49 protein-coding genes and 1 pseudogene are annotated in these 56917 nt (G+C 64.1%); 18 read left to right on the forward strand and 32 right to left on the reverse strand.

The genetic code is table 11. The features are described 5' to 3' along the window. The 3 genes and pseudogenes from M2267_RS19610 to M2267_RS19620 all read right to left on the reverse strand — a co-directional run. Positions 1 to 122, reverse strand: a pseudogene (locus M2267_RS19610) (molybdate ABC transporter permease subunit); the annotation flags it as partial. 116 nt (positions 123 to 238) lie between these two features. Further along, positions 239 to 1276, reverse strand: coding sequence for a sulfate ABC transporter substrate-binding protein (locus M2267_RS19615; protein WP_429116327.1), 1038 nt, complete (start codon positions 1274 to 1276; stop codon positions 239 to 241). A 328-nt stretch (positions 1277 to 1604) separates the two neighbouring features. Then, positions 1605 to 2663, reverse strand: coding sequence for a D-TA family PLP-dependent enzyme (locus tag M2267_RS19620; protein ID WP_429116330.1), 1059 nt, complete (start codon positions 2661 to 2663; stop codon positions 1605 to 1607). A 162-nt stretch (positions 2664 to 2825) separates the two neighbouring features. Between M2267_RS19620 and M2267_RS19625 the strand changes: the two genes are divergently transcribed. From M2267_RS19625 to M2267_RS19640, 4 genes are all read left to right on the forward strand, one after another. Continuing rightward, a complete protein-coding gene (locus tag M2267_RS19625; protein ID WP_052201656.1) occupies positions 2826 to 3665 on the forward strand; it encodes a transporter substrate-binding domain-containing protein in 840 nt (279 codons plus the stop codon). A gap of 65 nt (positions 3666 to 3730) precedes the next feature. Then, a complete protein-coding gene (locus M2267_RS19630) occupies positions 3731 to 4393 on the forward strand; it encodes an amino acid ABC transporter permease (protein ID WP_429116334.1) in 663 nt (220 codons plus the stop codon). Between the two features lie 5 nt (positions 4394 to 4398). Then, the gene (locus M2267_RS19635) at positions 4399 to 5061 is read left to right on the forward strand and encodes an amino acid ABC transporter permease (protein WP_043613630.1); all 663 of its coding nucleotides are present in this window, start codon (positions 4399 to 4401) and stop codon (positions 5059 to 5061) included. A 13-nt stretch (positions 5062 to 5074) separates the two neighbouring features. Continuing rightward, positions 5075 to 5845: an amino acid ABC transporter ATP-binding protein gene (locus M2267_RS19640; RefSeq protein ID WP_429116337.1), complete on the forward strand. Its 771-nt coding sequence runs from the start codon at positions 5075 to 5077 to the stop codon at positions 5843 to 5845. Between the two features lie 66 nt (positions 5846 to 5911). Here M2267_RS19640 and M2267_RS19645 read toward each other — a convergent pair whose 3' ends face one another. The 6 genes from M2267_RS19645 to M2267_RS19670 all read right to left on the reverse strand — a co-directional run bounded on the left by M2267_RS19645 (position 5912) and on the right by M2267_RS19670 (position 12092). Further along, complete coding sequence (locus M2267_RS19645; protein WP_429116339.1) at positions 5912 to 6997, reverse strand: ABC transporter ATP-binding protein; 1086 nt, start codon at positions 6995 to 6997, stop codon at positions 5912 to 5914. Continuing rightward, positions 6994 to 7929, reverse strand: a complete 936-nt coding sequence (locus M2267_RS19650; protein ID WP_429116341.1) for a PfkB family carbohydrate kinase — start codon at positions 7927 to 7929, stop codon at positions 6994 to 6996. Before M2267_RS19650 ends, M2267_RS19645 begins: the two co-directional genes overlap by 4 nt. A 2-nt stretch (positions 7930 to 7931) precedes the next feature. Next, complete coding sequence (locus M2267_RS19655; RefSeq protein WP_429116344.1) at positions 7932 to 8957, reverse strand: SIS domain-containing protein; 1026 nt, start codon at positions 8955 to 8957, stop codon at positions 7932 to 7934. Then, positions 8954 to 9799: a carbohydrate ABC transporter permease gene (locus M2267_RS19660; RefSeq protein ID WP_429116346.1), complete on the reverse strand. Its 846-nt coding sequence runs from the start codon at positions 9797 to 9799 to the stop codon at positions 8954 to 8956. The genes M2267_RS19655 and M2267_RS19660 overlap by 4 nt, the downstream gene beginning before the upstream one ends. Then, the gene (locus M2267_RS19665; RefSeq protein WP_429116349.1) at positions 9799 to 10680 is read right to left on the reverse strand and encodes a carbohydrate ABC transporter permease; all 882 of its coding nucleotides are present in this window, start codon (positions 10678 to 10680) and stop codon (positions 9799 to 9801) included. Before M2267_RS19665 ends, M2267_RS19660 begins: the two co-directional genes overlap by 1 nt. 173 nt (positions 10681 to 10853) lie before the next feature. After that, positions 10854 to 12092, reverse strand: a complete 1239-nt coding sequence (locus M2267_RS19670) for an extracellular solute-binding protein (protein WP_429116351.1) — start codon at positions 12090 to 12092, stop codon at positions 10854 to 10856. Between the two features lie 232 nt (positions 12093 to 12324). Here M2267_RS19670 and M2267_RS19675 point away from each other — a divergent pair, with 232 nt between their 5' ends. Continuing rightward, positions 12325 to 13554 (forward strand): ROK family protein, encoded by a 1230-nt coding sequence (locus M2267_RS19675; RefSeq protein WP_429116354.1) that lies wholly within the window; start codon positions 12325 to 12327, stop codon positions 13552 to 13554. Between the two features lie 17 nt (positions 13555 to 13571). Here M2267_RS19675 and M2267_RS19680 read toward each other — a convergent pair whose 3' ends face one another. After that, entirely contained in the window at positions 13572 to 14492 is a 921-nt protein-coding gene (locus tag M2267_RS19680; RefSeq protein ID WP_402321686.1) for a LysR family transcriptional regulator, read from the reverse strand. A 121-nt stretch (positions 14493 to 14613) separates the two neighbouring features. On the opposite strand from M2267_RS19680, the gene M2267_RS19685 reads away from it, so the two are divergent. Together M2267_RS19685 and M2267_RS19690 are read left to right on the forward strand one after the other, a co-directional pair. Then, entirely contained in the window at positions 14614 to 15483 is an 870-nt protein-coding gene (locus M2267_RS19685; RefSeq protein ID WP_429116357.1) for a pirin family protein, read from the forward strand. Positions 15484 to 15634: 151 nt separating this feature from the next. Then, positions 15635 to 16312: an isochorismatase family protein gene (locus M2267_RS19690; protein ID WP_402321692.1), complete on the forward strand. Its 678-nt coding sequence runs from the start codon at positions 15635 to 15637 to the stop codon at positions 16310 to 16312. A gap of 66 nt (positions 16313 to 16378) precedes the next feature. On the opposite strand, the gene M2267_RS19695 is transcribed toward M2267_RS19690, so the two are convergent. The 10 genes from M2267_RS19695 to M2267_RS19740 all read right to left on the reverse strand — a co-directional run bounded on the left by M2267_RS19695 (position 16379) and on the right by M2267_RS19740 (position 29221). After that, positions 16379 to 17632: a Zn-dependent hydrolase gene (locus M2267_RS19695; RefSeq protein WP_429116361.1), complete on the reverse strand. Its 1254-nt coding sequence runs from the start codon at positions 17630 to 17632 to the stop codon at positions 16379 to 16381. Continuing rightward, positions 17629 to 18159, reverse strand: a complete 531-nt coding sequence (locus tag M2267_RS19700) for an L-2-amino-thiazoline-4-carboxylic acid hydrolase (RefSeq protein ID WP_429116363.1) — start codon at positions 18157 to 18159, stop codon at positions 17629 to 17631. The genes M2267_RS19695 and M2267_RS19700 overlap by 4 nt, the downstream gene beginning before the upstream one ends. A gap of 207 nt (positions 18160 to 18366) precedes the next feature. Then, positions 18367 to 20922, reverse strand: coding sequence for a fused MFS/spermidine synthase (locus tag M2267_RS19705; protein ID WP_429116365.1), 2556 nt, complete (start codon positions 20920 to 20922; stop codon positions 18367 to 18369). Between the two features lie 65 nt (positions 20923 to 20987). Then, entirely contained in the window at positions 20988 to 22631 is a 1644-nt protein-coding gene (locus M2267_RS19710) for an arylsulfatase (protein ID WP_429116368.1), read from the reverse strand. A gap of 135 nt (positions 22632 to 22766) precedes the next feature. After that, on the reverse strand, positions 22767 to 24155 hold the full coding sequence (locus M2267_RS19715) for a BatD family protein (RefSeq protein ID WP_429116370.1): 1389 nt from the start codon (positions 24153 to 24155) through the stop codon (positions 22767 to 22769). After that, positions 24152 to 25723, reverse strand: a complete 1572-nt coding sequence (locus M2267_RS19720; RefSeq protein ID WP_429116372.1) for a VWA domain-containing protein — start codon at positions 25721 to 25723, stop codon at positions 24152 to 24154. The genes M2267_RS19715 and M2267_RS19720 overlap by 4 nt, the downstream gene beginning before the upstream one ends. Continuing rightward, entirely contained in the window at positions 25720 to 26724 is a 1005-nt protein-coding gene (locus M2267_RS19725; protein WP_429116375.1) for a vWA domain-containing protein, read from the reverse strand. The genes M2267_RS19720 and M2267_RS19725 overlap by 4 nt, the downstream gene beginning before the upstream one ends. Next, entirely contained in the window at positions 26711 to 27238 is a 528-nt protein-coding gene (locus M2267_RS19730) for a DUF4381 domain-containing protein (protein WP_429116378.1), read from the reverse strand. Before M2267_RS19730 ends, M2267_RS19725 begins: the two co-directional genes overlap by 14 nt. Continuing rightward, positions 27238 to 28233: a DUF58 domain-containing protein gene (locus tag M2267_RS19735; RefSeq protein WP_082005935.1), complete on the reverse strand. Its 996-nt coding sequence runs from the start codon at positions 28231 to 28233 to the stop codon at positions 27238 to 27240. Before M2267_RS19735 ends, M2267_RS19730 begins: the two co-directional genes overlap by 1 nt. Positions 28234 to 28249: 16 nt before the next feature. Next, a complete protein-coding gene (locus M2267_RS19740) occupies positions 28250 to 29221 on the reverse strand; it encodes an AAA family ATPase (RefSeq protein WP_043613664.1) in 972 nt (323 codons plus the stop codon). Between the two features lie 278 nt (positions 29222 to 29499). Here M2267_RS19740 and M2267_RS19745 point away from each other — a divergent pair, with 278 nt between their 5' ends. The 4 genes from M2267_RS19745 to M2267_RS19760 all read left to right on the forward strand — a co-directional run bounded on the left by M2267_RS19745 (position 29500) and on the right by M2267_RS19760 (position 34285). Next, positions 29500 to 30465 (forward strand): formylglycine-generating enzyme family protein, encoded by a 966-nt coding sequence (locus tag M2267_RS19745; RefSeq protein ID WP_429116381.1) that lies wholly within the window; start codon positions 29500 to 29502, stop codon positions 30463 to 30465. A gap of 60 nt (positions 30466 to 30525) precedes the next feature. Then, positions 30526 to 31575 carry an HAD family hydrolase gene (locus M2267_RS19750; RefSeq protein ID WP_429116846.1) on the forward strand — a complete coding sequence of 350 codons (1050 nt, stop codon included), beginning with the start codon at positions 30526 to 30528 and terminating at the stop codon, positions 31573 to 31575. 440 nt (positions 31576 to 32015) lie between these two features. After that, positions 32016 to 32276 (forward strand): hypothetical protein, encoded by a 261-nt coding sequence (locus M2267_RS19755; RefSeq protein WP_043613666.1) that lies wholly within the window; start codon positions 32016 to 32018, stop codon positions 32274 to 32276. 233 nt (positions 32277 to 32509) lie between these two features. Then, the gene (locus M2267_RS19760) at positions 32510 to 34285 is read left to right on the forward strand and encodes a tetratricopeptide repeat protein (RefSeq protein WP_429116384.1); all 1776 of its coding nucleotides are present in this window, start codon (positions 32510 to 32512) and stop codon (positions 34283 to 34285) included. Between the two features lie 18 nt (positions 34286 to 34303). Here the strand turns inward: M2267_RS19760 and M2267_RS19765 are convergent, their stop codons facing one another. The 9 genes from M2267_RS19765 to M2267_RS19805 all read right to left on the reverse strand — a co-directional run bounded on the left by M2267_RS19765 (position 34304) and on the right by M2267_RS19805 (position 43380). Further along, positions 34304 to 35329, reverse strand: coding sequence for an NADP-dependent oxidoreductase (locus tag M2267_RS19765; protein WP_429116387.1), 1026 nt, complete (start codon positions 35327 to 35329; stop codon positions 34304 to 34306). 191 nt (positions 35330 to 35520) lie between these two features. Further along, on the reverse strand, positions 35521 to 36882 hold the full coding sequence (locus M2267_RS19770) for an O-acetylhomoserine aminocarboxypropyltransferase/cysteine synthase family protein (RefSeq protein ID WP_429116390.1): 1362 nt from the start codon (positions 36880 to 36882) through the stop codon (positions 35521 to 35523). A 45-nt stretch (positions 36883 to 36927) separates the two neighbouring features. Then, complete coding sequence (locus tag M2267_RS19775) at positions 36928 to 37965, reverse strand: isopenicillin N synthase family dioxygenase (RefSeq protein ID WP_429116392.1); 1038 nt, start codon at positions 37963 to 37965, stop codon at positions 36928 to 36930. A 464-nt stretch (positions 37966 to 38429) separates the two neighbouring features. Continuing rightward, on the reverse strand, positions 38430 to 38666 hold the full coding sequence (locus M2267_RS19780; protein WP_034799160.1) for a hypothetical protein: 237 nt from the start codon (positions 38664 to 38666) through the stop codon (positions 38430 to 38432). A gap of 119 nt (positions 38667 to 38785) precedes the next feature. Beyond that, positions 38786 to 39511 carry a TfuA-like protein gene (locus tag M2267_RS19785; RefSeq protein ID WP_429116396.1) on the reverse strand — a complete coding sequence of 242 codons (726 nt, stop codon included), beginning with the start codon at positions 39509 to 39511 and terminating at the stop codon, positions 38786 to 38788. Continuing rightward, positions 39508 to 40755: a YcaO-like family protein gene (locus tag M2267_RS19790; protein WP_429116398.1), complete on the reverse strand. Its 1248-nt coding sequence runs from the start codon at positions 40753 to 40755 to the stop codon at positions 39508 to 39510. The genes M2267_RS19785 and M2267_RS19790 overlap by 4 nt, the downstream gene beginning before the upstream one ends. Before the next feature lie 7 nt (positions 40756 to 40762). After that, on the reverse strand, positions 40763 to 40984 hold the full coding sequence (locus tag M2267_RS19795) for a hypothetical protein (protein WP_043613678.1): 222 nt from the start codon (positions 40982 to 40984) through the stop codon (positions 40763 to 40765). 32 nt (positions 40985 to 41016) lie between these two features. Then, positions 41017 to 42888, reverse strand: a complete 1872-nt coding sequence (locus M2267_RS19800; RefSeq protein WP_429116399.1) for an SARP family transcriptional regulator — start codon at positions 42886 to 42888, stop codon at positions 41017 to 41019. A 42-nt stretch (positions 42889 to 42930) separates the two neighbouring features. Continuing rightward, complete coding sequence (locus M2267_RS19805; RefSeq protein ID WP_043613681.1) at positions 42931 to 43380, reverse strand: helix-turn-helix domain-containing protein; 450 nt, start codon at positions 43378 to 43380, stop codon at positions 42931 to 42933. Positions 43381 to 43807: 427 nt separating this feature from the next. Between M2267_RS19805 and M2267_RS19810 the strand changes: the two genes are divergently transcribed. The 6 genes from M2267_RS19810 (at position 43808) to M2267_RS19835 (ending at position 52546) form a co-directional block, all read left to right on the forward strand. Then, positions 43808 to 46417 carry an SH3 domain-containing protein gene (locus M2267_RS19810; protein WP_429116401.1) on the forward strand — a complete coding sequence of 870 codons (2610 nt, stop codon included), beginning with the start codon at positions 43808 to 43810 and terminating at the stop codon, positions 46415 to 46417. Positions 46418 to 46558: 141 nt separating this feature from the next. After that, a complete protein-coding gene (locus M2267_RS19815) occupies positions 46559 to 48661 on the forward strand; it encodes a mechanosensitive ion channel family protein (protein ID WP_429116403.1) in 2103 nt (700 codons plus the stop codon). 36 nt (positions 48662 to 48697) lie between these two features. Continuing rightward, on the forward strand, positions 48698 to 50152 hold the full coding sequence (locus M2267_RS19820; protein WP_429116406.1) for a transglycosylase SLT domain-containing protein: 1455 nt from the start codon (positions 48698 to 48700) through the stop codon (positions 50150 to 50152). Between the two features lie 106 nt (positions 50153 to 50258). Continuing rightward, a complete protein-coding gene (locus tag M2267_RS19825) occupies positions 50259 to 50540 on the forward strand; it encodes a hypothetical protein (RefSeq protein WP_429116409.1) in 282 nt (93 codons plus the stop codon). Positions 50541 to 50687: 147 nt separating this feature from the next. Beyond that, positions 50688 to 51785: a glycosyltransferase family 4 protein gene (locus M2267_RS19830; protein ID WP_429116411.1), complete on the forward strand. Its 1098-nt coding sequence runs from the start codon at positions 50688 to 50690 to the stop codon at positions 51783 to 51785. Beyond that, the gene (locus tag M2267_RS19835; RefSeq protein WP_429116413.1) at positions 51782 to 52546 is read left to right on the forward strand and encodes a polysaccharide deacetylase family protein; all 765 of its coding nucleotides are present in this window, start codon (positions 51782 to 51784) and stop codon (positions 52544 to 52546) included. Before M2267_RS19830 ends, M2267_RS19835 begins: the two co-directional genes overlap by 4 nt. Positions 52547 to 52667: 121 nt before the next feature. On the opposite strand, the gene M2267_RS19840 is transcribed toward M2267_RS19835, so the two are convergent. After that, positions 52668 to 52850 carry a hypothetical protein gene (locus M2267_RS19840; RefSeq protein ID WP_043613687.1) on the reverse strand — a complete coding sequence of 61 codons (183 nt, stop codon included), beginning with the start codon at positions 52848 to 52850 and terminating at the stop codon, positions 52668 to 52670. A gap of 108 nt (positions 52851 to 52958) precedes the next feature. Beyond that, a complete protein-coding gene (locus tag M2267_RS19845; RefSeq protein ID WP_429116415.1) occupies positions 52959 to 53792 on the reverse strand; it encodes an MBL fold metallo-hydrolase in 834 nt (277 codons plus the stop codon). A gap of 279 nt (positions 53793 to 54071) precedes the next feature. Here M2267_RS19845 and M2267_RS19850 point away from each other — a divergent pair, with 279 nt between their 5' ends. Next, positions 54072 to 55265 (forward strand): DUF3095 domain-containing protein, encoded by a 1194-nt coding sequence (locus M2267_RS19850; RefSeq protein WP_429116418.1) that lies wholly within the window; start codon positions 54072 to 54074, stop codon positions 55263 to 55265. A gap of 35 nt (positions 55266 to 55300) precedes the next feature. Here M2267_RS19850 and M2267_RS19855 read toward each other — a convergent pair whose 3' ends face one another. Further along, positions 55301 to 56638, reverse strand: a complete 1338-nt coding sequence (locus M2267_RS19855; protein ID WP_429116421.1) for a nucleotide sugar dehydrogenase — start codon at positions 56636 to 56638, stop codon at positions 55301 to 55303. Positions 56639 to 56917: the final 279 nt, after the last annotated feature.

The following is a 56917-nucleotide window of genomic DNA, read 5'->3' on the forward strand; positions in this document are numbered from 1 at the left end:
GACAACGGGATCAACACGATCAGAACCAGCCAGCTCAGCGTGATCCCGAGCGACAAACCAAATCCAGGCAAAACACTCGGCTGGCGAAATCGCCAGGGTGCAGTCTTCGTCGCATCCGTCAATGGCACTACCTTTGCAGTCTTTACGCGGTACGATGAAACGCGCTTCGCTCGAGGGCTCGGCCCGGCGCGAAGCAAGACGCGCAACCGGGCTTGCCGGCTGCGCGCGCTGTTCAGGATTATTGGCCCGGCTTGTAGAGCTGGTCGAAGACGCCACCGTCGCCGAAGAATTTCGGCTGGGCTTCCTTCCAGCCGCCAAAGTCCTCAATGGTGACGAGCTTCAGCTCGCCGAACCGCTTGATATCAGCCGGATCGGCGGCTGCCGGCTTGAACGGCCGGTAGTAGTGCTTGGCGGCGATCTTCTGGCCGGTATCGCTGTAGAGGTAGCCGAGATAGGCTTCCGCCACCTTGCGGGTGCCCTTGGCATCGACGTTGCCGTCGACGAGGGCCACCGGCGGTTCGGCCTTGATCGAGATCGACGGCGTGACGATCTCGAACTTGTCGGGGCCGAGCTCCTCGAGCGACAGATAGGCTTCGTTTTCCCAGGCGAGCAGCACGTCGCCGAGGCCGCGCTGGACGAAGGTCGTCGTCGAGCCGCGCGCGCCGGTATCGAGCACCGGCACGTGCTTGAACAGCTCTGTCACATATTCCTGCGCCTTGGCGTCGTCACCGCCATTGGCGGAGCGGCCATAGGCCCAGGCAGCGAGGAAGTTCCAGCGCGCGCCGCCCGAGGTCTTCGGGTTTGGCGTGATCACCTGGATATCGGGCTTGACCAGATCGCCCCAGTCCTTGATGCCTTTGGGGTTGCCCTTGCGCACCAGGAAGACGATCGTCGAGGTGTAGGGCGCACTGTTGTTCTCGAATTTCGACTTCCAGTCCGCCGGGATCTTGCCGGTTTCCTTGGCGATCGCGTCGATGTCGGCTTCGAGCGCCAGCGTCACGACGTCGGCCTGCAGGCCGTCGATCACCGAGCGGGCCTGCTTGCCCGAACCGCCATGCGACGTCTGGATCGTCACGGTCTCGCCGGTATCGGCCTTCCACTTCTCGGCAAACGCCGCGTTGAAGTCCTTGTAGAGTTCACGTGTCGGATCGTATGACACGTTCAAGATCGTCGTGTCGGCAAACGCAACACTTGCAGCTCCCAGCTGCAGGCCTCCGAGCACGATTGCCAGTCCCACCATTCCGGTAATTCGTCCAAAGACCATTTCGACCTCCATTGGTTACCAGATAAAACTATCAATTTTGTCGACTGCTACAACGTAAACCGATGACGCCAGAAGCTGCTATGGGGAAATGTCCTATCGTTTTGTCGGGCTTTTCGGGAACGGTTTGCCTGCAACCATTTCGGCGGCGGTGCCAAACCATCGCCAGTAACATGGAGGGCGCGACGCGGCTGTCCAGTGTCATGGCGTCGATTCTACCGTCCGGCATCTCGCGTGCGGAAGGGCACAGGAGATGCATTCGGCGGCAAGACCGATGGCGATGAAAGACGAATTTGTCGGGCAAAACGCTTCAATTCAGCGCTATTCGTTCCCTAGGGGGTGCTTAGAGCACGTGGCCGCGCGCCACCACCGGCCACACATCCTTCAGTTTATCGCCTTCGACGATATGGACGGCGTCGAACATGTTGGTGACGACGCAGGCGTGGTTCGGCACGATCCTCAGCTGATCGCCGACCTTCAAGCCGATCGGTCCGTCGGTGACGAGACGGCCGTGTTCCTCCGACAGCTGGTCGATGCGGATGTCGTCCCGGCCAAGCACGTGGCCGTAGCCGGTGAGGCCGAGCAGATCCGAGGTCAGCACCTTGCTGCCGGCATCGATGATGGCCCGGTTTTCGGAAGGGACCGAGACGACGGTCGCAAGCACCGTCAGGGCGCAGTCGTCCCAGCCGGCGACGCCGCGCGAGACCAGCGAGCGGTCGTTGTAGATATAGGTTCCGGGGCGGTATTCGCTGGCAACAGGCGCGCCGTCGGCATGCATCATGCTCGGCGTGCCGCCTGACGTGATGGCCGGCACGGATATGCCATCGGCTTCGATCAGCTGCTTCGCCTCGCTCATGAAGGCCTGGACCTTCGCCTGGCCGTTGACGGGCGGATAGGTCATCAGTCCGCCGAAGACGAGCCCCTTTGCCTCTTCGATCCGGCGGGCGAGTTTGGCGGCTTCCGCCGGGGAGCCGACACCGCAGCGATCGGCGCCGGTGTTGCATTCGACGAACACGCGCAGCGGTTTGTCCTTGCCGGCAAAATAGCCGGCGAGCCCGTCGATGACCGTTTCGTTGTCGGCGACGACCGCGAGCGAAACGCGGTCGTTGAGCCGCTCCAGCCGCGCCATCTTGGCGTCGCCGAGAATGTTGTAGGTGATCAGAACGTCCCTGATCCGGTCGCTGCCCGCAACCATCGCTTCCGCCTCGGTGACCTTCTGGCAGGTGATGCCGATGGCGCCGGCTTGAAGCTGAAGCTCGGCCAACTGCGGCAGCTTGTGCGTCTTGATGTGCGGGCGGACGCGAATGCCGTGCTCATCCGCATAGGCCTGAAAGCGCTCGATGTTGCGCTTGGCAATATCAAGATCGACGAGAACGGCCGGGGTTTCGATCGGCAGGGGCATCGCGACTCAACTCCTCTTGGGCGGCGCAGGATCGGGGCGAAACTACCTCAACTGCCCTTGACAAGATATGACCGCGGGCCTTTGATACGTCAATCCATTATTCAAGATTATGATTCATAGTTATAGAATAATGGTGGGGAGGCTAAAAAAGGGAGGAATGAAATGAGCAAGACCGTTTTTGCAGCGGCTGCCATCGCAGTCATGGCTATGGCCGGTACGGCCGCGGCCCAGGAACCGGCGAGCAAGCTGGACGAAGTGATCGCCCGCGGTCATCTGGTCATGGGCACCGGCAGCACCAACGCGCCGTGGCATTTCAAGAGCGCCGACGACAAGCTGCAGGGCTTCGATGTCGACATGGGCCGTATCATCGCCAAGGCGCTGTTCGGCGATCCGGAAAAGATCGAGTTCGTCAACCAGTCGTCCGACGCCCGCATTCCGAACATCACCACCAACAAGGTGGACATCACCTGCCAGTTCATGACGGTGACCGGTGAGCGCGCGCAGCAGATCGCCTTCACCATTCCCTACTATCGCGAGGGCGTGGGCCTGATGCTGAAGGCCGACGGCAAATATGCCGATTACGCCGCGCTCAAGGCCGCCGGCTCGTCCGTCACCGTATCCGTGCTGCAGAACGTCTATGCCGAGGCGATGGTGCATGCCGCCTTGCCGGAAGCGACGGTCGACCAGTACGAATCCGTCGACCTCATCTATCAGGCGCTGGAATCCGGACGCGCCGACACGGTCGCCACCGACCAGTCGTCGCTCGCCTGGTACATGACCCAGAACCCCAACCGCTACAAGGATGCCGGCTACGGCTGGAACCCGCAGACCTATGCCTGCGGCGTCAAGCGCGGCGACCAGGACTGGCTGAACTTCGTCAACACCGCACTGCACGAGGCGATGACCGGCGTCGAGTTCGACTTCTATGCGAAGTCGTTCAAGACCTGGTTCGGCAAGGACCTTGCTCCGCCGCAGATCGGTTTCCCGGTCGAGTACAAGTAAGCCTCTCCGGGCGATCCCGCCGCCTGCGGGGTCGCTCTCCGTCCTTCGGCATGGGTGGCTGAAACATGGGCTATACTCTGAATTTTTCCGCGGTCTGGCGCTCCTTCGACCTTCTGCTCGAAGGGTTGGCGCTCAGCCTCGGCCTCGCCTTCGCGGCGATCCTCGCGGGCTGCCTGATCGGCCTCGTCACGGCCTTCGGGCTGGTGTCAAAAAACCCGTTCCTGCGCAAGCCGGCCGGTCTCTACGTGACCGTCATCCGCAACACGCCGATCCTGGTTCTGGTGCTGTTCAGCTACTTCGCCTTGCCGCAACTCGGCGTCAGGCTCGGCAAGATCGAGAGCTTCGTGCTGACGCTGGCGATCTATTCCGGCGCCTATCTCGCTGAAGTTTTTCGCGGCGGGCTGCTCTCGATACCGCCGGGGCAGCGCGAGGCGGGGCTGGCGATCGGGCTCACGGAAATGCAGATCCGCACCTCGATCATCCTGCCTTTGATGCTGCGCAACGTGCTGCCCTCGCTCAGCAGCACGATGATCTCGCTGTTCAAGGACACCTCGCTTGCCGCGGCGATCGCCGTTCCCGAACTCACCTTCGAGGCGCGCAAGATCAACGTCGAGACCTTCCGGGTGATCGAGACCTGGATCGTCGCGAGCTGCCTCTATGTCGCCACCTGTTCGGTGCTTGCCGCCCTGATGCGCGCGGTCGAGCGTCGTCTCTCCGTGCCGAGGTGATCGCGATGGATTTTCCAGCATTTCTCGATCAGCTCTGGCTCGCCCGCATTCCCTTGCTGAAGGGGCTCGGCGTTTCGATCTCGATCTCCTTCCTGTCGATTGTCGTCGGAACGGTACTCGGCGTCTTCGTCGGCCTCGCGCTCACTTACGGCTATCGGCCGGTGCAATGGATCGTGCGCGGCTATACGGATTTCATCCGGGGTACGCCGGTTCTCGTGCTCGTGCTTGCGAGCTACTATGTGCTCAGCACCGTCGGCATCGATCTTGGCCCCTTCCAGGCCGGCATCCTGGCGTTGTCGATCTTCTGCAGCTCCCATGTCGGCGAACTCGTCCGCGGCGCACTGCAGGCAATCCCGAAGGGGCAGACGGAGGCGGCGAAGGCCATCGGCCTGACATTTTCGCAAACCTTCGTCTACGTGCTTGGGCCGCAGGCGTTGCGGCAGGCGTTGCCGGCCTGGGTCAATACAGCGGCCGAGATGGTCAAGGCCTCGACGCTTCTGTCGATCATCGGCGTCGCCGAGCTTCTGCTTCGCACCCAGGAGCAGATCTCGCGCAGCTTCATGAGCCTCGAGTTCTACTTCTTCGCCGGCTTCCTCTATTTCGTCATCAACTACAGCATCGAGCGCTTCGGCCGTTACGTCGAACGCAAGACCGCTGTCCCATCCTGAGGCTTCGGCTCCGATGACCCAGACACTGCTTGAAATCCGCGATCTCCACAAACGCTACGGCGCCGTCGAAGTGCTGAAGGGCGTCGACTGCACCATGGCGCAAGGGGAGGTCATCTCCATCATCGGCTCCAGCGGCTCGGGTAAGACGACGATGCTGCGCTGTATCAACATGCTGGAGGAGTTCCAGGGCGGCTCGATCCGTATCGACGGCCAGGAGATCGGCTACGAGACCGTGGGTGGCCAACGCCGCCGCAAGAAGGAAAAGGAAATCGCCCGCCAGCGGGCGATGACCGGCATGGCCTTCCAGCAGTTCAACCTCTTCCCGCATATGAGCGCGGCGAGAAACATCATGCTCGGCCTGATGAAGGTCCGCAGCATGGGGCGCGACGAGGCACGGGCGGTTGCGGAGAAATGGCTGGACCGCGTCGGGCTGCTGTCGCGCATGGATCACTTTCCCGGCCAGCTCTCCGGCGGACAGCAGCAGCGCGTGGCGATCGCCCGGGCGATCGCAATGAACCCGAAGCTGATGCTGTTTGACGAGGTGACCTCGGCGCTGGATCCGGAACTCGTCAACGAGGTGCTGCAGGTGATCAAGGGGCTTGCCGAAGACGGCATGAGCATGCTGCTCGTCACCCACGAAATGCGCTTTGCCTATGAGGTCTCGACGCGCGTGATCTTCATGAACCAGGGCCGTATCGGCGAAGAGGGCAACCCGAAGGAAATGTTCGTGAAGCCGCAGACGGAACGTCTGGCGGAGTTCCTGAAAAGCTCGTCCTTCAACTGATCCGGGTTCTATGATCGGGCCAGCCGTCGCGAAAGCGACGGCCGGCTCTCATTTTCCGCGAAAGGCTCAGCCTTTCGCGAGCGACCGGCCGCTTTGCGGATCGAAGAGATGCAGCGCATCCGCCTCGATGGTGAAGGCGCGCTCGTCGCCGGCAAGCAGCGAACTGCGCGGCGGCAGGCAGGCGGTGATGCGCTGGTCACCGATCCGCGCGGTGGTGACGAGTTCCGGGCCGGTCAGTTCAACCACCTCGACACGCGCCTTGAACTGTGGCGCAGCCTCGTCGCCGGAGGCCAGTCTTAGCGCTTCCGGACGAATGCCGACCTTGACGCGCTGACCATCGGAGACCAGGCCGCGAAAATGGGGCGGCAGGGCGATTGCCTGATCACCGCCGGCGATCGTCACCGTGCCTTGCGCAACGGTCGCGTCCAGGATGTTCATCGGCGGCGAGCCGACGAAGCCAGCGACATAAAGCGTAGCCGGACGGTCGTAGATTTCCTCCGGTGTGCCGAGCTGCTCGATCCGGCCGTCGCGCATCACGGCGATGCGGGTTGCGAGTGTCATCGCCTCGATCTGGTCGTGGGTCACGTAGACGACGGTCGTCTTCAACATCTGGTGCAGGCGCTTGAGCTCGGTGCGCATTTCCATGCGCAGCTTGGCGTCGAGGTTGGAGAGCGGCTCGTCGAAGAGGAAGACCTGCGGATTGCGCACCAGCGCCCGGCCGATGGCGACGCGCTGGCGCTGGCCGCCCGAGAGCTGGCTTGGCTTGCGCTCGAGCAGGTTTTCGATCTGCAGCAGTTTTGCGGTTTCCTTCACCGCCTTCTCGCGTTCGGCGACCGGAACCTTGCGCATCTCCAGGCCGAAGCCGATGTTCCGCGCGACGCTCATGTTGGGGTAGAGCGCATAGGACTGGAACACCATGGCGATGTCGCGATCCTTCGGATGCGCGCCGAGAATGGAGCGCTCGCCGATGCGGATGTCGCCGCCTGTCGGCTCCGCCAGTCCGGCGATGATGTTGAGAAGCGTGGACTTGCCGCAGCCGGACGAGCCGAGAAGGACCAGGAACTCGCCGCTTTCGAGCGCGATATCGATGCCCTTCAGCGTCTCGATCTCGCCATAGCGCTTGTGGATGTTCTCTATGGCAAGAGCGCTCATGCGCCGGTCTCCTGAAGGTAAGACGAAAGCGGTTGGCCGTAGCTGCGCGGCAGGGTGGATATCGCCTCGGAGGCGATGGCGACGCCGGTGCGCAGGCAGGCTTCGAGCGGGACTTCGGCTGCAAGTGCCGCGAGGAAGCCGGCATTGAAGACGTCGCCGGCGCCGATCGTGTCGACCACGGTGACGACGGGTGCTGCCGCAGATGAAACGCGGCCTTCCGCGTCGATGGCGATCGCGCCGTGCGGGCCGCGCTTGACGACGACGATCGCGTCTTCGGGCATGTGTTTGCGGAGCTCCCGCGCCGCCTCGGTCGGGTCGGAAACGCCTGTCAGGGTCGTCGTCTCGACCTCGTTGAAGAGCGCCAGCCGGCAGCGCTTCAACCAGCCGATGGTCGCCGCGCAGTTCGCCTCGGTCCAGCCGTCGAGCGGCCAGCCGGTGTCGAGTGCCACTGCAATGTCGTGCGCATCGGCCCAGTCGAAGAAGCGGTCATAGTCCGCGGTCAGCGCGTCGGTCAGGAACGAGCCGGTCAGAAGCGCGTAGCCGCCCCGAAGTTTCTCGCCGTCGAGCATGGCACGGACTTCCTCGAAATTGAGGAGCGGCAGATGCCCGCGCGTGGTGAAAAAGGTGCGCTCGCCATCGGGATGGGTGATGCCGACCGAGAGCGTGGTTCCGACAGTCTCGACCGGCCAGGCCTTGGATCGCTCGGGAAAGGCCTGCCTCAGCCAGGTGCCGAACTGGTCGTTGCCGACATTGGCGGCAATCGCATAGTCGACGCCGAGCGCGTCCCAGGCAAGCGCGCTGTTGCCGGCGCAGCCGCCGACGCGCAACTCGTCATGGTCGACGATGATTTCGGTTCCGGCCTTGGGCCAGGGGGCCGCCGGCCCGAGGATGAGGTCGACATTGGCGTTGCCGACCACGGCAAGAGGACGCATCGTTATTCGCTCCGGGTAATCTTGGTCGAGCGCACGGGGGTGCCGGCATTCTCGACGCGGGCCGCCGCAAAGGCGATCATGAAGGATTGGGCGACCGGCAGCATGGCGAAGATCGCCGCCAGGCCGGAAACCGATGCAAAGGGGATGGTGGTGACGCCATCGATCGCCGCCTCGCCGGACGCGTCGAAGACGACGACCGGCGAACCGGCTTCGGCAGCCGAGATCGCCATGGCGCGAACGAGCCCGGCGGTCGGATCCGAGCCACGGAAGAGAACGACGCCGACCGAAGGGCCGAGCATTTCCATCGGCCCATGCCGAAGCTGGCCGCCTTCGAGCGAGAAGCACGGCAGGCGAGAGAGTTCGGTGAGGCCGAGGCCGATCGCCTCGGCGAGACCCTGCAGACGACGGCCCGAAGTGACGACGGACCGGACGTCCGCCAGCGCTGCAAGCGCTGCGGACGTATCCGGCGCTTGCGGATTTTCCAATGCGGAAAGCGCGTCGGCGGGATCGTCGCCAAGCGCAGCGAGCACGGCGAGATGCAGGGCGAAGCTGATCGTCAGGCTGCGGGTGGCGGCAAAAGCTTTTTCAGTCCCGCCGACACCGACGAGCGACGGCGCGTTGCTAGCGAGGAAGGAGCCGCCCTCCAGCGTCAACCCGAACGTGTGCGGCGTTCCGCCATTGGTCTCGCCGAACCATCGCAGCACTTCGGCACTTTCGCCGGACTGAGAAGTGATGAGGATCGTCTTGCCTTCGATCGACAGTGGCTGGCCGAGCTGCTCGGAGAGCGGCAGGGCGACGGCGTCGATGCCATGGGCGCGGTAGAGCGGTTCGACGGCGCGGCCGACGGCATGCGAGCCGCCCATGCCAAGCAGCAGGAGTTTGCCGGTCGCCTTCAGCGAGCGGGCGATCTCTGCGGCGCGCGGCGCTGCTCCGCGGACCGAGGCGATGGCGTCGGCCGCCTGGTGCGCCATTTCACGATCGATTGCGACGAGCCCAGCCGGGCGTTCCGAAGTGGTCATAGCCGTCATCCCTTCACACCGCCGCTGGTAAGCCCGGAGATCAGGGCACGTTGCATGACAAGGCCGATCAGGACCGGGGGCAGGGCGGCCAGCACCCCGGCTGTGGCGATCAGCCCGTAATCGGAGACACGGCCGCCGGCGAGATCGGAAATGGCAACCGTCAGTGTCTTGGCGCGCAGGTCCGACGTGAAAAGCAGCGCGTAGAAGAATTCGTCCCAGGCGAGCAGGAAGGCAAAGAGGGCCGATGTCGCCATGACGGGTGCCGCGAGCGGCAGGGTGATGAGCCGTAGGATCTGGTCGAGGCGGGCGCCGTCGATCATCGCCGCACTCTCGATTTCCTTCGGGATGGAATCGAAGCCGGATTTCAAGAGCCAGGTGGTGAAGGGTGCGAGAATGGTGAGGTAGACGAGCGCCAGGCCGAACACCGAATTCAGAAGTCCGAGATAGGCAAGCCCCATGTAAAGCGGCACGGCGAGCGCCACCGGCGGCAGCATGTAGGTGGCAATCACCGCATAGAGCGACCAGGAGACATTTGACGTGCGCGACACCGCCCAGGCGGCCGGAATGGCGACCGCGATCGCTGCCAGCGTCGCCATGCCGGCGACCTTCAGGCTGTTGAAAAGCGAAGCGGTAAAGGCCGCGCCTGCGCTGTTTTCGATCGTCGAAAGCAGCAGCCGGTAACGCGAAAGGTCGATTTCCTCCGGCCACCAGTTGAGCGGTTTCGCCGAAAGGTCGGCGGCCGACGAAATGCTCATGACGAAGAGCCAAAGGATCGGGGCGAGAATGACCGCCGCCAGCAGCAGTGCTGCCGCATAGACGAAAACGGTAAAGAGGGGGCTTTGGCGTTCCATCACGAGGCTCCCGCGGCTTTGCGCACCATGGCCGCGTAGGCGACGGCGAGCACGGTGACCAGCAGGGTGACGATCAGCGCCAACGAGGCGCCGGATCCCGCCCGCTGAAAGGAGAAGGCTTCCTGGTAGACCAGGATCGACAGGGTGCGGGTGCTGTTGGCTGGTCCGCCACGCGTCATCACCCAGATGAGGTCGAAGACCTTGAAGGCCTCGATGGTGCGCAGCACCAGCGCAACCAGCAGCGGGCCCGCCAGATAGGGCATGATGACGTAGCGGAACCGATTGAATGGCCCGGCACCATCGACGAGCGAGGCGGCGGTGATGTCGCGCGGTACGGCCTGGAGGGCGGCGAGCGCGATTAGCGCCACCAGCGGAAAGTTCTTCCAGCAGTCGGCGACGATCAGCGCCGTCAGCGCCGAGCCGGGCTCGCCGAGCCAGGAGCGGTAGCTGTCGATCAGGCCGATCTGCATCAGGGCAGCGTTGAGCGCGCCGTATTCCGGGTTGTAGATCAGCCGCCACAGCGTGGCGTTGACCACGGTCGGCAGCGCCCAGGGCAGGATCATCAGGGCCCGGAGCGCCGTGCGGCCGCGAAATTGCTGGTTGAGCAGCAGGGCCGCGAGCACGCCGAGCACCATTTCGGCGGTGACGGAGACGACCGCGAACCAGGTCGTCGTGATGAACGCACGCTGGAAATTCGAGCCACCAAGCATCTTGGCATAGTTGTCGAAGCCGACGAACGTGCCTTCCGTGCCGACGAGCTTGGCGTCGGTGAAGGAAAGCCTGACCGTGTCGATCAACGGCCAGCCGATGACGGCGATCATCACCGCCAGCAGTGGCAGCATGAGCAGCCATGCGCGCGTTGTTATCCAGGTGCCGGACATAGGATGGAAACCTTCTCGGGCCTAGGGAGCCCCGTCATGCTATCGCATACTGCCCCGGATCGTCATCGACCCAAGCGAATGATGCGCCAAATCAAAGTGTTGAAGCGTGGCGGTGCTGCCGCCAATTCCCGCGGTCCCCGGGCGGTTTCCCGCCCGGGGCTTGGGAGGGCGGCTCAAAGGCCGCTGTTTTCGGCCGCCGTCTTCAGGGCGTCTTCGGCCGAGGCCTGGCCGAGAAGCGCTTCCTGGATCGCCTGTTGAAGGGCGGTCGAAAGTTCCTGGTACTTCGGGGTCGTCGGACGCGGATACATGGCCGCAAGGCCAAGCTTGGCAGCGCCGATCAGCTCTTCCTGGCCCTTGGTGACGCTGGCATCCTCATAGGAAGAGGCCCAGATCGGCAGGCTGAGCTTGGCATAGGCGTTCTGGGTCTGCTGCGAGGTCATGTAGACGATGTACTTCCACGCCTCGTCCGGGCTCTTGCTGGTCGAGGTGACGCCGAGACCCATCGAGCCGTTGACGGCCGAGACTTCGCTCTTGCCGGCCACGCCCGGTGCCGGCACGACGCCGACCTTGCCCGCGACCTTGCTTTCCTTCGGATCGTTGGCGAGGTTGTACATGTAGGTCCAGTTGAGCGCGAAGGCAGCTTCGCCGTTCTGGAACACCTTGCGCACGTCCTCCTCCAGGAATTCCTTGGAGTTCGGATTGGTGAGCCCGGAGGTGTAGCTCGTCACCATGTAATTGAGCGCATCAAGACCGCCGCCCGACGTAAAGGCCGGCTTGCCACCGTCGATGAACTTGCCGCCATAGGCGCTGACGAGGGTGGTATAGTCGCAGATCGCGGCTTCCGCCTGCGACCAGCTCCAGGCGATCGGGGTGGCGAGCAGGCCCTTGTCCTTGATGACCTTGGCCTGTTCGGCAAGCTCGTCCCAGGTCTTCGGCGGCGCCTTGATGCCGGCCTTCTCCAGGATTTCCTTGTTGTAGAACAGGTATTTGGTGTCGAGGATCCAGGGCATGCCGTAGCGCTTGCCGTCATATTCGACCGTCGTCCAGGCGCCGGGCAGAACGCCGGACTTCATGTCGTCGGTGATGCGGTCGGTGACGTCGACGAGCACCTTGTTGGCTGCATATTCGGCCGGCCAGATCACGTCGAAGAGCACGACGTCGTAGCCGCCACCGGAACCCTGTGCCAGCACGGTCTTGTCGTGCAGGCCTTCGTAGGGAACGAATTCGAGATTGACCTTCACATCCGGGTTGGCCTTGGTGAAGGCCTCGGTCATGGCGCGCACATCCGCCTCGCTATAGGCGGCCTGGGCCATGAACAGTGCGTTGAGCGTCGTTTCCGCATGCGCGTGGCCAGCAAAGGAGACGCCGGCAAGGGTCGCGCAAAGCAGCGTCGTTCTTATGGATTTCAACATTTCCATCTCCCAATGACATAAGCGTTTAAGATTTCCCGGCATGCCTTATGCGGGCACGCCGCATGCGAGAAGTCCGCCTTTCACGAAGCGGCTGTCGACATATCAATTGGAGCGCTCGCGGTGGTCTTGCCGCCGCTGTCGTTCCCCCGAAGCTCTTTTCGGCCTCTATTAAGTCAATTGTCTTGACTTATTTTTTGTTCAATATTCTAACAGTGTCAAGAGGGGTTTTTGGATGAACGATATGCGCCTGATCCGGGCGAAGAGCGGCACCAATCAGGAGGGGACGAGCGCGCATAACCGCCGCGTCATGATCGACGCGTTGCGGCTGAACGGCCAATTGTCCCGTGCTGACCTTGCCCGCGCGACGGCGCTGACCAAGCAGACCGTTTCCAACATCATCGAGGACCTGGAGCGAGACGGGCTGGTCGAGTCGCTGGAGGCCGTGCGAAACGGCCGCGGACAGCCGTCCACGCCCTACCGGCTGGTGCCGGAAGGCGCGTTTGCGATCGGGTTGCAGATCGACCGGCACGTGACGCGCACGATCGCGGTCGATCTTGTCGGCCGGGTGCTTGCCCGCGGCGAGGCCAACCTGCCGGCCGGCGGGCCGGCGACCGGGGTCAGGACCATCCTCGAGCTGATCGAAAAGACCCGCCGCGACCTGACGGCGCTGGCGCCCCATTCGGAGGATCGTCTCGTCGGGCTTGGCGCCGCCATGCCCGGTCCGTTCGGTGTGGACGCCGATGCCGACGACCCCTGGATGATGGCCGCCTGGCAGAACTTTCCGTTGCTCGAAACGCTTGCCGCCGGTACCGGGCTCGATGTCGGCCTGCAGAACGACGCCGCTGCAGCCGCGACCGCCGAGCGCATGGTCGGGGCGGCGCATGGTGTCGATCATGCGATCTGCATTTACTTCGGCTACGGTCTCGGCGCGGGCCTGATCCTCAACGGCGAGCTTTATCGCGGCGCCAACGGCAATGCCGGCGAGATCGGCATGATCCTCAGCCTGCCGCGCGGGGCCAGTTCCGACGACCGCATGCCGCTCGAACACCGTGCCTCGATCGCGTCGCTGTGCAAGCTTCTCGACCTCGATCCGGCCGACCCGGACCTCTATGCGCGCATCGATGCCGTGGCGGCGAGCCCGGACCACAGCCTGCTTCGCTGGATCGACGCGGCCGCCTTCGAAATGCGCGCGGCTGTCCAGGCGCTGGAAACGATCTTCGACCCGCAGACGGTGATCCTCTGCGGTGGCCTGCCACCGGGTCTTGCGCGCCTGCTGACCGACGCGATGATGCCGCTGCTTCCGTCGATCGCCGAGCGGCGGGACCGCACGCTTCCGAGGCTTCAGGTCGGCTTCACCGACCCCTGGGCGGTCGCGATCGGCGCTGCCGCCGAGCCGATCAGCCGGACCTTCGATCCGCGCTTTTCGGCAATCCTCAAGACCCGGGTCGCCGCCGTCGTCTGACGGCCGGCTTCCGGCGATCAGGTCCGGGGTTCGTCCAAACGGGCAAGTTCCGCAAATTCGGCGCCGAGAAAATCGAGCAACGCGCGCACGGACGGAAGCAGGCCGCGCCGCGACGGGAAGGCCGCATGAATGATGCCGGCCTTCGGCGCCCAGTCGGGCAAAACGTCCACAAGCGTGCCGTCCTTCAGGTCCTGCCGCACCACCATGGTCGGCAATTGGCAGATGCCGACGCCGTTGAGCGCGGCGAGCCGCAGCGCCACCATATCCTCTGTCACCAGCCGCGGCCGGTGCCGGACGATCGCGGTCGCGCCGTCGGGGCCGTCGAGCCGCCAGTCGTGGCTCTGGCGATCGGGGTTCCAGGCAAGGCTGGGTAGGCCGCCGAGATCCGCCGGTGCTGGCGGGTTGCTCATGCCGGCAAGCAGCCTGGGGCTGGCGACCAGCCTTTGCTTGCTCTCGGCGAACCGCTTGACGACGAGATCGCTTTCCTCGAGCGGCGGGAAGCGCACGCGGATGGCGACATCGATGCCTTCGCGCAGGACGTCGACGCGCCGATTGGTGCTTTCGAGCACCACCTCGACCTTCGGGCATTCGGCCATGAAGCGCGCGATCATCTCGCCCACCTGGAAATAGACGACCGACGACGGGCAGCTGACATGAACCACGCCCTGCGGTTCGGAACGGGTGCGGTCAATCATTTCCTGCGCGGCCTCAGCCTCTACCAGCATGGCCACGCAATGACGGTAATATTCGCGCCCGATCTCGGTGATGACGAAGTGGCGCGTCGAGCGCTGCACCAGCCGCACCCCGAGGCGCTCTTCGAGAAGGCCGATGCGACGGCTCAGGCGCGAGCGCGGCATGTTCAATTTGCGGGCCGCGGCGGCAAAGCCGTTCTGCTCGACAACGTCGACGAACAGCTTGAGATCGTTCAAATCCTGCATGGGCGTTTGTCCTGTTTTCAGGACACTATAGACCGGTTTAACCGTCTACCGCCAGATTTGGTGCACGCGTATCTTCCCTCCAACGCTCTCGCTGACATGGCGAGGCCAAGGAGAAACAGCCATGAGAAAGATACTCGGCATCTTCGGGAATGCGCATCCGCATTGGGTTGGCGATGGCTTTCCGGTTCGTTCGCTGCTGGCGCGTGACCGCGCCGGCGATCATGCAAGCCCCTTCCTGCTGCTCGACTACGCTGGGCCGATGAATTTCGCGCCGGGCGTTACCCCCCGCGGCGTCGGTGTCCATCCGCACCGTGGTTTCGAGACCGTGACCATCGTCTACCAGGGCGAGGTCGACCACCGCGACTCCGCCGGCAATGGCGGCCATATCGGTCCGGGCGACGTGCAATGGATGACGGCCGCCGGCGGTATCTTGCACGAGGAGTTCCATTCGGAGCGTTTCACCCGAGAAGGCGGCACGCTTGAAATGGTGCAGCTCTGGGTCAACCTGCCGGCCGCCCACAAGAGTGTCGATCCCGGCTACCAGACGCTGCTCGATCGCGACATTCCGACGGTCAGCCTGCCGGACGGTGCGGGATCGCTGAGGGTGATCGCCGGAAGCTACGCCGGAACGCAAGGACCTGCGCGCACCTACACGCCGCTCAATCTCTGGGACCTGCGCCTGAAGCAGCAGGGCTCGCTCAGCCTTGACCCGCCCGAGGGCCACTCGCTCGGCCTGGCGGTCCTGCGCGGCAACGTGCTCGTCAACGGCAGCGATCTCGTCGGCGAGGCGCAGTTCGTGCTCTTCGGCCGCGACGGTGGCGGCATCACGCTGGACGCCAGTTCGGATGCGACTGCACTCATCCTGACCGGCGAGCCGATCGACGAACCGGTCGCCATGTACGGCCCCTTCGTCATGAACACCGAGCAGGAAATCAGGCAGGCGATGACGGACTTCCAGTCCGGTCGCTTCGGCAAGATCGCGATCGCCTAGCCCCGGCTCGGCGCACGCACCGGGTCGATGCTCGGATGACCCACCGGCGGAAGCGATCCGCCTAAAGATCTAGAGCCTCACAAGGAGCAACGGCCGCAAATCAACCGGGCCGTTGCCTAAACGCAAACGTCAATCAACAAGGAGCAAGACCATGACCCCGGCAAACTTCAACGGACAGCGCCCGGTAATCGATCCCGATGATGCGGTGATGCTTTTGATCGACCACCAGAGCGGCCTGTTCCAGACCGTCAACGACATGCCGATGCCGAAGCTTCGTGCCCATGCGGCAGCGCTTGCCAGCATGGCGACGCTGACGAAGATGCCGGTCATCACCACCGCCTCCGTGCCGCAAGGCCCGAACGGCCCGCTGATCCCGGAAATCCATGCCAATGCGCCGCATGCCAAGTATGTTGCCCGCCGCGGCGAGATCAACGCCTGGGACAATCCGGACTTCGTCGCCGCCGTCAAGGAAACCGGCCGCAAGACCCTCATCATCGCCGGCACGATCACCAGCGTCTGCATGGCCTTCCCGGCGATCAGCGCCGTCCATGAGGGCTACAAGGTGTTCGTCGTCATCGACGCCTCGGGCACCTATTCGAAGATGGCGGAGGAAATCACGCTTGCCCGTGTGGTCCAGGCGGGCGTGGTGCCGATGGATACGGCAGCCGTCGCGTCCGAACTGCAGCGCACCTGGCATCGCGACGACGCCCAGCAGTGGGCCGAGATCTACACCAAGATCTTCCCGGAATACCAGTTGCTGATCGAAAGCTACCTGAAAGCCCAGCAGGTCGAGAAGGACCACGAACAACTGGACTCGCAGCGCGGCTAAGATCATCGCGAGAGCAAACGAAGCACCCACGGCAGACATTCTGCCGTGGGTGTTTTCTATTGATGATCAGCGGCGGTCGATTTCCAGGATGGTCTGGAACAGGACCTCGGCGCCGTGGGCGCATTCCTCGGGTGACGTGTATTCCGCCTCGTTGTGCGACAGCCCGTCCTTGGACGGCACGAAGATCATGGCGGTCGGGGTGATCGTCGCGATATGGGCCGCATCATGGCCGGCGCCGGAGACCATGTCGGTCGCCGAATAGCCGAGCGCCTCCGTACTGGCGCGCACGGCGTTCACGATCGTCGGATCGAAAACGACCGGCGCCTTCGACCAGATGTGATTCAGTGCAACACCGGGCCCAGCCTTGCGGACAGCGTCTTCAAGAGCCGCCTGCATCTGGTCGAGCCCGATCTCGGACGGATGGCGCATGTCGATCTGCAGCCGCACGGAACCCGGCACGACATTGCGCGAGTTCGGGCCGACCTCGACGAAGCCGACGGTGCCGACGCCCGGCGGGTTCTGGTGGGCGATGTCGCGGACGGTAAGGACGATCTCGGCCGCCGCCACGAGCGCATCGTCGCGCTGCGCCATCGGCGTGCTGCCCGCATGCGCCTCCGTGCCGGTGATGGCGACATCGAACCAGCGCAATCCCTGGATACCGGTGACGACGCCGATTTCGGTCGCCGACGCTTCGAGCAGCGGCCCCTGCTCGATATGGAGCTCGACATAGGCGGCAAAGGAAGCAGGATCGATCGTGGCCTCGCCGCGATAGCCGATCGCATCGAGTGCTGCTCCAACCGCGACACCTTCGCGGTCGGTGCGCGCCTGGGCGTCATCGAGCGCCATCGCGCCGGCAAAGACGCCGGAACCCAGCATTGCCGGCGAGAAGCGAGAGCCTTCCTCGTTCGTCCAGTTGACGACCACGAGCGGATGGCGGAGCCGGGTGGCGCTTTCCTTGAGCGTGCGCAGGATTTCGACCCCGGCAAGCACGCCGAGAATACCGTCGAAGCGGCCGCCCTGCGGCTGGGTGTCGAGATGGCTGCCGACGGCGATCGCCGGCAGCGACATGTCCTCGCCTGCATAGGTCGCGAAGATGTTGCCGATGGCGTCGATTTCGACCGTGCAGCCGAGCGCTCGGCATTCGGCAACGTACCAATCGCGGACCTCGCGATCCTCCTCGGTCAATGTCAGTCGCGTGACGCCGCCCTTGTCCGCAGCCCCGAAGCGCGCGGTCGAGACGATATCGGCCCAGAGCCGGTCGCCGTTGGTCGCCGGCGTGTTGATGCGACTCGGTTCGCTGCGCATGGCTTCCGCGTTCATTTCGACTGCTCCGGCGCGTCCTTGTTGAGCCGGTAGCGGAAATCGCAATGGGAAGCGCCCTGCATGACGGTCTGGGTGCGCTCCAGCGTGATGCGCGGATCGTAGCCGGTGCAGAAGACGCCGTCGCGGTTGCAGGACAGCAGGTGTCCGATATGGCCGAGCCCCATTTCGCGATAGGTCTCGGCGTAGCGACAGCGCTTCACGTTGTAGTGGAATTCGTCGTCCGTCGCTTTCGTCACCTCGATGACGAGGGCGTCGTCCTGGGTCCAGAGATCCTGCAGTTCCTGGAAGGTGCGCAGGTTGGTGCCGCCGGGGGTCTTTGCGGCAAAGGTGCGGCCGGCCTCGATCGCGGCCTTGGTGATCGCCTTGTCGAGGATCGCCTGGGCGCGTTCCTCGCCGATCTCCTCGCGCATCGCCTCATAGATCGGCGCGATGATGCCGGCCTCGATACGGCGGCGTGCGAGAATGCCGATCTCGCCGTCCATCGCCGCGCGTGAATCGGTGTTTTGTTTGTCCGTCTTGTCCATGCAATGCCTCCCTGTCTGCCTCAGGGCAGATCGACAGGGGACAGGATACTACGCCGAACATGCCTCGGTGTTGCAAATCTGTGCCGGAGCTGTTTCTCCAGGTGCAAATTTTTTGCGTCAAATTGCCGTTGTGCAGGAATCGATCGCGAGCTTGTCGAAAAGCAACGAACGACAGGTGCGTGGAAGCGCTGGATCTGCAGCGTGCGATCAGCGCTCGCTGCTTGAAACGAACCAGCGATAGTAGGGATTGTCCGGCTCCACGCGCATCAGCAATTCCATGTCGCGCGCCCACTCGTCGCGATAGCCGGCATAGGCGTTGAGCGAGGCCTGGTAGAACAGCATCAGCCGGTTGTGGGCGTCGCTTACGGATTTTTCGAGCGCGGCGTCGCCGCCGGCAATTGGCGCCTTCGAACGCAGGGCAACGAGGGCCGGAAGCGTGCGCTGCAATTCGTCGGGGCGAACCCAGCTTGCATATTCGATCCGCGGCTGGTCGTCGGTGACGGGAAGGGCGGAACCGGCATAGCGCTCGAGCCCGGCCCGGTCGGTCATCCAGGTGGCGATGAGGTCGGCCGGCCCGGAAACTCCGACCTCGCCAAGCGCTGCCGCAAGCGTCGGGTCGGAGAGCCGGGCGGCGATGCGGGAGGCGTCAAGCTCCTGCGGCTCGAGCGAGCCGACGAGCAGCATCTCGTGCAGTTCGGTCGACCAGAGCGTGGCGTGGGGGAAACTGTCGAGAAAGCTGCGCACGAGCGCGCGGGTGTCCTCGTCGTTCTGGGTGGCGATCGGCAGCCATTGCGCGACCAGGCCGTTCGGCGCGAGGCGCGCGCGCGCCAGAGCGTAGAAGTCGGAAGAGTAGAGATTGACGACGCCGGCGGCGGATGGCGGCGGCGGTTCGAGCGTGATGAGGTCGTAGTGCTCCTGGTTGCGCATCAGTTCGCGCCGCCCGTCGGCGACACGCACGTCGAGGCGGCTATCGCCGGCCGCATTGAAGTTGCCGGCAAAGAGCGCCGAGGCGCGGGCGACCGAGGGCAGGAGTTCGGCGGCAACGCGCCGGTCGAGACCGGGATAGGCAAGCAACGAACCGGCGGTGATGCCTGTGCCGAGACCAATGACGAGAGCCGATTTCGGTTTGCCCTTATGAATGACCAGCGGCAACAGCGCCTGCAGCCGCATGTAGCGCAGGGACGGCATGGCGTCGCCGGTGTTGGAAACGCCCTGGATGTAGAGCCGGCGGAAGCGGCGGTCCTGCTGGCCCTGCTCGATGACGGCGACGGTCGCGCCGAGGCCCTCCTCATAGGAAACGATCGTGCCGTTGCCGCGCGACAGGTTGAGCAGGTTCGCCAGCCGGTCCGACGGCACGACGAGGGCGATCATCACGGTGAGGACGCCGAGCGCCGGTGCGAGAAGCCGCCGACTGGTCCAACCGCCTTGTCCGCGGCTGACGGCGACAAGGCCGATTGCGGCTGCGGCCACGGCGAGAACGGCAAAGCTCCGGACAATGCCGAGGGACGGGATCAGCACGAAGCCGGTCAGAAGCGTGCCGAAGATGCCGCCGAGCGTGTTGAGCGCCAGAACCCGGCCGGTATCGCGGCCGGCATGTTGCGGATCGACCGCGAGCCTGAGGGCGACCGGGAAGGCGGCGCCGAGGATCAGCGTCGGAACGAAGACGATCGTCAGCGCGGCAACGAGGAACCGCGCGCACATGCCCGCAAAGATGCTGCCGGTAAGGCCGGCGACGGCGGCCTCGGCGCTGGTCTGCAGCGTGGTCAGCCAGGGGCCGAGCAATGCGAGTTCGGCAAGCGCAACCAGGCCGGCAAGCGTGATCAGCAGGCCGAAACTACTCCAGGGATCGGAGAGACGCTCGCTCCGGCGCGCGAAAAGGGCGGCGCCGAGGGCAAGGCCGGCCAGATAGGTGGCAAGCACCACCGAAAAGGCGAAGGAGCGGGTAGAGATGAATTGCACGATCGCTTGCGACCAGGCAACTTCATACCCAAGGGCGATACCGCCGGCGACCGCATAAAGGACGAGCGCCAGCCGCGAACCGCCGGCGCTACGCGTTTCCGCAGGCAGCGCCCCTTGAACGGGTTCTCGGGCGGCTGGGGTGTTCAGGGAAAGCGCGATCGCTGCGGCGACAAGGCCGAGCCCCGCGGCCGCGAGCCCGGTCGCCTGAACGCCGAGGGCTGGAATGAGAACGAAGGAGACTGCAAGGCAGCCGGCGATCGCGCCGAGCGTATTGGCGGCATAGAGCCGGCCGCCCTTTGCCGCGACCCCGCCCGGAGCCGCATTCATCGCCCGCAGCAGCACCGGCAGGGTGCCGCCCATCAGGAAGGCCGGCGTGGCGACGATCAGGACCAGCAGGGTCCAGGCGGCCAGCGGGTTGGTGCCCTCGATCGCAACGAAGACCGGCGCAATCCTGGAAAGGATGAAGGTGACGCCGGCGCCGAGCACGGCGACGCCGGTTTCGAGCAGGGCGTAGAGGCGGAGCGGCTGTCGGGAACGGTCGCCGGCGCGGCCAAGGGCAAAGCTGCCGAGTGCAAGGCCGAGGAAGAAGGCGCTGACCCCGGTGCTGACTGCGTAGACGTCGACGCCGGCGACGAGCGAGAGCTGCTTGATCCAGAGAACCTGGAAGACCAGTGCGGCAGTGCCGGAGAGAAAGAGCATGAATGCAGCGGCTGCCGGAGCGAAGTGCACCGCTTCTTCCGCCATCGCGTCTTCATTCGACGCCTCCATGGCAACCGTTCGAGCGGGCGGAATGGTCTTCGTCATTGCGTCACGCCATCTCTTAACAAAGGCAATAGAAGGCGGCGCAGGGCGCGCCGCCTCCGAGAGTGTTATTGAGCCGGTTGCGACTTCGCCAGGATCTCGTCGATCTTCTGGTGCACGCTTTCTTCGATCTGGTCGACCGAGAAGCTTGCCGGCTTCTGGCTCGGCGGATACTCGATGAAGGTCTCGAGGAAGGTTGCGGTCCGCGCCACGGCCTGGGCGGTCAGGTAGACGTTCTTCGTTCGCCAGTCGTTGTACTGGTCGGAAACGATATCGGCCCGCTCATAGGGGTCCATGCGCAAGTTAAAGATCTTCGGAACACGCAGGCAAGTGAAAGGATCCTGCCAGACGTCGAAGCCGCCGGGCTTGCGCATTTCGCAGAAGACATACTTCCAGTTTTCGAAGCGCATGCCAACGAGTTTGGCGTCGTCGTTGAAATAGTAGAACTCGCTGCGCGCACTCTTCGGCTGCTCGCCGGTGAGGTAGGGCAACTGGTTGAAGCCGTCGAGGTGAACCTTGAACTCCTTGTCGCCAAGCTTGGTGCCCTTCAGCAACCGGTCCTTGATGTCCTCGTCGCCGGCAGCCGCCAGCAGCGTCGGGAACCAGTCGAGGCCGGAAACCATCTCGTTGGAGATGCCAGGTTTGATCTTGCCGGGCCAGCGGATCATCGCCGGTACGCGGAACGCGCCTTCCCAGTTCGAATCCTTTTCGCTGCGGAACGGAGTGGTCGCCGCATCCGGCCAGGAGAACTGGTTCGGGCCGTTGTCGGTCGTGTAGACGACGATGGTGTTGTCGGCGATCTTCAATTCGTCGAGCAGGTTGAGCAGCTTGCCGACGTCGCCGTCATGCTCGACCATGCCGTCGGCATAGTCGTTGCCGGGCATGCCGCTCTGGCCTTGGTACTCAGGGCGGATGTGGGTGAACATGTGCATCCGCGTGGTGTTCATCCAGGTGAAGAACGGCTTTTTCGCTTCCGTCTGCTTCTTGATGAACTCCATCGCGGCCGCGGTGGTTTCGTCGTCGATGGTCTCCATGCGCTTGGTGTTCAAGGCGCCGGTATCTTCCACCTTTCCGTCGGCGAAGGAGTGCAGCACGCCGCGCGGCGCATAGGCCTTGAGGAAGGCCGGGTCGTCCTTCGGCCAATAGGGCCGTTCGGGCTCCTCCTCGGCGTTCAGGTGATAGAGGTTGCCGAAGAACTCGTCGAAGCCGTGCGCTGTCGGCAGGAAGCGGTCCTGGTCGCCAAGGTGGTTCTTGCCGAACTGGCCGGTGGCATAGCCGAGCGGCTTCAGCGCCTGGGCAATGGTCACGTCGCGGTCCTGGATGCCAACCGGCGCGCCGGGAATGCCGACTTTCGACATGCCGGTGCGCAGCACCGTCTGGCCGGTAATGAAGGTCGACCGACCGGCGGTGCAACTGTTTTCGGCATAGTAATCGGTGAACATCACGCCGTCGCGGGCGATCCGGTCAATGTTCGGTGTCTTGTAGCCCATGACGCCGAAGGAATAGGCGCTGATGTTGGTCTGGCCGATATCGTCGCCGAAGATCACAAGAATGTTGGGTTTCGCCGCGTCCTGCGCGAAGGCCGGCAGCGCGGAGGCGGAAATCGTCGACATCAGCACGGTGCCGGCGAGCGCCAGCGCCTTCGGTTTCGCGGCATGCCCGATGGTACACGCGGCGAGTCGGCCAAGCCGGTTCTTCAGATCGATACTCATCTCATGTCTCCCTGAGGCAGTAAGCAATCGCTCTCGGAATGCAGGCAAAGCTTTGAATTCACCGATTCAACTTCTACCGGCGGGTGTCCGCAGGTAAGTACGTAACAGTTACGAAGGTCGGCGACGGCCGGTAAATCAGGTCAGGCCGACGGCTCCGAAGCGCCTTGGCGGCGCGGCCTCCAGTCCGGGGTTGAGATCGGGCAGGTCCGATGCCGGGCCGCCGCCATCGGCGGTGGTTTCCGCAAGCCAGCGCTGTCTTGCCGCCTTCAGGCCGCCGCGCATCCGCGGAAGATCCGGCCCGTCCTGATGGGGGTCGGGGCTACCGTATCGGCTGCGGCGAAAATCGGCGAATGCGTTCGCCGTCACCGGGTCGGCAAAGCTGTCGAGCCAGCGCGAGAGCGGCGTGTTGCCGGTGCGGCGCGACCAATGGTCGAGCGCTGCCTCCAGCCGCAGCGGGTCATGGTCCCGGCAAGCGTCGAGCACGTGGCGAAATGCCGTCGCCTCGGATTGCGCCCTCTGTTCGAGTGCGGTTTCCAGCCGGGTTTCGAGGCGGCCGAACAGATTGGCGGTCAGTTGGATAAGCGCCGCGAGGGCGGCGACCGATGCCACGATGCTGAGCCACCACAGCCAGTCGAAGGGTTCCTCGGACGGCGGCGAGGTCGGCGGGGCGAGCGCAGGCTCCACCACTGGAGCCGCACCGACGCTGACAGTAGCGCCAGCCGCTTCGGCCGACTGCATCGATCCGCTCGCCGGATCGAACCACGGCAGGCTGATCGCCGGAAGCGAATAGCTGCCGGGCTTTGCAAAGACGTAGGTCGCCACGTCCTTGCGCAATCCCGCCGTTATCTCCCCGCGTGACGTGCGTTCCTGCGAAAGCACGGGGTCGTGCCGGTAGACCTGCACGCCTGCCGGGGCATCGAAGGTCGGTTCGGGGATCATCATCGGCGCCAGTCCGGCTGCGCGGATGGTGATCGTACGCACCAGAGCGTCGCCCGCCTTCAACCCCGCCGGATCCCGGTCGAACGACTGGGCGATGGTGATTTCTCCGGTGGTGACGCCGGCCTTTCCGCCCGCGCTCTGAGGAACGGCTTCGACCGTGAACGTGAGCGAAGGCAACGTCACCTGACCCTTGCTCGTCTGGCCGGGCACGGCGGCATAGCCGAACGGAATGACCGCGGTCGGCAGCACGTAATCGCCAGGTGCCTGCGGGGTGATCGCGTAGGTCTTGCGGATGCCGGAGAAGGCCTCGCCGTTGACGGTCTCGTTGAGGTTCATGCCGCGTTCGTCGGGCATGGTGACGACAGTGCCGGGAAGATCGAACAGAGGAAACTGCGGCGGCGAAAGGAAGTAGTTCGGCACGAAAACGTCGACGTCGACCTCGATCTGCTGGCCGGCATAGATCGGCCCCTTCGTCGTGACCGTTGCGCGGGCGAAAGGATCGGCGGCGAAGGCCGTGCCCGCGAGCAAGAGCGACAGGCCGACGAGCCAGAGAACCAGACGTTGCAGGGCGACGAGGGCTGTCACGGAGCCTCCTCCTTCGCTTCGATCGCAAACTTTCTTGCCAGCAGTTCGGCCGGCGACACCTGGATGTTGCGCATCCACATGTCGGCCGTCTGCGGTCCGCCCTGAACGGTGGCTTCCGTTCCCTTCTTGCCCTTGTCGTCGAACTGGACCTGGTCGCGGTCGATGCCCGCCTGCTCCTGCTGTGCGTCCTGTTCCTGCTTGTCCTTGTCGGTCTTTCTCTTCCGGGCGATGTCGAGGTTCTTCTTGGCGTCCGGCCAGTCGGGACGGCGCTTCAACGCCTGCTCGTAGGCGGCGATCGCCTCCTCGGCCTTGTCGAGGTGCAGCAGCGCATTGCCCTGATTGTAGTAGCTTTCGGCCGTGTCGTTCTCGGCAAAGGCGTCGATCGCATCCTGGAAATGGCCGGCGCGGTAGAGTGCCGCGCCGCGCCAGGCGGGATCGGCGAACGTTTCTGATGCGTCCTGGAAATCGCCTTGCTCGAAGGCGCGTCGGCCCTGCTGGTCCGGCGTCAGCCAGAGGTCGATGAAGCGGTTGTCCGCTGCCTCTGCCCGATCGTTGCCGATCAGCGAAATGGCGGCGAGCAGATAGACCGCCCAGCGGATGGTCCAGCCACGGCGGAACCAGAAGAGGCCGAAGACGGCGATCGGGATCGTCAGCCACCAGCCGAGATCGTGCCAGCGCGTCAGCCCCTCGGCCGTCTTCGCGGCAAAATTCGTCTGGATGCGCCTGACGATCCAGCTGACATCGGCGTCGTCGGCGGTCACCGAGGCGACCTCGGCCTTGGAGGCCGACTGTAGCGCCTTGAGGCCCTCGACATCGAGCTTCGCCCGGACATGCGCGCCGGTCGCATCGGTCAGGAACCCGCCGTCCGCCGTCTTGACCGGGCCGCCCTCGGCCGTGCCGATGCCGAGCACCATCAATGAGTTGCGCCCACGATACTCACCGAAGGCCTTGAAGGCGGAACGCTCGACGCCGTCGCTCATGAACAGGATGGTGCCGGGCACCGTTTCGTTGGCGAGCGCTTTTTCGACCGCCTGGAGGGCCTTGGCCGTGTCCTTGCCGTCGACCGGCATGATCTGCGGTGACAGCGCGGCAAGGTAGGACTTCACCAGCGCCGCGTCGTCGCTGAGCGGCAGCACCATGTGGGCGGAGCCGGCATAGGCGAACAGGGCGGTGCGCGAGCCTTTCCGCCGCTCGAGAATGTCCTGGACCTTCAGCTTGGCACGTTCGAGCCGCGTCGGCGAAACATCGGTCGCGTTCATCGTCGGGTTGAGGTCGATGGCGATGGCCAGAGGCGCGGTGTCCTCGACGAAGGGCGGCCGCTCGCGCTGCCAGGTCGGGCCGGCGGCCGCGATCGCCGCAACGGCGATCAACGCAGCGGTGATATGTACCGGCTGGAAGCGCCGCTTGCCGCCCTTGTCGATCAGCAGATGATCGAGCAGGTGCGGTGCGATCATGTCCTGCCACTGCGAGCGGACATCGCCGCGCCGGGTGACGAGATAGATCAGCATCGGGACAGCAGCGAGCGCCAGCAGCCACAGCGGCCGCAGAAAATGAAAATCCGCGATCATGGCGCTGCCTCCCGGCGCTGGCGGCGGTCGCCGAGCGACGACAGGAGCCACATGGCGGCGTGATAGGCGAGCACCAGCAGGAGTGCCGCACCCAGAGGATAGTAAAACAGCTCGATGCGCGGCCGCCAGGAGAGCGTCTTCTGGTTTGCCGGCGTCAGCTGGTCGAGCAACTGGTAGATGTTTTGCAGACCGGCCTGGTCCTGGCCGAAGAAGTAGCGCCCCTTCGTCGCTTCGGCGATCTGCTGCAGCGCCGCCGTGTCGAGCTTCTGTTCGCCCTGGGCATTGGCATCGCCAATGCCGACCGTATGGATCACCACCTTTCGCTCGGCGGCGATGCCGGCGGCCTTGTCGGGCGGCATCTTGCTGGCGGTGTCGTTGCCATCGGTCAAGAGGATCATCACCTTGTCCGGCGCGGTGCTGGCGTCGAACATCTTGATCGCAAGCCCGATCGCGTCGCCGACGGCGGTGCGCGGACCGGCCATGCCCGGCAGGCTGTCGGCCAGCATCAGCTTGACGGTCTTGTGGTCAAGCGTGAACGGAACGAGCGGATAGGGCGCATCGCCGAAGGCGATCAGGCCGAGCCGGTCATTGGGACGCCGGTCGATGAAGTCGGCGACCACCTTGTGCACGGCTTCGGCGCGGGTCTGCAGGTTGCCAGCGGGATCGCGAAAATCGCGCGTGTCCATGGATTGCGAAAGATCGATCGCCAGCATCAGGTCGCGCTGCGGCTCGACCTTTTCGATCGGCGGCTCGACATATTGCGGCCGGGCCAGCGCCAGCACGATCAGTGTCCAGCACAGGGGCGCGATCACTTTCTGGCCGAGATTGGTCCTCGGAACGACGGAACCTTCGGTCGGGCCGAGATTGGCGGCCGCCGTGATGTCCTTGAAGAACGGCACCCTGACGGCAGCCGATTGCTCGCGGTATGGCGGAAGCAGCCACCAGACGAGGAAGGGTAACGGCAAGAGGATCAGCGCCCAGGCGTGGTCAAGCACGTACATGATGCGCCTCGATCCAATGCCGCGCTGCCGCGATGTAAGCCCTTGCCTCTGCCTCAGGGACCGCGGCGAGCGCCTGGCGGCCGCGATACTCGGCTTCCTCGAAAAAACGCGCAGAGGCGATCGGGAAGACGGGGCCGCCGGAATGAGCGTCGAGGTATTTGGTCCAGCCGGTACCGTGCAGGCCGGCAATGGCCTCGCGCGGCCAGACCGAAAGCGCGGTCCGCTTCAAAAGAACAGGCAGGGCAACAAGGGCCTCGCCACGCGTGCCCGCGGAGGCCAGTCCGGCCTCGATCTTCCTGAGGTCGGCGAGCGCTTCGCGGCGGTAGCTATTGGCCTCCCAGCGGCGATACCAGCGCCAGCAGGCAAGCGCGATCAGCAGCAATATGAAGCAGCCGAGCGCTGCCCATGCCTGGGTTTGAGGCATCATCGAGACCGGCTGCGGCAAGGCGATATCCGCAAGCCCGCGAAGGGCGGCGTCGAGCAGCGGATCTTTCGGAGGGGCCGCCGTCGCCATCATCGCCTCCGTTGCCGGCTGGCGAGTTGGCCGAGCATGGTGCGCAGTTGCGGCGCCACCTCTTCCGCTGATGAGATCGGCAGCATCGGCAGGCCGAGCTCCTCCTGCCAGGCGCGCAGCGCCCGCCCGCGTTTGCGGGCAAAGCTGTCGATCGCCTCGCGCACGTTGCCGTGGCCGAACTGCACTTCGGCCTGAAGCAGCCCGCCGCTGAAGACGATATCGCCCTTGCGCGGCAGTTCGAGCAGGAAGGGATCGTAGATCAGAACGCAGATCACGTCGTTGTGGGCCGAGAGCTTCAAAAGCATGTCGCGGGTTTCGAGGCTGTAGCCGTCGAAGTCGCTGATGACGATGACCAGGTGATCGTGCCGGGCGATGTTGGCGACGGTCGTCAGCACGACATCGAGCTGCTCGGCGCCATGCGGCGCCTGCGAACCGGCCTGCAGCGCGGTGTTGTGGCGAACGATGCTGTCGGCGAGCCGGATCACCGCTTCGCGGCTGCGGTAGGGGCGCGTCTCGGTCACCTCCTCGTCGCCGAAGACGAAGCCGCCGACACGGTCGCCGAGCGCCAGTACGCGCCAGGCGGAAAGTGCCGCGACCTCTGCCGCGGCGACGGACTTCATCGCGCGGCGGCTGCCGAAGAACATGTTGATGCGCTGGTCGACGACAATGAGGGCTGGACGGTCCTTCTCTTCGTCGTAGACGCGCACGACCGGTTTGCCGGTGCGCGCCGTCACGCGCCAGTCGATCGCGCGGATGTCGTCGCCGGGCAGGTAGTTGCGCAGTTCCTCGAAGGACAGTCCGCGGCCGCGCATGCGCGATTCATGACGCCCGGCAAGCAGGCGCCGCACCGGCGCCTTGCGCAGGAACGTCAGGTCGCGGGCCATGGCTTCGAGCCCGACAAGCGCGTCCACGGAGGTATAGACGCCGGTGGTGTCGGCCGTGCGGGGCTTTATGATGCCGCGTGAGCGGGCGAGGGCCGGCAAGGATATGGCCATCGACGAACCTCCATCCTCAGGCGACCGCGACGAGCTCGACGATGCGGTCGATCACCTGGTTGGCGGTGGTGCCGCCGGCATGGGCTTCGTAGGAAAGCACCAGGCGGTGGCGAAAGACGTCGTGCACGGTCGCCTGCACGTCGTCGGGCGTGACGAAGTCGCGGCCGTTCAGCCAGGCATGCGCCCGCGAAACCTTGTCGAGGCCGATGACGCCGCGCGGGCTGACGCCGACCTGGAGCCATTTGGCGAGATCCTTGTCGACCTTGTCGGGATAGCGCGTCGCCATCACCAGCGCGACGATGTAGTTCTCGATCGCTTCGGAAACGGTGATCGCCGAAATTTCCTTGCGCGCCACAAAGACCGCGTCCTGGGCGAGCTTCTCGGTCGCATGGTTGTTGGACTTGGCGTTGGTTTCCTCCGAGCGTACGAGCCGCATGATGTCCGCCTCCGAGGCCGCATCCGGATAGTCCACCTGGATGTGCATGAGGAAGCGGTCGAGCTGCGCCTCGGGCAGCGGATAGGTGCCTTCCTGCTCGATCGGGTTCTGGGTCGCCATGACCAGGAAGAGATCGGGCAGCATATGGCTCTTGCCGCCGATCGTGACCTGGCGCTCCTCCATCGCCTCGAGCAGGGCCGACTGCACCTTGGCCGGCGCGCGGTTCACTTCGTCGGCGAGAATGAGATTGGCGAAGATCGGCCCTTCCTGGAACTGGAACGCGCCCTTGCCGCCCTCGGAGAAATAGACTTCGGAGCCGGTGATGTCGGCCGGCAAGAGGTCCGGCGTGAATTGGATGCGCGAAAGCTCCGCATCGAGGTTCTTCGCCATGCTCTTGATCGCGCGGGTTTTCGCAAGTCCGGGCAGGCCCTCGACCAGCAGGTGGCCGTTGCTGAGCAACCCCAGCAGCAAGCGCTCGATCATGCCCTCCTGGCCGATGATCGCTTCGCCGATGCGCTTGCCGAGTTGCTGGATATCGTCGCGTGCACCCATGAAGTCCTGCTCCCTTGCCCTGTCGGCAATATCAGTCGTCATGCACTTTCGCTTGAGCTTATTGTTAAATCAGTCCGATTGGAAAGAACGTAACAGTAACGAAGGACTGCGTGACGCTGGCAGGTACGCCCCACGGCAGGCGGCTTCGCATCCCAGAGGCTTCGGGCGATTGCGTAACGGTTACGTACTTTGGGCGGCGGGCATTTGGCGCTAACGTGGGCCGGCCGTCCGCGGATATCTTGGCCGATGGTGCCCAGGGAGATCAGAGCCAGATGCAAATGTCCCCGAAAATGCCCCTTGTCGACGAAACGCCGGCGGCAATCAGCGCCCGCGAGCAGGTCTGGATCGAGGGCGGGACCTTTGTCATGGGTTCGGACAAGCATTATCCGGAGGAGGCGCCGGCCCATCCGGTGAAGGTCGACGGCTTCTGGATCGACGTCACGCCCGTTACCAACCGGCAATTTGCTGCCTTCGTCGAGGCGACCGGTTACGTGACCGAGGCGGAAAAGACGCCGGACCCGAAGGATTATCCGGGCGCGCTTCCGGAAATGATGCGGGCGGGCTCGGTGATCTTCGATCCGCCGAAACGGGTGGCCGGCAACAGTCCGTCGCAATGGTGGAACTTCAAGTTCGGCGCCGATTGGCGGCGACCCTACGGGCGGCAAAGCAACATCCGCGGCAAGCTCGACCATCCGGTGGTGCAGGTCTCCTTTCTCGACGCCAGGGCCTATGCAGCCTGGACGGGCAAGGACCTGCCGACGGAAGCGGAGTGGGAATTCGCCGCGAAAGGCGGGCTCGAAGGCGCGGAATTTGCCTGGGGAGACGAACTGGTCCCGGAGGGGCGCTTCATGGCGAACACCTGGCACGGCCTGTTTCCGACGGAAAATCTGAGGCCCGACGGCTTCGAACGAACCTCGCCGGTCGCGAGCTTCCCCGCTAATGGCTACGGCCTCTACGACATGATCGGCAATACCTGGGAATGGACCAGCGACTTCTGGTCGACCCGCCACCCGGCGCCGGCGCAAAAGAGCTGCTGCATTCCCGCCAATCCGCGGGGCGGGGACCGGGAGGCGAGCTTCGATCCGCGCCAGCCCACGCTCCACATTGCCCGTCGGGTGGTGAAAGGGGGCTCGCACCTCTGTGCGCCCAACTATTGTCGTCGGTATCGGCCGGCGGCGCGTCACGCGCATGAGGAAAACGCGGCGACGACCCACATCGGGTTCCGTTGCATTCGGCGGCCCTGATCCGCCCAGAGGACTTTAAAAACCGTTCCGCGAGGAGGATGGATGATGACGGCAACAGCGATGCGTTCCGGGTCCTTGGTGGCCGACGATGCCGGTAGACTGCGGCGTCGCTCCAGGCTCGCCGGCCTGCTGTTTACGTTCGCTGCGGCCTTTGCATCGCCGAGCGCGCTCCTGGCAGCGGATACGCCGGCCGACACGCTCCCTTCGTGGAACGATGGCGCAGCGAAAACCGAGATCGTCGATTTCGTCACACGGGTCACCAGCGAAGGCAACGCCGATTTCGTGGCGCCGGCAGAGCGGATCGCCGTTTTCGACAATGACGGCACGCTCTGGACCGAGCAGCCGAACTATTTCCAGGGCATGTTCGCAATCGACCGCGTCAAGGCGATGGCGCCCGAGCATCCCGAGTGGAAGGACAAGGAGCCGTTCGCATCGTTGCTGAAGGGCGACATGGCAGGCGTTGCCGCCGCCGGCGAAAAAGGCATCGTCGAGCTGGTCATGGCGACCCATGCCGGAATGACGACGGACGCGTTCACGAAGACGGTCAAGGACTGGTTTGCGACCGCCCGGCACCCGCGCTTCGATCGCCCCTATAACGAGATCACATTTCTGCCGATGCGCGAGTTGCTCGATTATCTGCGGGCAAACGGCTTCAAGACCTATATCGTCTCGGGCGGCGGTATCGAGTTCATGCGGCCGATGACCGAGCAGATGTATGGCATTCCGCCCGAGCAGGTCGTCGGCAGCAGCATCGCGACGAAGTACGAACTCCACGGCGACGCGCCGGTGCTGATGCGCGAACCGAAGATCGACTTCATCGACGACGGTGCTGGCAAGCCGGTCGGGATCAACACCTTCATCGGCCGGCGGCCGATCTTTGCCGCGGGCAATTCCGACGGCGACTATGAGATGCTGCGTTGGGTAACGGCGGGCTCCGGCCCGCGTTTCGGCATGATCGTGCACCACACGGACGGGGAGCGCGAATGGGCCTATGATCGCCAATCGCCTGTCGGAAAACTGGACAAGGCGATGACCGAGGCCGAGCAGCGGAACTGGCTGCTGGTCGACATGAAGAACGACTGGCGCAAGATCTACGCCTTCGAAAAATAAACGGCTGCGCTGGTGGCGCGGTATGCGCCAGCGATCGATGTCGAGGCGAAGGCCGGTGACGAGCACGACTTGCTGCGCGCCGTCACCGGCTGGCCATCGCCGCGCGAACGACGGGGCTCTGGCGCGTCTATCCCGCCGAGGAATATTTCCCAGGATCGATCGCGATATCGCCCATGCGGCCGGTGACGGCGCAATTCATGAGGATTCGAGGCGAAGATCGCCAAGACGGCGGCCAATACGGCCCAATGTTACTGTTACGTACTTCCGAAAATCGGCGTTCGTGCCACTTTTCGTTCAGGGGAGAGGTAAGCGAGGGCCAAATTGGCCACAAGCGCCGACCGGCGAGCCGGCCCCCGCCCGCAACGGTGTCTGGTCGTCACTGGCACCCCGGGGAATGCCAATGCATGAGCATCGATTGTCGTTCAGGCGGATGGTAACCCATGCCCAGCGCAGCCTTTCAACGGGGACTTCTGAAGCTTATGCTCAAGCTGCCGGCATTGCGCGGCCAGTTGCAATTGATCAGTGCCAAGAACCAGTCCCTGGCAAGCCTCTGCGAAGCCTATGAGGAAGCAAGCTCGATGCTTGACCGGCAAAGGCGTCTCGCCCCACTGGATCATTCGATGATCTCGGAGTATGAATTGATCTGTCGCGAGATCGAAGAAGAGGTCATTTCCGTCTGTATCGCCGATACGGGGACATGAGCCTAGTCCGTTGTGATTAACGAATACCTCGTTTGAGCTTGCCAGGGCGACGAAAACCCCACAAGAATTCTATGGGAATTATCGGGGGTTCCTGTTTCAATTTAAAATGATTCAATTCTTCGATAAAAATATTTTGTGACGGTGCGATATTCTTCTTTCCGCCACAGAAGCTCTCGTCTAGAGTTCGCCTCGCGTTGCACTCTCTTTGGGGTTGTGGCAGTTGGGAGCGCATCATGGAAGCCAGCAGAAATGCGGGTCATATGAACTGCATTGCCGTTGCAGAATGCGAGGCGCGAGCCGCCCTTGAGCGCATTCTTGCCGATAGCCAGTTTCACGCGACCGAGCGTCATCGCAAGCTCTTGCGGTATCTGGTTGACGAGTTTTTCGCTGGCCGTTCTGGCCAGGTGAAAGCCTACACGATCGCCATCGACGTCTTCGGGCGGCCCGCCTCCTTCGATCCTGCGACCGATCCGATCGTTCGGGTGGAAGCGTCGCGCCTGCGCGCTGCCATGGCGCAGTATTACGAGGCGCTCGGCGAAAGAGCGGAGCTTCGCATCGAGTTGCCGAAGGGCAATTACGTCCCACAGTTCGTGATCAGCGGCGAGCCCTTGAGAGGGATGCCCGAGCGCGCGGCGCCGGTTTCAGAGCCCGCAGCTGAGCAGCCCGTAGAGCCGGTGGTTGCGCCGGCCGTCGTTGCGCGCAAATGGCGCCCGCTTGCCGGCTTCGCCGCACTCGGTGCCGGCGCGGTGGTCATGGCCGGGGCCTTCTACCTGTCCGTGGCCGACCATCTTCCCTGGCAACCAGTTTTCTCGGCCAAGCCGACAATCGTCGTTGACGTGCCGACGCGGCTCGGGGCCGACGACGACGTGCAGAAGAAGGCGGGAGACTATCTCGTCCACGCGCTCTCGCAGTTTTCCGCTGTCCGTACCCTCGCGCCGGTCTCGCCCGCGGGTGTCGACGTGGCTTCGATCACCGGGTGGGTCTCGTCCGCGCCGCCGGTCAAGCTGCAGGGCAGCAAGGAATACAGGCTTTCGATCGCCTACAGCACCGACGAACGCCGGCACGAGGTCTCCTGGCAGGTCATCGACGTGCAAAGCAACGAGGCCCTGAGGGCGGGCATTTCGAAGGCGGCGCTCGACAGCGGCGATGCGCGCGAAATACAGGAGAAGCTGCTTTCCCGTCTTGCTCTTTCGCTTGCCGGCGAGGAGGGCGTCATCGTCAGCCTGGAGGCTGCGCGGCAGCTGGTGACGCCGTCGATCGGCTACGGCTGCGTCCTCCAGGCGGATGTGGCGCTGGCACGGATCGATCCTGAGGGCCTGGCTTCGGCTCACGGGTGCCTCGAAAAATCGGTCTCCTACCAGGCCGCCGACGCCGATGTTCTGGCGAGCCTTGCGATGGTCCTGGTTGCGACCGGCGAAGCCAGCGCTGCGCCGACGGTTGCCGAGCGTGCCCTGAAACTTGCGGACAAGGCCGTTGCTCTGGCGCCGCAATCGAGCCAGAGCTATGTGGCCCAGATGCAGGCACGCTTTGCGGCTGGCGAGACGGAGGCGGCATTCATCTCCGGTCGTCGTGCGGCCGCTCTCAATCCGCTCGACGACGCCATTCCGGCTCGGCTCGGCCTGCTGCTGTTCGTCAGCGGCGCCTATTCGGACGGTGTGAACCTGGCCCGCATGGCGGATGCCGGCAGCGAGTATCTGCACCACGACGCCGCGCTGACCCTGGCGCTGGAAGACTATCGCAGCGGCCGCTATCGCGAAGCGCTGAGGCGTGCCCGCGAGCTTGCCAATCCGGCGGACACGGCCGTTAATCTTCTGCGCGTGGCAGCGGCAGGCCAGCTCGGCCTGACGCGGGAGGCGACAAGCGCGCTCGACGGATTGCGCCTGGGTAAAACGCGCTCGCCACAGCCATACGAGGCGGAACTCGTCGCTCGCGGCTACGCGCCGGACCTGATCGCACTGCTCGATGACGGTCTCGCCAAGGCCGGCCTACAGCCGGTCGCCCAGCAGTAACGCTGGGCCCGGGCCTACTCAGTTTTCGGCGGCGACCCGGATGACCAGCTTGCCGAAATTGCGGCCGTCGAGCAGACCGATGAAGGCCTCCGGCGCATTCTCGATCCCGTCGATGATGTCTTCGCGATATCGCACCTCGCCGCTTTTGATCCAGTCGGCCATCTCCCGATAGAAGAGCGGCCGCTGGTCGGCAAACTCGCGCTGGATGAAGCCCCGGATGAGCAGGCTCCGGCTCAGCACTTCACGCATGACGCCAGGCAGCCGGTCGCCCCCGGCTTGCGCGCCCGCGGGCTGGTTGTAGTGCGCAATCAAGCCGCAGACGGGTACGCGGGCGAAGTCGTTCAGCAGCGGAAACACCGCATCCCAGACATGGCCGCCGACATTCTCGAAATAAACGTCGATGCCTTTCGGGCAGGCGGCGGCGAGTTGTTCGGCGAAATCCGGCGCGCGATGATCTATCACCGCATCGAAGCCGAGCGTGTCGCGGACGAAGGCGCATTTGTCCGCGCCGCCGGCGATGCCGACTGCGCGCGCGCCTTTGATACGGGCAATCTGCCCGACCGCCGAGCCGACAGCGCCGCTTGCGGCCGCCACGACGACCGTTTCGCCGGGCTGGGGTTTGCCGATCGTCAGCAGTCCCGCATAGGCGGTGAAGCCGGGCATGCCGAGAATGCCGAGCGCCGTCGACAGGGGCGCGGCCGCCGGATCGAGCTTGCGCAGGTCAGCACCGCGCGATAGCGCATAGCTTTGCCAGCCGGAGTGGGAAAGCACGAAGTCGCCGTCGCTGAAATCCGGGTGACGCGAGCGGACGACGCGGGCGACCGTACCGCCCTCCATGACCGCACCGATCTCCACCGGCTTGGCATAGGACCGGCCGGCATTCATCCGGCCGCGCATATAGGGGTCGAGCGAAAGGTAGAGGATCTTCAGGAGAACCTCGCCTTCCGCCGGTTCCGGAATTGCCGTTTCGACGACGCGGAAATCGCTGGGTGCCGGTTTCCCGGATGGCCGCGCGGCAAGCAGGACCTGGGTGTTCGTGCTCATTGTCTTTTCCTCCTTGTGCGCGTCTCGATGTGCCGCGGCGACGGACGCGCCCGGCAACATCAATCCGACATGACTGCTCCCTTTTCGCATGAAACGAAACAAAGGCCTATGGACGTGTCTTGAACCGAAAACGGCTCCGCGGGCTCACCCCTCGTGGATGCGCCCGCGGAAGATGCGAAAGCGTCGTTCGCTCAGGCCGCGTCGATCGCCTGCCTGAGGTCGGCGATGATGTCGTCGGCATGTTCGATCCCGATCGAAAGCCTGACATAGCCAGGCGTCACGCCGGTTTTCAGCTGATCGATCTCAGACAGCTGCGAATGCGTCGTCGTTGCCGGATGGATGGCGAGCGAGCGTGCGTCGCCGATGTTGGCGACGTGGTAGAGCAGCTTCAGCCCGTCGATGAAACGCCGTCCCGCCTCGCGACCGTCCTTCAGCTCGAAGCCGACAAGCGCGCTATAGTGGCCGTTCAGCAGATATTTTTCGCCGCGCGCCTTTGCCTCGCCATCTTGGAACTTCGGGAAGATCACCCGCGCCACTTTCGGGTGGGTGCGGAGGAACTCGGCCACCTTGATGGCGTTCTCGTTGTGTTGCCGGATACGCAGAGGCAGCGTTTCCAGGCCCTGGATGAACTGGAATGCGTTCAGCGGGCTGATCGCCGCGCCAAGGTCGCGCAGGAGCACGGCGCGGGCGCGCAGGATATAGGGATGAAACGCGATTGCGGCCGCTTTTTCGAGCCAGGTCTTGCCCTGGTAGCTCGGATCCGGCTCGTGCAGGTTCGGATGCCGCGCCTCATGCCCGTGCCAGGGAAACTGGCCGCTGTCGATGATCGCGCCGCCGATCGAGGTGCCGTGCCCGCCGATGTACTTCGTCGTCGAGTAGACGACGACGGCCGCGCCATGGTCGAAGGGACGGATCGTCAGCGGTGCTGCGGTGTTGTCGACGATTAGCGGAATGCCGAAGCGCTTGCCGATTTCGGCGACCTCGGCAATCGGAAAGACCTCGAGCTTCGGGTTCGGCAGGGACTCGGCGTAGTAGGCGCGCGTCCGCTCGTCCGTCGCCCGGGCAAAGGCTTCCGGATCAGCGGCATCGACGAAACGGACCTCGATGCCGAAGCTTTTCAGCGTCGCGGCAAACAGCGCCCAGGTACCGCCATAAAGGCCCGCAGCGCTGACGACATTGTCGCCGGAGCGCGCAAGGTTCAGGAGCGCAAAGGCCGATGCCGCCTGGCCGGAGCCAAGTGCGAGCGCTGCTGCACCCCCTTCGATTTCCGCCAGCCGCTGTTCGAAGGCGTCCTGCGTCGGGTTGGAGACGCGGGTGTAGAGATGCCCGGGCGCCTCCAGCGCAAAGAGCTTGTCGGCGCCGTCGGTGCCCGGCAGCTGGTAGGAGGTCGTCTGGTAGATCGGCACGGCGACGGCGCCGCTTGCCGGATCGAAGCGATAGCTGCCACCGTGCAGCGCCAGCGTTTCGGGATGCAGCCGGCCGCTGGCTTCGCGCAGGCCGGTCGGCACCTTGATCTCGACTGCAGGCTCTTCCGGCTTCTGATGGATCGTCATGCCATTTCTCCTTGGCTCTCAGGTTGATCGGCGCTGTCCGGTTGGTTAGGCAGGCTCGGCCGCCTTTGGCCGTTCCAGCAGGTCTGCGTGGTGCGCGGCGGCGACATCGGGGTGCGAGCGCAGCCGGGATTTCAGCACGTTGCGGCCGACCTCGTGGAAGAGCGGGTTCTGCGGATCCTGGGTGACGCCGCGGACTTCGGCTGCAAGATGTGGCGGCAGATCGAGGACCGGGATGGTCGATGCGAGATTGGCGCCGAGGAAGAAGGCGACCGAGAGCCGATCACCGCCGGCCGGCGGCGTCACCACCCGGTGGATGTTGGCGAGCAGATAGCCGTTCGACGCCAGTTCCAAGAGTTCGCCGACATTGATGACGAAGCTGCCGCGCTTCGGCGGCGCGTCGATCCAGCCGCCCTTGCCGTCGTCGACCTGCAGCCCGCCGACCACGTCCTGCAACAGGATGGTGACGAAGCCGCCATCCTTGTGGGCGCCCACGCCCTGGTCGCTTTCGGTTTTGTCGCGGCCGGGATAGCGGATGATTTTCAGCAACTGGTTGGGGCCATCGCGGTAGATCGGCCCGAAGACGTCTGGCTTCTGCCCAAGCGCTTCGGAGAAAATCTCGATCAAGCGGATGCCGAGCCCGGTGACCGCCTCGATATAGCCAAGGATCGCCGGCTTCAGTTTCGGCAAGGCGCCGGGAAACTGGTTCGGGCCGACGAGTCGCTTCCACGGCGCGTCGCCGGACGCAACTTCGAGGCTCTGGCGCTCAGGGCCGAAGTCCACCTGTTCGCGCCAGTCCTGGGTGCCCCGGGTATATTCGAGGCCGGCGCGATTGTAGCCGCGGAAGTGCGGCGACTTGCGCATCTCGATCGCCAGCTTGTCATCCTCCGGCAGCGCGAAAAAGCGGCGCGAAAGCGAAAGAATGCCGTCGATCTCTTCCTGCGGAATGCCGTGGCCCTCGAGATAGAAGAAGCCCACCGAGCGGGCAACGCTACGCAACTCGTCGAGCGCTGCGGCCCGCTCGGGGTGGCCCGGCGCAAAGCGCGAGAGGTCAAGGACGGGCAGGGTTGGATTTGTCTGGCTCAAGCTGGTCTCCCTTGGTCGTTCGGGCGTTCGGGGCAGTCGCTCGGACAAGAGCCCTGCGCCGGTTCGCACGTGATGGGAGAAGCCTAACCGGAGGTGGTTCGTTCACTCAATATTATCTATGGAAATTATGGACTAAATTTCAACGAAAGCGCGAAGCGGGCTTTCGAACGGAACTGGTTTGTGGGGAATATCCGTCCCGGCCGCTTGTTTTCCGGATTCTCAGGGGGCTGACTCATGCGGTGCGAGAGAGTGATCGTTCGGCGACCAAATCCGCTCGCGGCGAAGCGCGGGGAGAGGCCCACCGCGGGCCGAACAACAGCGGCAACCCCGCTTCGCCTTTGGCAAAACGGGGCTATCCGGTTGTCGGCGTCATGGAGGTCATGCCGTCGCTTATCCGCAAAACTAAGGGTTCGCGGAGGCAGACCAATCGCCGGATGACGGCAATCCCAGAAGCGGCGTCGAATCTAGCAGCGACCGAGGCTCGGGCGCGTCAGCAGCTCGTTGGTCAGATGTGCTCTCTGGCTGCCACAGTCCTCGGCTTCCTTGAGCAGCGATGCGAGCGCGAGTTCGAGGCAGTATTGCACGCCTTCGACGTTGAGGGTCTTGGCGGAGTCGCGCGCATAGGTGACGAGACGAGCCAGTGCCAAGAGCTCCTTTTCCTTGTCTTCCGGTTCGACCGGTACAGCAAATGAAGATAGCATGATTTTCCCCAGCTTCCATTGGACCCAAAGGCCCAGCCCAGCGTGACCAATCATAGCGTGACTTGGCGGGAGTGCGCGTGACATGAGCGTGACACACGTTGTATCTGAAAACCACACCCTTAAGATGAAGCGTCAGGTTGACCGAACAACCTCTTCCACATGCTGGTAGAATTGAATTTCCAGCTTCGCGGTACAACCGTTCGTTGGGCCGGTGCATGTCGCAGTACGTCCAGCAAATGTCGCGCGTCGATGCCCTTCTGGTCGACATATTCGCGCGCGAGCAGAGCAACGAGACGGGTGCGGTCCGTGCCCGCCGGAAGCGCCACGCGCGCGACGATGCTCGCCCAGTTGCGCTCCTTGTAGAACATGGCGGACGCGGTCGCGCCGATCGACGCTGCGAGCTCCGGGGCAAGGGCGTGGCTCTGCGAAAGGCGCCTGAGCGTCGCATCGACATTGACCAGCGGTAGCGTCAGCGGCAGATAGCCGAGTTCGGCGGGGCCATGGATCAGCGCAACGTCGGCGTCGTCCACGCGCTCGCCCTCGGCGTATTGCCGGTAGATCTCACCAACGCCGACCATGCCGAAGGGGGCGCATTCTGCTGCCCGCAGCGCGCCCATGCTGGCCGCGCCGAAGACCTGCACGCCTCTCGACAGGGCATAGAGGATTTCCTTGTGCCAGACGGGCGCGACATTCTCGAAGTTGCCGTCGATTAGCCCGATCGCGGTTGCGCCGTCCTCAACTGCGCGCAGCACGTCGCCCTGGACGGCGGGCGGGAGGACGAGAACGCTCTTGTCCGCGGCGTTTCGTACGTCGGGCAAGGTCGGGCCGACAAAGGCGACGTTCATCCGGCCTCCAGTGCGCGCGCGAGCGCCCGTTCGCCGAAACGGCGCTTGCGCAGACCGTCGGGATTTTCAAGGGCCGGAACGATGACCTTGACCACGGAGAAAGGCGCAACGCCTTCCATCAGCGGAACGACGACAACCGTCCGGATGCCGGCCGTTTCGAGCCGCCACATGACGTCATCGAGCAGCGCCTTCGGCCCGGCAGGGGCATCTGGCGCCGCTAAGCTTCTCCGCTGCGGCGCGGCGGCAAACAGGCCTCGCGTTTCCTCGGGAAGGTCGCGGGTGAAGGTTTCCGGAAACACGTCGTCGCGGGCGCCGCTGATATAGGTGAGCCGCGACTGGGCAGCCTCCGTCATCGCACGGATGGCGGCGCGCCGCGCGACCGGATGGGCGCCGTGCCCGATGGTGACGTCGTGATAGCGCGGCTGCCTGGCGGACAGAATGCCCGCTTCTGCAAGGGTCGCGGCATAGCAGGGAATGCCGACGTCGCTCGTCATGTCGAAGAGGCGCAGGTCCAGGCCCGCGGCGGCGATCCGTTCCGCGAGCCCGTCGAGAGCGGGATCCTCGAAGCTTCCCGGATCGATGCAGCCGCGGTGCTTGCCGCTTAGCGGCAGCATTCGCCACAGCGTTTCGGCATCGCGCTCGATGCGCTCGAGCAAGCCGTGCAGGACCGCCTCGGTCTCGGTGTTGCCCGATGCCAGGCCGTCGGAGGATTGCCAGTAGCGACAGCCGACGATCGTGCGGTCGAGGATCGCAGCTTGGCGCGGAATCCAGGTGGTTGCGCCGTCCAAGAGATCGAAGCCCCGGAGCCAGTCGATGGTTTCGTCGTCCTGAAGGTCCGCTTGCCCGGCCGCGATGAGCTCCGGCAGATGCAATGTTCGGTCGCCTGTTTCGGAAAGAGCCCGGCTGGTGGCCGTTCTTGTCGCGGTTGACGGTGCGCAGGCCACTGCGCGCTCGATCGCCTCCATGGCCGCCGAAACCTTGGCGTCGATATCGGTGATGCCTTTTCCCTGGTTGATGACGATTGATCGGGCGTTGGGCGATACGGCGCTCCACACCGGGATGCCAATCCGGTCGAGGCCCGTCAATCGCGCAAGCCGGGTGACGCCGAGCGCCGGCAAATATGCCTCGATCCGCCGGAATGTTTCTTCGGGCGGGCAGGTGCGATCGCTATAGCAAAACGCGCCGGCCGCCGGACGGCTGGAATGCTCGTCCGACGGCCGGCCGGTTTCATCGGCTTGTGCCACGCGTGGACTAGCCGTCCATGAACCCGCCGGAAACGGAGCCGGACGAGGCTGCAACGACGGCGAGATTGACGCCCTTGTGCACCATGGCCCCACTGTTGTTGCGTAGGTCGTTGGCCGCAGCCAGCGGTCCCTGCGTCGGCGTCGCAATCTGCGTGACCGTGCCCGCATCCAGATCCGCGACCCAAAGACGGTTGTCGTCCGCCAAACCGATCACCACTACTTTTGCCATTTTCCCCTCCTGGCCGTTGCTGATGTGAGAAATCAGAAGCCTGCCTTGCGCAGGCCCTCGCAATAATGAACGCGCTGCCATTCTTCCCTAAAGGGAACGATCGTCATCCACTTGTCGAGATCAAAGTCCGGATGCACGTCGAAAGTCTTACGGACGAACTGGCGCGCCTTCTTCCGGTTGCCGAGCATGCCCCAACTTGCCGCCGCCAGGCGGTCGGCAGGGGTCGGATCGCGCATGCGCTCGATATAGGCGATCGCCTGCTCATACTGGCCAAGCGAGTAGCTGGCGCCGGCCGCGGTCCAGAAATACTCGTCCGGCGCAATCGGGTTGAGCTCGATTGCTGCCTGGATCTTGCGCAGGCCGCCCTCGGGGCGTGAGGCCTGCACCAGCGTATCGGCATAGCTCGCGATCACGTTGGCGTGCTGAGGGCTCAGCGCCTCCGCCTTGTCATGGTATTCCATGCTCTCGTCGAACTGTCTCAAGTAGAGCTTGACGACGCCAAGCTCGCGGTAGCCCGTCGCCAGCGTGTCGTCGGCCACCACCGCATCGCGCGCATGCCGTTCGGCAAGCGCCAGCAGTTCGGCGTCGCCACGGGCCGTCAGCAGCCATTCGACGAAATAGCTGCGGGCCAGACCGCTCATCGCCGGCGCGAAGTCGCCGTTCTGGTAGAGCGCTTCGCGGAAACTCTTGCGGGCGCGCCGTACCTCCGGAAGATTGAGCTGCTTGAGATAGCGCTGGCCGAGCAGGAAGTTGCGGTAGGAACCGACATTGGTCTCGTAGCTCTGGCGATGGGTCTCGTTGCGCTCCACCTGGTTGGCGATCGCCAGCGCGATCTGGCGGGCGATTTCCCGTCGCGACGCCATCAGCCCGTCACCGTCGAGATTGAAACGGTCGGCCCAGATCACCTCGTCATTGGCAAAGAAGATCAGTTGCGTGAAGAGTGTCAGCCGGCTGCCTTCGTCGGTGAGGCGCGTGTCGAGAATGTAGCTGATGGCATGCTTCTGGTAGGTGTTGGCCTTGTCGGCCTGCAGGCTGATCTGCGCGGCCGTATAGGGCGCGATCACCGAAACCGAGCGAAGCGCGCAAAGCCCGATCGTCACATCCTCGATCAGGGCGCTCGCAAATTGTGTTGCCGGACTGTCGATCGCGCCGTTGTTCGGCGGCAGAAGGACGACGCGCGGCGGGCGCGTGTCGACGGCCGCCTCCGGCGTGGGCGCAATTATCGTGGAGACCGATCGAAATTCCGGCCTGCTGACCGCGATCGCACCGCCGCCATTCGAGACGGCCCGTGCCTCCAGGTGATTGCCTTCGAGCTGAAACGCCTGGGTCAGGATCTTGCGCACGTCCTCGTCGAGCGGGTTGCGCTCGAGCAGCCGGGTCGCCGCCGCCTTGACCAGCTTGCGATGGTTGTTCGTCGCCTCCGCTGCTGCGAGCAGCAGGCTTTCGCGCAGCAGCGCCATGTGCTCGCCACGCTGCCGCTCGATCCAGCCATGCAGCGCCTGGCCCTGGGACTTCAGGTCCTTGAGGAAGTCTTCCTGGAACGTTTCGACCGCCCACTGGAGGCGCGAAAGCGGATCGCCGGCCTCGCGCCCGATGGCATCGACGTCGCTTTTGAGCCGGCTGGCGTCGAGGCGCACGGACGACGGCGAGAAACTCAGGAAATGACAGCCGAGCTCTTCCTGGCGCGCGCTGATGCGGGAGATCGTCTTGCGCAGATTGACGAAGGCCTGGCTCGGGACGATCTCGTCCCAAAGGAGCTTGGCGATATCGTTTCTGGACTGCTCGCTGTGGCCGTCGACGATCAGATGACACAGGATCAGCAGACCCTTTTCGGGAAACGCTACCTGACGCCCGCCGTTATCGACGAGCCGCAAGCGCCCGAGGGTCTGCAGTCTGAATGTCATCCGGTCATTCCTGTCGGGCGCTGGCCTGTCGGGCGCGGGTGTTTAGCCGTGCAGGTCCTGAGCGTGGCTCGCGCTTGAGCGGGCGGTCTCGGTCTCCGGCGTCTGGGCAACGGCTGCCACCAGCGAGATGATCTTCTTGCGCAGCACCGGATCCGTGATCTTCAGGAAAGCGCGGTTGAGCGCGATGCCTTCCTTCGACGAAACGAAGGACGAGATTTCGCTCGGTTCGCGCGTTGTGTCGCCGTTGCGTGCGCCGGCAGGGTCTTCACCCTCCTGGAAGAAGAAGCTCGGGTGCACGCCGAGGATATCGGCGATCGCCTGCAGACGGCTCGCGCCGATGCGATTGGTGCCTTTTTCGTACTTCTGTACCTGCTGGAATGTGATCCCGAGACCGTCGGCCAGCTTCTCCTGGCTCAGTCCGGCCATCAACCGACGCATCCTGACGCGGGAACCGACAAAGACATCGATCTGGCTGGGGGCTTTCGTGTTCACTTGTATTTCCTCCGCACGTAGGAGTGGTCAAATCATGCATATGAGTTTGCTTGAATAAATGACTCTATGCAATCACTACGGGCTAAAACACAAAGATTTGCGACGCTTTGATGATTTCCCTTGGGGAGACGGGATAGCGACCGTCGCGATCGGGACAGAAGCGGGCGACCTGAAGGACCGTAAGGGGTGGTGAAACGGCATGCGCCCCTGCGGCGCTCCGAATCGCTTCCGTGCGGCCGTATGCTGCGACACGCTCTGCGCCGTCGCATCCATCGTCTCGCTGACCCGTTACGGTCGCCGTTACTGTTACGTACTTGCGCTACGGCAGCGGGCAAAGATGCTTATGGCTCAACCGGTTCCGGTGTCAGCTTCGGCTTCAGTCGTTGCGGGCGCGCGTCGGGCCGCCCGGGATCTCGGAGAACCGTTAATGCGCAGACTGACGCTCGCTTTCACTCTCCTCGCGATTGCCACCGTTCCGGCGCAGGCCGGGCCGGCGACGACGAGCGCCTCCGTCAATTTCCGGGAAGGACCGGGAACCGGCTTCAACAGCCTGGGCACGATCGCCGAAGGAACCGAGGTCGATGTCAAGGAATGCGACGATGCCGGCACCTGGTGCGCGGTGAGCTTCAACGGCCAGAACGGCTTCGTCAGCGGCAAGTACCTGAACGATGCCGATCCCAAGGGGCTCGGCTGGCCGCGCGCCTACAAGACCGATAGCGGCGCGACCATCACGCTCTACCAGCCGCAGATCAACGCCTGGAAGGATTTTACCGAACTCGATGCGCTGATTGCCGCCGAATACAAGCAATCCGACGACGCCAAACCGATCTTCGGCGTGGTCGGCGTTACCGGCAAGACCGACGCCGACAGTGCGTCGGGCCAGGTCGTCGTTTCCGACATCAAGATGACGGAGATCAACTTTTCCGTCCTCGACCGCAAAGAGCTGGCGGACCTGACGCTTGAGGTCGGCAAGCTGATGCCGGTCGGGACGATAACCGTTTCGGAGGACGAGCTGACGGCGAGCCTTGCCGACTATCAGCGGCTCGGCAATGTCGAGGGGCTGAAGGCCGACGCACCGCCGATCTTCGTCAGCAAGAAGCCGGCAATCCTGGTGCAGACCGACGGCAAGATCGTGCTCGCCCCGGTCAAGGGCGTCGAGGGGCTCTCCTTCGCGGTCAACACCAATTGGGACCTGTTCAAGGTCGAGGCCGACGCGGCCTACTACCTGCGCAACGACAAGTCATGGCTGCAGTCCAAGGATATTTCCTCGGGATGGCAGCCTGCGGCATCGCTTCCCGACATTCTCAGCAAGCTGCCGGACGACGACAACTGGAAGGATGCCAAGGCGGCGATCCCGCCGCAGGCAGACAAGGTGATCGTGCCCGACGTCATCTATTCGGACAAGCCGTCGGAACTGCTCGCCTTCGACGGTGAGCCGAAACTCGAGCAGGTTCCGGGCACCGGCCTCAAGGTTGCGACCAACACCGAGAGCGACGTCTTTTACCGTGACGCCGATAGCAGCTGGTACATCCTCGTATCCGGGCGCTGGTTCGCGAGCGCCTCGCTCGACGGACCCTGGACCTTTGCGACACCCAAACTGCCGCAGGACTTCCAGAACATCCCGCAGGATGCGGCCTACTACACGGTGCGCTCATCCGTTCCCGGCACCTCCGAGAATGCAGAGGCACGGCTGAAGGCCAGCATCCCCGAAAAGGCGCGTGTCGCCCTCGATGGTTCGGTCACCGTGGACGTCGCCTATAGCGGCGACCCGAAGTTCGAAAAGATCGACGGGACCTCCCTGACCTATGCGGTCAACACCAACGAGACCGTCATCAAGGTCGGCGATAAGTACTTCGTGCTGAAGGACGGGGTGTGGTTCGTCGGCGATGCACCGACCGGGCCATTCGCCGTGGCAAAGGCGGTGCCGGACGAGATCTATACCATCCCGCCGTCGTCGCCGATCTACAATGCCACCTATGTGCGCATCTACGATACCGAACCCGATGCGGTCTGGTTCGGCTACACGATGGGTTATCTCGGCGCCTATCTTGCCTGGGATACCTTCGTCTACGGCACCGGCTGGTACTATGACGACTATTGGGATTACGGCTGGGCCGGTGGCGGCTACTGGCCCTATTATCCGCGCCCGGTGACCTATGGCGTCGGCGCTTTCTATAACCCCGCCATCGGCACGTTCGGCCGTTACGGATATGCCTACGGGCCCTATCGCGGCATTGCTGCCGGTGCGGCCTACAATCCGCGCACGGGCACCTATATTCGCGGCGCGGTTGGCTACGGGCCGAACGGAGACCGCGGCTTCGTTGCCGCCTACAATCCGCGCACCGGCAACGCGGCGATCGCCCGTGGAGGGCATAACGTTTACGGCAGCTGGGGCACGGCCGCCGTCAAGCACGGGTCCGACTTTGCCCGCATCAGCGGCGGCTCGACTGCCAACGGCGCCGGCGTCAACTGGCGCACGTCGGACGGCAACCATGGCTTTGTCGCCGGCGGCAAGGGCGGCGACGTCTATGCCGGCCGCGACGGAAACGTCTATCGACGTGACGACGGACAATGGCAGAAGCATACGCCGGACGGCTGGCAGCCGGTCCAGAAGCCTTTGATCCAGGACAGGACAAAAGCCGGTGAGCAGTTTTCTGCCAACCATCCGGATGCGGCTGCAAACCTCAACCAGCGGATCGAGACACGCCAGCAAACCGGCCAGGGTGCGGCGCGGGCTGCCCGCGAGCACGCTCCCGATCATCTGGCGATCGACAATATCGGCCGGCAGCTTGGCAACCAGCGCACCTTCGAGCGGCAGTCCTTCGATCAGCGGCCGCTGAACTTCCCGGCCGGTGGCGGCGGCGGCTTCGACCGCCCGGGCGGTTTCGGGGACGGCGGTTTTGACGGCGGCGGCTTCCACGGTGGCGGCGGCTTCCAGGGCGGTGGTGGATTTGGCGGCGGGGGTGGCTTCCATGGCGGAGGCGGATTCCACGGAGGTGGCGGGTTCCATGGCGGCGGTGGCTTCCGTCGCCGCTGACCGCATTGCATTTGACGTTGACGCAACAGCCAGGTGGTATGTTAGCCTTTGTAAAGATTGGGAGTCGTGCCGGTCGGGGGACGGGCATGTTCGTCGGGGGTGTTGAGAATGGGCTGTGTCAGGTCGTCGGGTCGTTTGCTTATGGGGCCGGTCTTCGGTCTCCTGGCTTTTCTTTCCGTATTTCTCGGGCTGGTTTCGCCGGGGCTGGCGCAGGAGGCCGCGCCTGCGGCCCCGCCCGCAAAGGTCCAGCAGCTGATCCAGCTTCTCGATGATCCGGAAGTGAAGCAGTGGCTGTCGACGAAACAGACGGCGCCGGCCGCGTCGGCTGATACAGCGGACGGAACGCCCGCGACCGGCGTCGTGGCGCGGTGGACCGCCGAAATCCGGCGCCACCTGACCGGCATCGGCAATGCGGTTCCGCGCGTCGGTCCGGAAATTCGGGCGGCACAGGAGCGCCTTGCCGGCGACATGGAGAGCCACGGCACTGCGCCCATTCTCAAAGGGTTTTTCCTGATCCTGGTGATCGGCTACGGCGCCGAATATCTCCTGCGATGGCTGCTCGGACGCAGCCTGAAGGGGGCGGTGCTGACGGGGCCTGCCCGCACGATGCTTACGCGCGTGCTGCCGCTCATCGTTTTTGCCGCCGCCAGCATGTCGGTGCTGGCGATCGCCGACTGGCCGACGCGGCTGGAAACGACGATCGCGCCGCTGCTCGGTGCCTGGATCGGAGCGCGCCTGCTGATGATCATCGCCTCGGCCGTCCTGACGGGCGGACCTGTCAACGAGGGGAATGCGGACGGGCGAGGGGGCTACCTCTCGCTCACGCCCGATGAGGCCAGCTTCTGGCACCGGCACGCCCTATGGCTGATCGGCGGCGGCGCGCTTGTCTGGGGCGTCGGCGATGCGATGAGCGCGCTGTCGATATCCGCAGACGTGCGCAATCTCATCACTGCGCTTCTTGGGCTCGTGGTTCTCGCGCTCGGGATTCTCACCGTCGTGCGACGTCCGGCCGGCGCCGTCATCGGCTCGCGCCGTATCGTTGGCAACGTGTTCCTCGTCGCCTTCCTGATCGTGCTTTGGCTGCTTTGGGTCGCCGGCATGGACGTGCTGTTCTGGATCGGCCTTTACGTGATCGGCCTGCCGCCGCTGCTGCGGTTCACGAGCGCCTTCACCAAGACGATGCTGGATAGCTCGGCGGAGGACGATCCGCGCGTCGTGCGCAACATCTTCATCGAGCGCGGCGCACGGCTGCTGGTCATCGCCCTCGCCGCCGGCTGGCTGGCGCTCGTCTTCAAGGTCAGCGCCTCGTCGATGATGCAGGACGACGCGTTCAATCGGGTGTTCCGCGGCGCCCTGGCGGGTATCGTCATCCTGCTGGCTGCAGATCTGGTCTGGCAACTGGTCAAGGGGTTCATCAATCTGCGCGTGAAGCAGGCCAATCACGCGACCGAGGATCCGGCCGAGCGCGCGCGCAACACCCGCCTGATGACGCTGCTTCCGATCCTGCGCAATTTTCTGGCGGCCTTCATCGCCGTCGTGGCCGTGCTGATGGTGCTCTCCGGCCTAGGGGTGGAAATCGGCCCGCTGATTGCCGGCGCCGGCGTCTTCGGCGTGGCGATCGGCTTCGGCTCGCAGACGCTGGTCAAGGACGTCATCAGCGGCATCTTCTACATGATGGACGATGCCTTCCGGATCGGCGAATACATCCAGAGCGGCAGCTACAAGGGCACGGTCGAGTCCTTCAGCATTCGCTCCGTCAAGCTCAGGCATCACCGTGGCCCGGTCTATACGGTGCCCTTCGGCTCGCTCGGCGCGGTGCAGAACATGAGCCGAGACTGGGTGATCGACAAGTTCCTTATCAACGTTTCCTTCGATGCCGACGTCGCCAAGGTGAAGAAGCTGGTGAAGGGCATCGGCGCCAAGCTGCTCGAGGATCCGGACATCGGGCCGCTGATCCTGGAAACGGTCAAGATGAAGGGCGTCGAGAACTTTGGCGACTACGGCATGACCTTGAGTTTCGCCATGAAGACGAAGCCGGGGGCACAGACCCAGGTCAGGCGTCGGGCGCAGGTCATGATCAAGGAATCCTTCAAGGAAAATGGCATCAATTTCGCCTCGCCGACCGTGCAGGTGGCGGGCGACGAGCAGCAGCAATCGGTCGCCGCGGCCGCTGCGACCCGTGACGCCATCGCCAAGAAGAATGCGGCCGCCGCGCTCGGCGAAGGCGGTCCGCCGCAGGAATAGCATTTCGGCAACAGGGTTCTCGGGCTGGGGGCTGACATGAAACGCGTTCTCTTGGGGCTGCTGCTTCTCGTGTTCTTCACGGGAAGCGGTGCGCTGGCACAGTCGAACGAGCAATTCCTTCGCTCGATGTTCGTTCCCCACAAGGACGACTTCGACGGAATGGAGAAGCGGCGGTTAATCCGCATTCTCGTGCCGTTCAGCAAGACGATCTATTTCCTCGATCGCGGCCAGCAACTGGGCACGGCCGTCGACTTCGGAACGGCGCTCGAAAACGAACTCAACAAGGGCCGCAAGAAGCAGATCGACAAGATCCGCGTCGGGTTCCTGCCGATGCCGCGGGCGCGCCTGCTGTCGGCACTCGAAGAAGGGCTCGGCGACATCGTCATGGCCAATCTGACGATCACCGAGGCACGGCTTGGAAAGGTCGATTTCACTGCGCCGCTCTTTGACGAAGCGCAGGAGGTGCTGGTCACCGGTCCTTCGGCTCCGGCGATCACCAGCGTCGACGATCTGAGCGGACAGGAACTGCATGTGCGCCGATCGAGCAGCTATTACGAGCACCTGGCGGCGCTCAGTGCCGGCTTCGAAAAGGCCGGCCGCGCGCCGATCGCGCTGAAGGACATGGATGAGAACCTCGAGGACGAAGATGTCCTGGAGATGATCAATGCCGGCCTGTTGCCCTGGACGGTCGTCGACAAATACAAGGCGGACATCTGGGTGAAGGTGTTCACCGACCTCAAGGTGCGCGACGATATCGTCGTTTCCGACCATGGCGAAATCGCCTGGGCGATCCGCAAGGATAGCCCCAAGCTCAAGGCGGTGCTCGACGACTTCGTCAAGACCCACAAGGTGGGGACCACCTTCGGCAACATTCTGAGGAGCACCTATTACAAGGGCGACAAGATGCTGAAGCGCGCCTATGCGCCGGCCGATGTCGAGCGCTTCAAGCAACTCGTGGAAATCTTCCGCACGCACGGGAAGACCTATTCCTTCGACCACCTGATGCTGATGGCGCAGGGCTACCAGGAATCGCAGCTCGACCAGTCCCGCCGCAGCCACCGGGGCGCGGTCGGCATCATGCAGCTTCTGCCATCGACCGCCGCCGACAAGGCCGTCAACATCCAGGGCATCGACAAGGACGAAAACCTCAACGTCGAGGCCGGCTCGAAATATCTGCGTTACCTCGTCGATACCTACATCAACGACCCGGCCGTCACACCGAAAAACCAGATGCTTTTCGCCTTCGCGGCCTACAATGCCGGGCCAGGAAACCTCCGCAAGTTCAGGGCCAAGGCCAAGGATATGGGGCTCGACCCGAACCTCTGGTTCGGCAATGTCGAGAATGCCGCGGCGGCGATCGTCGGGCGCGAGACGGTGCAATACGTCAGCAACATATACAAATACTATGTCGCCTATAGCCTGCTGTCGGAGCATGATACGGAAACCTCGGTCGAGAAGGCCGGCAGCACAGGGGTGGTCGCAACGCCTTAGTGGGCGTGGCGGTCACATTTCGCGGTCCGGCCACGGGCTGGAAGAAGAGAAACGAAACAAGGAGTGGCGGGCACCGCGCGTTCGGCAATGGGCTCGCCAGGTGATCATGGTGAAAAGCATCCGAAGTCTTGGTGGGCTGTTTGGCCTGCTTGCTCTGTCCGCGGTGACGCTTGCGGGCTGTACGACGCCGGACCTGGAGCCGATCCCCGGCAGCATCACCTATGGCGGGCAGCCCCGCACGAAGCTGACGAAAGCACCCGTGGGCAGCATCGTCCCGCACCGTTTCACGAGCGGCAACAGCTTCGTTCAGGAAACCTATGTCATCGAGCCGGACCGCTCGCTGAAACTGATCCGCCGGGACTACTACGATTTGCCGATCGACCGATGAACCGGTGGCGGCCGCGCCTGGCATGCCCCTGGCCGCAACTGACGGCGCGGACGCGTCCTTTTGTTTCCCGCACCACCATCGGAAAGCGGCAAGCTTCCGGCGCAGTCGGTTGACAGTGCGCTGCGGAGAAACGATAGCTCGCTGCGGATGAAGATCGCATTTTACGCACCGCTGAAATCTCCTGACCATCCGGTTCCCTCGGGCGACCGGCTGATGGCGCGCATGCTGGTTGCGGCGCTCCGCGCGGGAGGGCACGAGGTCGCGGTCGTTTCGGACCTGCGCAGCTTCATGGCGACCGCATCGGACGCAGAGTTTCATGAGCTGGAGCAAAGGGCGGCAGGCGAGATTGCCCGCCTTCGGCAGGACTGGACGCGCGACGACGCCCCCGATCTCTGGTTCTGCTACCATCCCTACTACAAGGCGCCCGATCTCCTCGGCCCGACACTCGCCGCCGAATTCGCCATTCCCTATGTAACGGCCGAAGCTTCGTATTCGGCGCGGCGAAACGAGGGTGTGCGCGCGATCGCCCAACGCCACGTGCTCCAGGCCATTAAGCAGGCGGCGGTCAACATCTGCCTGACCCGCCGGGACCGCGATGGGCTGCTGGAGGCCGCGCCCGATTGCCGCCACGCGATGCTTGCGCCGTTCATCGATGCGACCCCTTTCGTGCCTGCCGGCGGAAGCACGGATGACCTCTGCCGCATGGTCGTTGTCGCGATGATGCGCAGCGGCGACAAGATGGACAGCTACCGCATGCTGGCGCAATCGCTGACACGCATCGCCGATAGCCGCTGGACCCTGACGATCGTCGGCGACGGTCCGTGCCGCGACGAGGTGCAACAGGCTTTTTCGACCCTGGCGTCCGACCGGCTGGAATGGCTCGGCGAAAGGAGCGCTGCCGATCTGCCGGCCATTCTTGCGCGCGGCGATCTCTATGTCTGGCCGGGTTGCGGCGAGGCCTATGGGCTTGCCTACCTCGAAGCCCAGGCGGCGGGCCTGCCGGTCGTTGCGCAAAATACAGCCGGCGTGCCGGAAGTGGTCAAGGACGGCGAGACAGGGATCCTCACGCCCGACGGCGATGTGGCGGCCTTCGCGGTGGCGATGCGGGCGCTGATAGAGGACCCGGCCCTCCGCCTAAGATTGGGCGCAGCAGCCGCACGGTTCGTCCACGCGGAGCGTTCCTTTCCTGCCGCGACGCGGCGGCTGCGCACGATATTTGACGAGCACCTGGAGGCGACGGCATGACGCAATCCCACTGGCAGCAGCTTGCCGTCGCGCTCGACCGCGTGGCTGAAACCGGGCGACAGGTGGATTTCTGGCTGCGGGACGACGATGCCGCCGAGCCGACGACAGCGCTCGACCGCCTGCTGTTGCTGGTCGACAGCCACCAGCTTCCGGTGGTCATCGCCGTGCCGCCGGCGCTGACGGGCGAGGCGCTTGCGCGCCACCTCGATGGGCAAGCCGGCGTCAGCATCGCGGTGCACGGCTGGGCGCATCGCAACCACGCTCCGCCCGAGGAAAAGAAGCAGGAACTCGGCGCCCACCGGCCGCGCTCAACGGTTCTCCAGGAACTCACCGAGGGCTCTGCGCGCCTCCAGGCGCTGTTTCCGCGCAGCTTCGTGCCGATGCTGGTGCCGCCGTGGAACCGGATCGATGCCGCGCTTCTGGATGGCCTGCCCGGGATTGGTTTTGAAACGCTCTCGGTCTACGGCCCCGAAAAGCCTTCGCCGTTCAAACTCGTCAACACCCATGTCGATGTGATGGACTGGCAGGGAACACGCGGTTGCCGCGACCACGCGGCAATCGTGTCCGACCTAATCGCCCGGCTGCGTCAGGTCTGCGGTGGCGATGAAAAGAAGCGGGATCAGACCGGGCGAACCATCGGCGTGCTCACCCATCATCTGGTTCACGACGCCGGCGTCTGGTCCTTCATGGAGGCGCTGTTCGCCCTGACGGCCGGGCATCCGGCCTGTCGCTGGCGAAGCGGTGCCGATCTCACAGCCTGACAAATCTGCGCTGCCACCGGCTTCGCTGACTGTCGCGAGAGACAGCGCGTCTCGGAATGGGCGCTTGCCGCGATGTCCGGTCGGCGCGGCCGTCGGATGCGACGGCCATGCTTAGACACCCTCAGCCGCTACCGGGAACGATCGCGTCGTCGTCGTTGTCCGGCAGCAAGCCGGAGCCGGGCGTCTTGCTCTTGTCGGTCAGTCGATCCTTCGCGTGGGGACCTGCAGTCGGCAGATTCTGCCCACCCGAGGGTTCCTTGCCGGTTTCCTCGATCGCCTGTTGGGCTTTCTTGTCCTTGTTCATGCGCTACTCCTTCTTTGGAAAGAAGGAATCCGCAGGGGGTGAAATAGTTCCGCCCCGGATTTGGCGCGCTGGCGATTGTGAAGCCTGTTCCGACGCAATATCGGATGCTTAATCGAGCTCGACGATCTGTCCGTCACGGGCGGCAAAGGCACCGGGGAACGTCGCTTGGACGTCGCGTTCCATGGCGGCCAACGCCTCGTCGGTGCGCGATGGGTCGTGGTGGAACATCGCAAGCTGCTTGACGCCGGCAGCCATTGCCAGTCTTGCGCCATGCATGCCGGTCGAGTGTCCGTAACCCTGAAAATGCTCCATCTCGCTTTCGAGATAGGTGCAGTCGTAGACGAACAGGTCGGCACCGGCGATCAGCTCAAGGACCCCAGGATCGAGAACGCCCGCCTCGTGCTCGGTATCGTAGACGAGCGCCACAGCGCGGCCGTTCCATTCGATCCGGTAGCCGACGCAGCCGCCAGGATGGTTGAGGCTCGTCGTGCGGATGGTGACGCCGGCACGCGGGGTCAGCACGTCACCCGGTTTGAAGTCCATGCCGTCGAGGCTAGCCTGACAGATGTCGGGATCGACCGGGAACCACGGCGGGCGCATGAAATCGCGGATCATCTCGCGCGTGGTCATGGTGCCGTGCAGATGGCCGGACCAGAAGCGCACCGAATTGCGACACTTGTAGATGGGTTTGAAGTAAGGAAGACCGATGATGTGATCGTAGTGGCTATGGGTGAAGAACAGATCGAACTCTTCGACACCTTCGGCGATCAGCGCATAGCCCGCCTCGCGCAGGCCGGAACCGGCGTCGAACAGCAATACGTCCTTGCCGCATCGAATCTCGATGCAGGATGTATTTCCCCCATAGGCGACGTATTGTTGGCCGGAGACCGGCAAACTTCCTCTTACGCCCCAGAACCGCACTCGAAAGTTGTCGTCACGCATTCAGTTTCGGCTTCACTACGCACGCTTGGATCATTTTGATCCTTGTGTGACTGTTAAACAAGCACAGATGGCCACACCCCTGCAATGCCATGGGTTATTATTTGGAAACTAACCCTCGCGTCGCCAAGTCCCGCTCCAGCCAAATCCGCTCCTCGCATGTCTTATAGGCCATCGAACCAGAAAGAGGTGTCCCCGTGGTAACAGCCAATGAAACTTTTTGTTGCGCTCCTGCGTGAATTATCTATCGAACGTTAAGAGCGAGCGAAGATCGAGGCGCTGATGGCTGAAGCAATGGAAGGGCGATTTTACGATAGCGTGCCGCTGTTCGACGCCTTCGAAGGCGTCGCGGACGAGGCAAATTACCGGCCATTGCCGGACGGCTGGCTGCTGGCCGTCGCCGATATCGTCAATTCGACCGGTGCGATTGCCGACGGTCGCTATAAGACGGTCAACATGGCCGGCGCGAGCGTCATATCCGCCCTGATGAACGTGCTCGAAGAAAAGACGATGCCCTTCGTATTCGGGGGGGACGGCGCCTTGGCGGCGCTGCCGGCCTCGATGGCCGACCGGGCGCGGGATGCGCTTGCGGCGGTAAAGACTTGGGTGGCGGAGGAACTAGACCTTGAGTTGCGGACCGCGCTCGTTCCGGTCGGCGACATTCGCCAGCAAGGGCTCGACATGCGCGTCGCCCGCTTCAAGGCGAGCGACGAGGTTTCCTACGCGATGTTTGCTGGCGGTGGCGCTAGCTGGGCCGAGGCGGCAATGAAGGCCGGGCGCTATCACGTCGCGGCGGCGCCGGCCGGAAGCCGGCCCGACCTGACCGGCCTTTCCTGTCGCTGGAACCCGATCGAGTCCCGCCATGGTACCATTGCCTCGATCATCGCGGTGCCGGGCGCGAAAGGCAACGGTCCGGAATTCCAGGCGCTGATCGCCGACGTCGTCGCGCTTGCCGACGAGGAAGACCGCGGCGGTCACCCTGTTCCCGAGCTCGGGCCGACCGCGCGGTTCTCTTTCCAGGGGATCGACACCGAGACGCGTGCGGCCGCTCCGCGAGGGCGACGTTTCCTGAAGCGTTGCGTCATCACCGTGCAGACGCTTGCACTATTCGTCTGCCTTCGCATGGGCTGGAACCTCGGGCCTTTCGATACGAACCGGTATCGCCGCGACCTTGCCGACAACACCGACTTCCGCAAATTCGACGACGGCCTCAAAATGACGATCGATATCAGCGCGGCGCGCCTCGAGCGGATCGAGGCGCGGTTGCAGCGGGCAGAGGCCGAGGGCGTCGGGCATTATGGCCTGCACCGGCAGGATTCGGCGCTGATGACCTGCATCGTGCCGACGCCGATGACCCGCGACCACATACACTTCGTCGACGGTGCCTCAGGCGGTTATGCGGTGGCGGCAAGCAATCTCAAGGCTGCGCTGGCGCGCAACAAGGCCGCTCCACCCTTCGCGGGTGGCACTGCCTAACCGTTGCGGCACAGGGGCGCGCGTCATCCGTTGCGCTATGCCTTGATGATGTGGCTGCCCGTCAGGCCGTTGCGGTGGAAGACATTGCGGGTATCGACGATGAGCGGCGCCCACTTGGCGAGGGCCGCATAGTCCACCTGGTCGTGGTCGGTGGCGATCAGCACGGCGTCGAACGCCGCCACCATGGGCTCGTCGAGCGTAACCGAACGGCGGCCCTTCAGAGCAGCATATTCGCGCGTTGGCGGGATCTCGGCGACGTAGGGATCGTGATAGGCGGTACGGCCGCCACGCTCCTCGATCAGTTCGATCAGACGCAGCGAAGGGCTCTCGCGAATATCGGGAACGTTCTTCTTGTAGGCGAGGCCGATGACAAGCACGTTGGAGCGGCTGAGCGCCTTGCCCGCGTGCCGGTCCAGTGCTTCGGCCAGCCGGCTGACGACGTGGCGCGGCATGGCCGAGTTGATCTCGCCGGCAAGCTCGATGAAGCGCGTCGGCAGTTCGTACTCGCGCGATTTCCAGGTGAGGTAGAAGGGGTCGATCGGAATACAGTGGCCGCCGAGGCCGGGGCCGGGATAGAACGGCATGTAGCCGAACGGCTTGGTCTTGGCCGCCTCGATCACTTCCCAGACATCGATGCCCATCGCCTCGTAGACGATCTTCAATTCGTTGACGAGCGCGATGTTGACCGAGCGGAAGATGTTTTCGGTGAGCTTCACGGCTTCCGCCGTGGCGTTGGACGAGACCGGCACGACGGTCTTGACCACGGAGGCGTAGAACGTCTCCATCAGCTTTGACGCCTCCGGCCCGTCGCCGGCGACCACCTTCGGAATGCTCACGGTCTCATAGACCGGATTGCCGGGGTCTTCGCGTTCCGGCGAAAAGCCGACGAAAAATTCGGCGCCGGACTTGAGGCCGGTTTCCTCGAGAATGCTGCGCACAATGCCGTCGGTCGTGCCGGGGTAGGTGGTCGATTCCAGGACGATGAGCTGCGCGGGGCGCAGGGTCGCGGCGATCGCACGCGACGTCTTTTCGACGAAGGAAAGGTCCGGGTCGCGGTATTTGGTCAGGGGCGTCGGCACGCAGATGACGATGACGTCGCAGCGGGACAGTTCGAGGAAATCCGTCGTGGAACGAAAGCGGCCGGCGCTGCTCTCCTTAGCCAGAACAGCATCCGAGACCGCGCCGATATAGGACTTGCCCGCGTCGAGCGCGACGATCTTGCCGGGATCGATGTCGAAACCGATGACGGAATAGCCCGCGCGCGCCGCGGCGATCGCCAATGGCAGGCCGACATAGCCGAGCCCGATGACGCCGACCTTGGCGCTCCGGGCGGAGATGGACGACAGCAGGCTTTCGAAATGAGGTGAGGTCAAGTTTCGGTTCCGGATCTCGTGGACAGACAGGCGCGGCGCGCGAACATGTCGTGGTTTGTTGGAGAGAAACAAGCCCCAAGTCAAGCGAGGCACAGCGCTGCGGCCGTCGGCAGGCCGGTGAGCCGGCTATCAAATCTTCGTGCTGCAACAGGTCGGAAAAATCTTCGTCCGCCTCTGGAAATTGGCGGCGCGCGTGAATATCTGCAACATATAAGTGCCGCATTCCGGGTGCCTGCACGTCATCGACGCCGGAATCGGTTGGAGCATTTTCTTAACGGG

Source organism: Ensifer sp. KUDG1 (genome assembly GCF_050434285.1).
Taxonomy (GTDB): domain Bacteria; phylum Pseudomonadota; class Alphaproteobacteria; order Rhizobiales; family Rhizobiaceae; genus Ensifer.

What these genes read in the sequence shown, in the direction of transcription:
- M2267_RS19850 (WP_429116418.1), top strand. Translation starts at nt 54,072, where the DNA reads ATGGCTGAAGCAATGGAAGGGCGATTTTACGATAGCGTGCCGCTGTTC.
- M2267_RS19620 (WP_429116330.1), bottom strand. Translation starts at nt 2,663, where the DNA reads ATGCCCCTGCCGATCGAAACCCCGGCCGTTCTCGTCGATCTTGATATT.
- M2267_RS19725 (WP_429116375.1), bottom strand. Translation starts at nt 26,724, where the DNA reads ATGTACGTGCTTGACCACGCCTGGGCGCTGATCCTCTTGCCGTTACCC.
- M2267_RS19835 (WP_429116413.1), top strand. Translation starts at nt 51,782, where the DNA reads ATGACGCAATCCCACTGGCAGCAGCTTGCCGTCGCGCTCGACCGCGTG.
- M2267_RS19685 (WP_429116357.1), top strand. Translation starts at nt 14,614, where the DNA reads ATGAGAAAGATACTCGGCATCTTCGGGAATGCGCATCCGCATTGGGTT.
- M2267_RS19820 (WP_429116406.1), top strand. Translation starts at nt 48,698, where the DNA reads ATGAAACGCGTTCTCTTGGGGCTGCTGCTTCTCGTGTTCTTCACGGGA.
- M2267_RS19695 (WP_429116361.1), bottom strand. Translation starts at nt 17,632, where the DNA reads ATGAACGCGGAAGCCATGCGCAGCGAACCGAGTCGCATCAACACGCCG.
- M2267_RS19670 (WP_429116351.1), bottom strand. Translation starts at nt 12,092, where the DNA reads ATGTTGAAATCCATAAGAACGACGCTGCTTTGCGCGACCCTTGCCGGC.
- M2267_RS19780 (WP_034799160.1), bottom strand. Translation starts at nt 38,666, where the DNA reads ATGCTATCTTCATTTGCTGTACCGGTCGAACCGGAAGACAAGGAAAAG.
- M2267_RS19810 (WP_429116401.1), top strand. Translation starts at nt 43,808, where the DNA reads ATGCGCAGACTGACGCTCGCTTTCACTCTCCTCGCGATTGCCACCGTT.
- M2267_RS19785 (WP_429116396.1), bottom strand. Translation starts at nt 39,511, where the DNA reads ATGAACGTCGCCTTTGTCGGCCCGACCTTGCCCGACGTACGAAACGCC.
- M2267_RS19680 (WP_402321686.1), bottom strand. Translation starts at nt 14,492, where the DNA reads ATGCAGGATTTGAACGATCTCAAGCTGTTCGTCGACGTTGTCGAGCAG.
- M2267_RS19675 (WP_429116354.1), top strand. Translation starts at nt 12,325, where the DNA reads ATGAACGATATGCGCCTGATCCGGGCGAAGAGCGGCACCAATCAGGAG.
- M2267_RS19745 (WP_429116381.1), top strand. Translation starts at nt 29,500, where the DNA reads ATGTCCCCGAAAATGCCCCTTGTCGACGAAACGCCGGCGGCAATCAGC.
- M2267_RS19815 (WP_429116403.1), top strand. Translation starts at nt 46,559, where the DNA reads ATGGGGCCGGTCTTCGGTCTCCTGGCTTTTCTTTCCGTATTTCTCGGG.
- M2267_RS19640 (WP_429116337.1), top strand. Translation starts at nt 5,075, where the DNA reads ATGACCCAGACACTGCTTGAAATCCGCGATCTCCACAAACGCTACGGC.
- M2267_RS19800 (WP_429116399.1), bottom strand. Translation starts at nt 42,888, where the DNA reads ATGACATTCAGACTGCAGACCCTCGGGCGCTTGCGGCTCGTCGATAAC.
- M2267_RS19660 (WP_429116346.1), bottom strand. Translation starts at nt 9,799, where the DNA reads ATGGAACGCCAAAGCCCCCTCTTTACCGTTTTCGTCTATGCGGCAGCA.
- M2267_RS19705 (WP_429116365.1), bottom strand. Translation starts at nt 20,922, where the DNA reads ATGACGAAGACCATTCCGCCCGCTCGAACGGTTGCCATGGAGGCGTCG.
- M2267_RS19825 (WP_429116409.1), top strand. Translation starts at nt 50,259, where the DNA reads ATGGTGAAAAGCATCCGAAGTCTTGGTGGGCTGTTTGGCCTGCTTGCT.
- M2267_RS19740 (WP_043613664.1), bottom strand. Translation starts at nt 29,221, where the DNA reads ATGGGTGCACGCGACGATATCCAGCAACTCGGCAAGCGCATCGGCGAA.
- M2267_RS19615 (WP_429116327.1), bottom strand. Translation starts at nt 1,276, where the DNA reads ATGGAGGTCGAAATGGTCTTTGGACGAATTACCGGAATGGTGGGACTG.
- M2267_RS19845 (WP_429116415.1), bottom strand. Translation starts at nt 53,792, where the DNA reads ATGCGTGACGACAACTTTCGAGTGCGGTTCTGGGGCGTAAGAGGAAGT.
- M2267_RS19635 (WP_043613630.1), top strand. Translation starts at nt 4,399, where the DNA reads ATGGATTTTCCAGCATTTCTCGATCAGCTCTGGCTCGCCCGCATTCCC.
- M2267_RS19655 (WP_429116344.1), bottom strand. Translation starts at nt 8,957, where the DNA reads ATGACGGCTATGACCACTTCGGAACGCCCGGCTGGGCTCGTCGCAATC.
- M2267_RS19750 (WP_429116846.1), top strand. Translation starts at nt 30,526, where the DNA reads ATGCGTTCCGGGTCCTTGGTGGCCGACGATGCCGGTAGACTGCGGCGT.
- M2267_RS19765 (WP_429116387.1), bottom strand. Translation starts at nt 35,329, where the DNA reads ATGAGCACGAACACCCAGGTCCTGCTTGCCGCGCGGCCATCCGGGAAA.
- M2267_RS19830 (WP_429116411.1), top strand. Translation starts at nt 50,688, where the DNA reads ATGAAGATCGCATTTTACGCACCGCTGAAATCTCCTGACCATCCGGTT.
- M2267_RS19730 (WP_429116378.1), bottom strand. Translation starts at nt 27,238, where the DNA reads ATGGCGACGGCGGCCCCTCCGAAAGATCCGCTGCTCGACGCCGCCCTT.
- M2267_RS19665 (WP_429116349.1), bottom strand. Translation starts at nt 10,680, where the DNA reads ATGTCCGGCACCTGGATAACAACGCGCGCATGGCTGCTCATGCTGCCA.
- M2267_RS19710 (WP_429116368.1), bottom strand. Translation starts at nt 22,631, where the DNA reads ATGAGTATCGATCTGAAGAACCGGCTTGGCCGACTCGCCGCGTGTACC.
- M2267_RS19625 (WP_052201656.1), top strand. Translation starts at nt 2,826, where the DNA reads ATGAGCAAGACCGTTTTTGCAGCGGCTGCCATCGCAGTCATGGCTATG.
- M2267_RS19840 (WP_043613687.1), bottom strand. Translation starts at nt 52,850, where the DNA reads ATGAACAAGGACAAGAAAGCCCAACAGGCGATCGAGGAAACCGGCAAG.
- M2267_RS19755 (WP_043613666.1), top strand. Translation starts at nt 32,016, where the DNA reads ATGCCCAGCGCAGCCTTTCAACGGGGACTTCTGAAGCTTATGCTCAAG.
- M2267_RS19795 (WP_043613678.1), bottom strand. Translation starts at nt 40,984, where the DNA reads ATGGCAAAAGTAGTGGTGATCGGTTTGGCGGACGACAACCGTCTTTGG.
- M2267_RS19760 (WP_429116384.1), top strand. Translation starts at nt 32,510, where the DNA reads ATGGAAGCCAGCAGAAATGCGGGTCATATGAACTGCATTGCCGTTGCA.
- M2267_RS19735 (WP_082005935.1), bottom strand. Translation starts at nt 28,233, where the DNA reads ATGGCCATATCCTTGCCGGCCCTCGCCCGCTCACGCGGCATCATAAAG.
- M2267_RS19770 (WP_429116390.1), bottom strand. Translation starts at nt 36,882, where the DNA reads ATGACGATCCATCAGAAGCCGGAAGAGCCTGCAGTCGAGATCAAGGTG.
- M2267_RS19645 (WP_429116339.1), bottom strand. Translation starts at nt 6,997, where the DNA reads ATGAGCGCTCTTGCCATAGAGAACATCCACAAGCGCTATGGCGAGATC.
- M2267_RS19720 (WP_429116372.1), bottom strand. Translation starts at nt 25,723, where the DNA reads ATGATCGCGGATTTTCATTTTCTGCGGCCGCTGTGGCTGCTGGCGCTC.
- M2267_RS19690 (WP_402321692.1), top strand. Translation starts at nt 15,635, where the DNA reads ATGACCCCGGCAAACTTCAACGGACAGCGCCCGGTAATCGATCCCGAT.
- M2267_RS19700 (WP_429116363.1), bottom strand. Translation starts at nt 18,159, where the DNA reads ATGGACAAGACGGACAAACAAAACACCGATTCACGCGCGGCGATGGAC.
- M2267_RS19630 (WP_429116334.1), top strand. Translation starts at nt 3,731, where the DNA reads ATGGGCTATACTCTGAATTTTTCCGCGGTCTGGCGCTCCTTCGACCTT.
- M2267_RS19650 (WP_429116341.1), bottom strand. Translation starts at nt 7,929, where the DNA reads ATGCGTCCTCTTGCCGTGGTCGGCAACGCCAATGTCGACCTCATCCTC.